Here is a 57,671-nt window from a genome sequence, read left to right as displayed (position 1 = left end):
TTTTGACATATCGAATTGTTCTGAAATTTCCCCAGCAGTTAAATCTTTCTCTTTTAATAAATCTAAAATTTTCCTTCTAGTTGGATCCGATAATGCTTTAAATAGTTCATTCACCTTTCACACCCCTAAGATTTAGTATTTAGTTAATTAACTAAATACTAAAATCTATTTGTGTAATAGTCAATTATGCTAAGATTAGATTTATATTATTTTAAGTTTTTATTTCGTTTCTATATAATTTAAATTAAACATCAAATTTAGGAAATTAAAAGATTAGAGGTAATATCATGGCAAATAAACTATATTTTGAACACCCCTCATTAAAAAAATGGTTTACTAAAATTACTGAAATTAAAGAAGTTGATTCATTATTTCATATCAAACTTGAAGATTCTGCTTTTTATCCTGAAGGTGGCGGGCAGCCATCTGATTTCGGTACAATTAATGGAATCGAAATTGTTGATTTAATAGAGGATGATGAAGAAGTAATCCATGTCTTAAATGCAAAACCGGAAACATTGGAAGCAACATGTGAAATAAATTGGGACCGTAGAATTGATCATATGCAACATCATAGCGGCCAACATTTACTTTCAGCAACCATTATTGAACTATTTGATCTACCTACTGTAAGTTTTCATTTAGGAAAAGAGACAGTTACGATTGACCTAGATACCCCTTCTCTTTCAGCTGAACAATTAAATCAAATTGAAAGAGCAGTATATGAAAAGATTCTTGCTAATATTGAAATTAAAACCTACTTCGTAAATAAAGAAGAATTAAATGCACTTCAACTTCGCAAATTACCAAAAGTTGAAGACAATATAAGAATTGTTGAGATTTTACATACTGATTTATCTGCTTGTTGTGGTACTCATGTAAAACAAACGGGTGAAATTGGATTTATCAAATTAATTAAAACTGAAAAAGTAAGACAAACTACTAGACTTCATTTTAAATGTGGCTATAGAGCACTTGAGGAAATTCAAAAAACTAGTAAAACATTATCAACTATTAATCAATTATTTAATACACATACTGATCAAGTTAAAAATAAAGTCGAATTGACAATTAATGAATTAAAAGAAGCGCAAAAAGAAATCGAGAAAATGAAAGAAACGATCTTTAACTCAATTTCTAATGAGTTATTATTAAATGCAACAAATGATATCATTATTAAAACATTTGAAGAAGAATCAGTTAAAGACTTACAGTTACTCGCAAAATCAATACAGGCTAAAAAACCTTCTTTACTTGTATTTTCAAGTGTAAAAGAGCAAAAATTATTGCTAATTAATCAACTTAAAAATGATGTAAATTGTGGGGAACTAATTAAAAATTTACTAAAACAGGTTGAAGGAAAAGGTGGCGGCGGTGCAGGGCAAGCACAAGCGACATTTGAAACTTCAAGCCGATTAAACGAAGCTGAAAATACTTTAAAACATATTTTGCTTCCTCAGGTAAATGTATAAACATTATATTTAGATGAAAAAAGAACAACGACGGACTTCTCAGGTCCACAGTTGTTCTTTTCTTGTTTTGTGCTAAATAATTAAAATCATTTAAATCTATTCTACCGAATACTTATAGAATTTTTTATCGACCTTCATTACTGGAAAATTCTCAGGTAAATCATTACCCTCTACACTTGTAAATCCATTTTTTTCATAAAATCGATGAGCGGCTAAAAATTGAGGGGTTGTTCCAAGATAAATTGCTTTTATTGACATTTCTTTCGCCCATTCAATAGCATTATTTAATAAGAGACTTGCAGTATTATATTTAGCACCTCTGTAATCCTTATCTACAAACATCTTTCTTAACGCAACCTGCTCATTTCCTATGTCTAAAAGACTGATTGTACCAACTACTTTATCGCCAGAAAGAGCCACCCAAAAGTTCCCGTTTCCATTCTGATAAAATTCTTCTATCGTAAACAAATCAGGCTGATCATCCTTGGTAATCTTTATACTGTATTCTTTTTGCTGAATAGCAAGAATTAAATCAACTACTTGAGCTTGATAATCATTTGAGTATTCTTTCACAATTGGGCTGTTGTTCATAAATTTACACCGCCTTTAATATATTTAGATCTTACTTTTTTTCAATTTAACTACTAATCTTTGAGATACTATTACCTCTTTATTCAATATTGAGATACTTTAACATGATGGATAGAAAAAAATGTAAAAAAGGACGAATGTTGACATCATTTAACAATGTGTATATTTACGCAAGCATATCTTGATATTCCTTTTTGCGTTCAAATTCAGCCTTAGCAAATGGACACAGTGGCACAATCTTTTTGTCTTGTTCTCTCATCTCTTCTACAACAGAAGCAACAAGTTTACTGGCAATATTTTGTCCTCGCAAGGATTCTTCGACAAAAGTATGATCAATGATCACTTTTGATGCTCCAGCTTGTACAAATGTAATTTCAGCGACGATTTTCCCTTCTTCATTCTCAATGAAGTGTTTTTTATCTGCCTTTTCAATATTCATATTATTTTTCATCCTTTTTATAAATATATTGTAGTGCACCACTTGGACATAAATCGATCGTTTTCATAGCTGAATCTGCTTCTCCATTATCAGCAAGAATCCACGGCTTTCTTTTTGTATCAAACACTTTCGGCAAAGTCCTTACACAATTACCTGAATGTGTACAGATCTCTTTGCTGAAATAAACTTCAATCTCTTCTCCTGAATATTTCCGATATCCTTTACTTAGTAGGTCTTCTTTATTCATTTCATAATCCCTTCTCATTTTGTATATTTTCTCCTATTTTTAAGCAAACCAATTTTAAACAAGCACACTCATTTATTATTTGACCTCTAACCTAAAAAAAACACCTCCAAAATGTCGATAATTATTTATACGACTTTGGGGGTGTTTTTTCCTTTGTCAAAGGCTTTTATTTAACCGGAACCAATACTATATAAGAATTTGGCTAGCTAAAACAGTTATTATAATTGACTCTAAAGAAGGCTTTAAACAAATAAAAAAGAAACGTAATCATTTTAAATTTATTTTTGGGTTGAGTAGTTGTTAATTCCTTATAGAACTAACGAATGAGTTACTTGCATAACAACAAACCCATTGTTTTAATTTCTAAGTTTTTTTAGCTTGGGAATATAAACTTTTACTCCACTTTTGACACTGATTTATTAATAGCTATAACGTGGAGTATAAATCTAATGATTAATTGACCTAGAAAATATAATATAAAATAGAAAATTGAAGAAATATTTCTTTCAATTAACTTATATGGACCATTTTCTGGTATAAAAATTTTCACTAAAATAATAGATAATAAAAGTACGAGTACATTTACTATGAGAATAAAGCCCCCTATAGTAGAATACCTATCCATTATAAGTGATAGGTATCCTACTATAAGGGGAAATATCAATGTGTCGATTTTGTAGTACAACAATTTGCTTAACTTTTCACTCTCTAATGCCTTTACCGATAACTTTCTGAGTTTCACCATCGAAATAAACGACAAGATCACCAGCTAATTGACTGTTTTTTGTTTTAAACGTAACAGCATAAACTTCTTTTCCGTCATAATTTTTATATGTTAAGTGTGCAATTTTGTTTGTAACTACTTTTTGTTCTACTTTGCCACGATCATCTACTAATTCGGCTTTTTCCCTATCCGATAAAGTTTGGTAAACGATTGCTGCAATTGAATATGAGGACTTTTTTTCTTTTATATCGTCACCACACCCAGACAAAATGATTGCTGAAAAAACAACAATCAAAACAATAATAAAAATTTTTTTCTTTTTGTTCACCTCATCTCCCTTGATGAATAAAATTCCCTTTTTTAATAATTATTTTCTTCTATTCCAAAAAGCCCATTTTATTTCAACTAAACTACCATTTACTTAATAAAAAAAGCTACCGAGGCAACTTTAAGGTTGTTCAACTAGCGCAATATGTTAGTTGAATAAGGGTTTAAATATTTGTGATTGATAATAGTTCATCATTGCCTTTCCATTTTTCCCCCTATTTAAAAGTCACATCTAATTCAACTATCGCATGCGTTTGTTGCAAATATGTTGTTAAATCCGAAAAAATAAAATAGCACAATAAAAAAATTTAAGAAGTTTGAAAAAAATTATTCAATTTACCTATTTGTTCATTTTTTTCATAACTATTGGTAACTATAAAAATATATTTAAATCAAATGAAAGGAATTTATTTATGGAAACAACCCAAAATAAAATGAAAGCTTTACTTAACAAGGTACCAGAAGTTACAATCTATTTCTGGATTATCAAAGTTTTATGTACAACCGTTGGTGAAACATTTGCTGATTTCCTGAATTTTAACCTTGGTCTTGGATTAGGACTTACTACGATCATTATGGGTTTAGCATTTTTTATCTCATTATTTTTTCAATTCAGAGCAAAAAAATATGTTCCTAGTTATTATTGGATAACTGTTGTGTTAATAAGTGTATTCGGTACTTTGGTAACAGATAATTTGACTGACGCAATGGGAGTACCTCTTGAGACAAGTACAATTGTTTTCTCAATACTACTAGGATTAACTTTCCTTTTTTGGTATCTTAGTGAAAAAACACTTTCTATACACTCAATTTTCACAAGAAAAAGAGAAGTTTTCTATTGGTTTTCCATTCTTTTCACATTTGCTCTAGGAACTGCAGTAGGAGATTTGTATTCAGAACAACTTGGACTTGGGTATTTTAAGACCGGAGTAACAGTAATTGGTATCATACTTTGTGTATTTTTAGCATGGAAGTTTTTAAAGCTTGATGGAATGTTAGCTTTTTGGATAGTGTATATTCTTACTCGACCACTCGGCGCTTCATTAGGCGATTACTTATCTCAGCCAAAAGTAAATGGCGGGTTAGGCTTAGGTACAACAGTTACAAGTGTAATTTTTCTAACCGCAATTTTAGCTATCATCATTTTCCTAGCTGTCACAAAAATTGATATTTCCGCAAGAAGTGAAACAAAAGAAATAAATAGTAGTAAAAAAAATGTTATGGCACAAACAATTTTAGTATTGTTTATTTTCTTAGCAGTAGGTATTGGCGGTTATGTAAAATTATCATCACAAACTGCTTCTACTCAAACTACATTATCTGGTCAATTAACGGATTTTGTAAATATTGAAAATCAAATTCTAACAGATGTGAACTCAAAGAACTTTACTTCAGCTTATAAAAATGCTGATAATTTGGAACATCAATGGGATTCATCAGAGGCTAAACTTAGAAAAATAGATGGAACAACATGGACAAAAATTGACGGAACAATTGACGTTGTATTAGCAACAGTTCGTTCATCAAAACCTGATGTAAGTAAATGCAAAACGGCAATAAATAATTCACTTAGTGTAATAAACGCTGCTAATAAATAAAAGACTTTAGTTTAGGAATTGCAAACTGCAGTTCCTTTTTAAATTGTCGATAATGTCCATTTTGTAAAGTTAGAAATGCATTTTCCCCAGAAAACTCTAAACAAATATTAATCTTAATGTTCTTAAATTCTAAACAAATTTATTATCGATAAAGAGGTTAATAATTCACCTGAAAATAGAGAATAAGTTGGATATAGGCATATATTTATGTAAGTATTGCAATGCGTTAGTTCAATAAGAATTGTATTCAAAAATAGCCCAAGGAAGCTAAAAAACTGGTTCTGTTCAAGGTTTTTGTCATTTGCAATGTCACATCCTTTCTCTGCTTCAGCAAGAGATTTAATAAAACCATTTTCATTCAATGAAAAATCAAACTGATTTTTAAACTCTTTTTCTAATCCGTTACACAAAAAAGAATGGAACGTATTAGTTTCATAGCCTAAGACCTCATAGCCTTTTATCAAATTAGTATCATCAACAATAAATTGTTTCCTGAATAAAAAAGTAAAGTTAACGCAATTTTGTTCCAGTTTATCATCCTAAAATTAAGAAAGCAGCATTTTATGGTTGATATTAAAAAGTGATTGTGTATCAAATCTTATAAGTATAGTAAGATATTGAAGAATACAATTTATAAGGTGAATTAAGGGTGCCATTACAATATTGGTAATATGATATTTAACAGCTCTAAAAATCTGTTTTTTCAAGCATCTTATTTAGTTGATTATCAAAACGAATATTATTTCATTGAAAAGGAATAGAATTTATGACAAAACAAAAAATTGATCCACGTGTAATTAGAACTAGAAGGTTATTAAAGCAGGCCTTTATTGACCTCATGGAAGTACGAGCTTTTGATGAAATTACTGTACAGGATATTTCTGATCAAGCAACTGTGAAACGTGCTACATTTTATCTTCACTATAAAGATAAGAATGAACTTATGATTCAATATATTGACGAAACTTTAAAAGATTTGCGTGAAAAAGTAAATGTCCAAATATCATTTTTAGACAACTTCGATTATTTAGACCAACAACCTCATCCAAGTTTTGTTCAATTATTTCACCAGATTGCGGAAAATTTCGCGTTTTATAGAGCTTTACTTGTTACTAACCGTATTCCTTATTTAACTTCGGGACTTTTAGAAATTATTCATGAGTTTGTTTCCGAGGGGATTAACCAAATAGAACCTAGTGATCAAAACCTTATTGCTAAAAGAGATTTAATCATCAAATATGTGGAATCTGCCTTTTTAGAAGTTATTATTTGGTGGATTGAAAATAACATGCATTATTCTGAACATGAAATGGCTTTTCAATTAATGACTTTGTCTATTAAAGGGCCTTACAAAAATAATCCTCTGAAATACAGAAGTTTATCTGCTGAAAATAATGCAAATAAAAAGCCGATCAACTAATGATCGACTTTTTATTTGGATTGAAATTTATAAAACAAGTCATGTTTTCTATAAATTCTTTCTAGCACAGCCGTCATTCTATCCGTAATCGCAATAAATTATAGGGCTGTCCAACCACCATCAATAACAAGCTCAGCTCCGGTCATAAAGCGTGATTCATCAGATGCAAGGAATAGTACTCCATACGCAACATCTTCAGGTTTTCCGAAATAAGGAAGTTGAGTAAACGTTTGATAGTATGGTAAAGCCTCTTTAAACGATTCAGCTGTCATTGGTGTCTCAATAATACCAGGGTGAACGGAATTCACTCTAATTTTATCTTTTCCATATTCTACAGCAGCTGATTTTGATAAAGAACGTAATGCCCCTTTTGCAGCAGTATATGGGCTTGATCCAGCCATACCTACTATCCCACCAATAGATGAAATATTAATCAAAGAACCACCACCGACTTTTTGCATCTCTGGAATGACATGTTTCATTCCAAGAACACAGCCATTTAAATTAATATCCATTACTTTATTCCATTCATCCATTTCCATTTGAGTCATCGTTTTTGGACTAGCTACACCAGCATTATTCACTAATACGTCTATCTTACCGTAATGATTTATTGCTTCTTGGATTACAATTTTCCATTCTTTCTCAGATGTAACATTATGCTTTAAACCGATTGCATCCCCACCATCTGCTTTAATTTCATTTATTAACTCATTTAACGCATCTTCTTTAATATCTGTTGCGATTACTTTTGCTCCTTCTTTAGCAAAAAGCTTTGCTTCTGATGCCCCCATTCCAAGAGCTGCACCAGTGATAATTGCTACTTTACCTGTTAAACGTCCCATCATAATCATCCTCTCAAAAAGATTGAATATCTATCTCATTTATTAAAAAAATAGTGTTTACAAAAACATTTAAGTTTACCTAGGATATTCATATTATACATTAAACACTAGAAAATGTGAAGTTATGTACATCGTGTCAATTAATTAAACAAGCGGATTATTTTCTACAGTAACTGCTCCTGTTTTTATAGGAGAAAAAATAAGAAGAAATGCCATTATTAAGATAATGAAATTAGTCCAATAAAAAAAACTACCTAGGTAGTCCATCATTGTTAAACTAACGCAATGCTTTAGTTGCTTAAGGCATTTCTTTTTAAAAAGAGAATAGCGAAATAACAATCCCATTAATATAAAATTCCATAATCTCATTATGATCTCCTTTTGTTTAAGTTATCTAGTATTTACATTTCATTTAAATCATAGCACAATTTAGTATTTTCTAATTTAACAATACTTACATTTTGTAATATAAAAAAAAGACTACTGAAGTAGCCTATTTTTCTACAACTAAAGCAATGAGTTAGATATATGTATATTTGAACTTAAAATAGAAACCACACTTTTTTGTGGTTTCTATTTTTTTATTGTACTTAAAACAGGTTGTGCACCTTTTTCGGAAATAATTGTTACAAGTAGACTAGTAACCATATCGGCTTTTTGACTGTCTGTTGCAGTTAATAATCCTTTTTCTTCAAGCATTTTCAAGGCATCTTCCACCATACCAACAGCGCCTTCTACTATTTCTCTTTTAGCTTGAACAACAGCTTTCGCTTGTTGTCTTTGTAGCATACTACTTGCTATCTCAGGAGCATAAGCAAGATGACTTAATCGAGCTTCTTGAACTTTTACTCCGCTTTTTTGAAGTCTTTCTTGTAACTCATTTTGTAATTCTACTGCAATCTCTTCTGCATTCCCTCTTAAAGAATATTCTTCTTTATTTGTCGTGTCATAAGCATATTTCGTTGCAATATGACGAATTGCTGTCTCACTTTGAATCATTACAAATTTTTGATAATCTGCAACATCAAACAATGCTTTTTCAACATCAACTACACTATATACTACAACCGCTGCAATCTCGATTGGATTCCCATCGATGTCATTTACTTTCAATACATCGCTATTGAAGTTAACAGCCTTTAGATTAACTTTTGATTTACTTGTAAATGGAATAGTACAATAGAATCCATCCTCGTAGATTGTCCCTAAATATTTCCCCATAAATACCATAGCAACTGCTACTTTAGGTTGGTTAATTACAAATCCAGATGAAATCAAACAAACGAATAAAAATGAAGTAATCATGAAAAATGCATTACCACTAGTTAAAGAAATTATCCCTCCAAACAATAATAATCCTATTATTAATACCAACACGATGTAGCCGTTAATTCGAAATGCTTCTTTTTTCATATTTTTCTCCTCTTATAAATTTAAAAGATACTATTCTAATAAGGAATGAAATTAATCGTTTTAATTCTTGGATTCCTCTTTAGATCAATAATTTAAAAGAAATTCTAAATTTGAAAGTAATCCAAGAATTATAAATCCAATTCCTAATGAAAACCATAGTGATTTTACTAACCAAACAGGCAAAAATTTTAAAAAACCTCCAAGAAAAAATGTAATTATAAACCCGATACAGCCTAAAAACTCATTTGCGTATACAGTTATATCTGTAGCATTCCATAAGTTTTCTTTATTTTTTTCATTTGTGATCATTCCTTGTATGAATAGAAGACCACCTGTAATTATCAGTCCTAATCGAAGTATCCTGTTGATCCCCCCAATAATCCTCCTGATAGTTTATCTAGTCTCATGTTTAATAATAGGCTAATTATACAGCTAAGATTGACTTCTGTAACTTGGGGTATTTTTGCATATTTAATAGAATTTTAGAAAATCCATCTTCAACTAAACTGACATTTACTTTAATTTTAAAAAACACCGAAGCAGTCAATTCCTTTTCAACTATCGCATGCCTTAGCCAACCATGAATTCTCAAATTCACCACAGTGAATCGAAGTTTAGATCGTACATCCAAGTAGCTGAATAAGATTTACTAAAGTTTAACCCAATTATAATGTTCAACAGTCGGAAATGGATCATAAAAATGATGTAATTGCTTTTTCCATTCTTGATACTCGTTAGATTGTCTAAAACCAACTGTATGGTCTTCTAATGTTTCCCATTGAACTAGTAGTAAATATTTCCCCTTTACTTCTATACAACGTTGTAATTCGTGAGATATGTAGCCTTTCATTGAAGAAATTATTTGTGATGCACCACGAAATTCTTCTTCATAGTCCTCTTCCATACCTTGCTTAACTTGTAGCATAACGGCTTCCAATATCATATTTAATCCTCTTTTCATAAGTTCATCAATATTATTTTAAGAGTCCTTTTATTAATATTTACTTCAAGAAATTGAAAAAGGAGCTGATCGTAAAGCACCTCAGTGTTATTCAACTATTGCATGTTTTAGTTACATATGAACTCAAGTTAATAATTTAGCCATGTAGTATTCATCAAAACTATTACTGTTTATTATTAGTGAGTTCCTTTTTGTTCCTTCAATTTCATATCCCATTTTTTTATATAAACCTACACCTGCTTCGTTTTGTTTTACAACAGTTAGTTCTAATCTTGAAATACTATGTTTAATTGCCCATTCTTCTATGTTTTGAAATAATTTAGTACCAATACCTTTACCTTTGTATTCCTCTAAGATTCAAATGGCAAGGTAGACTGAATGTTTTTTTCTTATCGTACTACTCCCAATCGCAAACGCATAACCGACTAATATTCCAGAAGAATTTTCTGCAATAAATATGGTTGAATTCGGTGATTTTTAATAACTTCTAACTGTTTACGTTGTTTTTCGGCTGTAATATTTCTTTCTCCAGCTCCATACAGCATGAAATCAGCCTGTTTTTCAACTTCTTTAATGAGTTGTACAAAATTTTCTGCATCGTCTAGTTTGATTTCTCTAATGTTCATTTATTTCTCGCCTTATGTAATGGATTAATAATGATAATTCTATAAAGGTAATCGTATTCCCTTTCATATGTAAATAAACAGCCATCTACTTCAAAAAAAAAACGAGCTGCAAGCAACTCGTGTTCTTAAACTAAAACATGTGTTTAGGATATTTTATTTTAAATCAAAACATTATTATTTTTGGAGCATTTGAAAATAGCATTCTTCAACGAAGTAGAATCTCGTCTATCATCGATTCAAGATCATACTTAACACCATTCACAAGTTCCCTCATGGAGTTTAACAGTTAAGAGTGTCAACTTTATTTTTTAAAGTTTAAATATAATGTGTATTTTCTACTTGTACTAAAAACAAGACCATCAATAAAATGATCTTCTTACTAAATGTTTAACATTGAGATTAAAATGACTACCACATTCAGTATTTTTAGCTGCTTAACTATGATTTAATAAAGTTCATGGTGCTTTTATGCTTATAAAAGTCTTTAATCGTTAGATTGTAATGAGTGATCTAAACTCCTATAGCGATTTTCCAACAGACTTTTTAAAACGGATATTTCCTGTAATAATCGCTCTCCCTCATTAGTTTCTAGAACCTTTTTTCTCTCGAGTTCTTTTCCCACCAACCTTTTGACGGATAAAACATCTGACCCTTTAAGTAGAACATCTTTTTTTGAATTAAATTTTTCATGTGCAACAAGTTGTATACCACAGGAATTATATAATAGAGTGTATCCAGCAATACCAGTTGTTGATTGATAAGCCTTGGAAAATCCTCCATCAATGACTATCAACTTTCCGTTTGCTTTAATTGGATTTTCTCCTTTTATTTCTTTAACAGGTGTATGGCCGTTTATTATATGACCAACTTTTGGATTAAGATCCATTTCTGCTAGAATTTTACTGCAGATTTCCTCTTTTTCTCGTAAATGGTAATAGGGATTCTTAATCTCTTTATGGGTTTGTTTGTCTTTTATAAAATACCTTTCAAAGGTCGTCATTGCTCTTTTTCCAAATAATGATGAATATTCTCCTGTCCATAAATACCAGACCATATCTGTTGCGAGATCATCCGTCTCTTCAGGATGTGCAAAAGCATGTCGTAAATAATGTTCAAAAATATCAAGTAAATCACGACCTGCATAAGTATAATTTTCAATTACCATTTTTTCCATATTACCATTTTCATCGATTGGGATGCATCCATGTATTAATAAGTTCCCATTATACTTCAAATAAAGACTGCCTTTCTTCATGAGAAAATTCATATGTCTGGCCAACTTTTCTGAATGCTGGACAAAAAACAATAGTCTGTCCAAAACTTGCTCTTCTTCCTTTAATAATTCACTAGGATTATCTGGATTTATAGTTGCAAAGCAAGTATTTTCTAATGGATAAGTTTCCCCATTAATTGTTATTTCATTTTGGTCATAATTAATTTTCTCAAGTAAAGTCCTTTCTGACATATTAAAATACGGGCGTCGCTTTATGATTGGCATTTCAAGCTTAAATTGAATAATTGCAATCGCTTGATGGATTTTAGTGATTTGCAAAATTTCATGATCAGACTTTTTTTTATCCGAATTGCTCTTTGGTCTAAACGCTAGATTGTCCACATAGTACTTTTCTGCAAGATTTAAAAGTGGTATAAGATTTATTCCATACACATCTTCTATTATATTTAAATTGTCGTATCGAGCACAGATTCGAATAATATTAGCTAGACATACCTTTGATCCAGCAAAGGCACCGATCCATAAGACATCATGATTTCCCCATTGAATATCAACAGAATGATAATTAATTAAAGTGTCCATAATTTTATCAGGTTCAGGTCCGCGATCATAAATATCACCCACGACATGAAGATGGTCAACTACTAACCGCTGAGTAGAATAGGCCAGACCTGTAATGAGCTTATCTGCTTGACCAAGAGAAATAATTTGCTGGACTATTTTTGAATAATATTGTTTCTTATCGATCGATTCATCTATTTTGTAAAGTAGCTCTTCTATTATATAAACAAACTCTTGAGGCAATGCTTTATGTAATTTTGAGCGTGTATATTTAGTTGAGGAATAAGAAATTAGCTTGATCATACGGTCAATGGTTTCTGTGTACCACTGTTGTAACTCTTGTTTATTTACACACTTATTTCTAATTAACTTTAATTTTTCTTCAGGATAATAAACTAACGTTGCAAATTCATTTATTTCCATATCAGATAGTTCATCTTGAAATAGGTCCCTTATTTTCTCTTTCACTCTACCCGAACCATTTCTTAACACATGTTGAAAAGCTTGATATTCACCGTGTAAGTCACTAACAAAATGCTCTGTTCCCTTTGGCAGATTGAGAGTGGCTTCAAGATTAATAATCTCAGTTACAACTTTTTCTTCACTATCATATTTATGAGCCAGTAAATCTAAGTATTTTATGTTCAACTTTTTGGTATCTCCTTTGTAATTTCTTCCTTTATTTTTCTCTTGAAGGATACTCTTAATACCTATATGATAAAAGAAAGGAACCCATAATTTGGATGCCTGTATGTTAGCAGGAATTATGTTTCTTTTTGTTGGATTAAATAAGTTATATGATATAAGATTACCAACTTAATCTTCAACTATCGCATCTCATTAGTTGCATAAGTTCTTTAATCACTAATGTAAAACCAAATTAAGTCTTTGCGAAGTTCTTCAAGAATTTTCTTTTCTCCAAGTGAGTTTGGATATACATCAGAATCTTCATACACATTATTTTCTGCTTCAGTTAAACTACTTGCAGTTTCAATGATATATGATTTTAGTTCATCACAATAGTTTACTTTATAATAAGCTCCTTTTAAAAAATAGTTTAAGACATTGTTCACTTTTATTTTTTCAAATCCTAATTCAATCATTAAAGTATCGATTTTCTCTTTATTATTCTTCATTTTTTTCTCCTCAAAAAATAATCTCCAAATGGTGGGAAAAATACAATACGTTAGTTAAATCAGCCTTTAGAAATGTCCAAAATGAACTTGCGAAACTATTATTTATAAAATAATGGAAATTTAACAATAATCGCCATTTTCATCTATTCCAATTGGAAAGTAAGGCATACCATTCATTAATTCAACTAATTCATAAGGGTCTCCATCATTTGAAAGCCAGTCAATAGTAAAGACCTTAGGGTTAATATATTCATCAGAACCATTATTTTTGTAATTAACATTTAAGTCATTGCATTTTAACCAATATTTCCTAAACACTGCAATAACTCTTCCTGAACAACATATAGGGTCAAAATTCCCAATAATATAATTCTCAATTTCTACCTCTGATTTTCCTTCAATTAACATTTTTTCTCTAATAAAATCCAATTTATCTTCTTCAAATGAGACAGCTTTATCTAGTTCTTTTACATATTCATCAAATAAGTTTTTATAAGTATTATTCATTTTTATCCCCTATGTAATAATTAACTTTATGAAAATTTTAATTTATTAATTCAAATTCAACAATACCCTTCTTATTTCACTAATCTATTTCTATTTAATCCTTTTCTTGAGTCACTAACCTACCATTTAGCTGATTAAGCACTACGACACCCCAATTAATCGATACCTATAAACTACTTTTTCTATTTTTATTTCGATTTTACATAGTCTTTTTTAACTATTGATGAGATAATAGATTTTGTCGAATTATATTAGGTTAAATGGGGAGAAATTTTTATGTGGAAAAACCGAAACGTTTGGATCGTGTTGTTCGGTGAATTTGGAGCCGGTATAGGTCTTTGGTTCGGAATTATCGGAAATTTAGAATTTATGCAAAAACATATATCTTCTGATTTCTTTAAATCGTTAATTCTTTTTATCGGTTTATTAGCAGGAGTTATTGTTGGTCCGTTAGCTGGGAGGTTAATTGATCAATATTCAAAGAAAAAGATTTTATTAATTAGTGGTTTAGGTCGTACGTTAAGTGTGATTCTTATGTTTTTCGCAATACAATACGGAAGTATTATTTTCATGGTCTTATTTTTAGTTATGCTACAAATTTCTGCTGCATTTTACTTTCCAGCGCTTCAAGCTGTCATACCAATGATTGTGAAAAACGAACAGTTATTAACTTTAAACGGTATTCATATGAATATTTCTACAATATCAAGAATTGCCGGAACTTCAATTGGTGGTATTTTAGTTGTATCAACTAGTCTCACAAATGTATACGGAATGAGTATGTTAGCATATGCATTTTTATTTTTAATGACGTTCTTTTTACGAATTGAAGAACCATCGATCAAACCAATGAATGTAGAAAAAACAAATAAATCTAAAACTGACAAAGGATTTGCTGAAATATTTGCACTTATTAGAAAAAGTCCAACAATCTTAAATTTATTTATCTTGAACTTAGTCCCGGTACTATTCCTTGGTGGATTTAATTTAATGGTAATCGAAATAAGTGATATTCAACATGATCCTTCAATCAAAGGCCTTATTTATACAAGTGAAGGTATCTCATTCATGATTGGAGCATTTGTCATTAAACGATTAACAAAAAAGTATACGAATAAACAATTACTATACTTTTCAACTTTTTTAGTAGCTTTTGCTCAGCTATCACTTTTCTTTGCAGATCACCATTGGATGACACTTATCTCATTTGCAATTTTCGGATTTTCAGTTGGTTGCTTCTTTCCTGTTTGTTCAACTGTTTTCCAAACTTCAATTGACAAATCTTATCATGGTCGACTTTTCTCATTTAGAAGTATGTATGACCGTGTAACATTTCAAATCGTACTATTAAGTACAGGATTATTTTTAGATACAATTGGTTTACAATATATGGTTTTAATATTTGGAACGGTTTCGCTCTTAATTCTTGCTAGATTATTGTATAAAGATAAAAAATCTAAAGTAGAGTTAGTGAACGAAAATCAAAACTTATCAATGTAATTAAAGAGGCTGTCTCAGAAGTCATGTTAGCTGACACTGGGGCACCTCTTTTTTTTATTAAAACTCCTATTGTAATGGTAAAAAAAGGAAATTAATCATTAATGTCGTATATGTACATAGGGGAGATGATATCAAATGAAATATATACAAAAAGTTTCTGTAATTATATTAATTACAATTTTATTATGTGCGTGCCAATCAAAGTCTGATGATAAAATTTTAGAAATTCCAAATTCAAGTGAATATGTTATTTTAATGGTTCAAGGTGTTAATAAAGGAGTATCCTCTGAGAAAACATCAATGACTATAAAGGATAATAAAAAAATTGAAGCGTTTATCGAAAAAGTAAACAAAATGGAAGTAGTTCAGCCTTCAAAAGAAGAATTAATGAAGAAAAACAAAGAATTAAATAACAAGGGGAATTACTTCTTTGTATTGTCGGATAAGGAATCAATGGACAATAAAGTATATATAATGAATTTTTTTAAAGATGGAAGGATAATTTTTCAAAAGCCAAATGGAAAGAAAGTAACTTCTAATGGCCAAGGGCAAGAAATGATGTATTGGTCAAAGGAAAAACATCCAGAATTACTTACTTATTTAAAAAATCAATTAAATATAAAGTTTTGATTTTCATAAAAGGTCGAAAACTTAAGTTTTAAGCCATATCAATGATATGGCTTTTTTGTTCCATTTTAACTATAACTAAAGCAAACTTTTACTTAATAGCAGTAATTAGGGGTATCTCAACACCGCTTTTCGTTTGTAGGTGATATATTCGATCTTTTTTTAAAAGAATGAATAGATTTTTATTAGATTTAGTAAGAATTCAAACTTTTTTACTAGTTTCTTATTCATATCAACTATTTTAAAAATATAAGGACATAATACCCTAACTGGTAAAGGTAATTATTTTTTTTATTTGCGATTTTCGAATTTTTATTTGCAGTTCACTGTTTTTTTGCAGCTTTTCATCATTTATTTGCACAGATAGATTACTTATTTGCAAATTACACTTAACTACCCATAAAATACAGGGGTCCCATCCATATTTCAGCTTTGGAACACCCTTAGTTTTTATAAAAACTCAATATCCATATGCAGCTAAAAATTCATTCAAACTTGAATACAGTGTTACGACTTCCCATTTTCGTTCAAATTCATAAGTAGTGCATACTTCCCCTGATTCCTCGTTGATAAAAATAACATCATCCGTTTCGTCATCGAAGCCAATTATTAACCAATTTTCTGGCCATTGTATTTTTTTACTTAAGTCCTTTTTAGCCTCATTTAAATCTTCTTCTTTTATAAAATAGATTGTCATATTTTCATTTGAGACTTCATCTATATCTATTCCTTTAATTCTTGTAAACCATTCGTTTTGCATTTGTTATTCCCCATTTCCAATAAGAAAGCCTGCATCAACCAAGTGATCACAGGCTAACTTTTTTACTTTTGTGCTTTTTTTGATTCAGATAAATTTGATTTATCTTCGTAGTTTGGTTGTTTTTGACCGCCGTTATTTTTTCTTCCACCATTTCCACGTCCCATTTCTTTCGCCTCCTTAAATTGTCATAAAAATATTTTATACAATTAAGGTAAGACTATCCCACTAAATTACAGGAAGAAAAAATAGACTACAAATTGGATAAATAGGATGATCCAATAACCAAAAACAAATTTTGGATGCTTTGTTTTATGTCTAAAATAATACATTCCTAAAATTGAACCAATCGAACCTCCGATAATTGCAAATAAAAATAATATGCGTTCAGGAATTCTCCATGCTTTTCTTTTTGCACGAGACTTATCAATTCCCATAATTGCAAATGAAATAATGTTTATGATTACTAGATAAAACATAAAATACCCTACCATTTAGATCCCTCATAAGACTCGTTTATTTTGAAATTTTTGCTATTTTGCTTCGAGTTGTTTGTATTAAATCTTTTGCATTCAATTGAAGTTGTATACCTATTTTTCCACCGCTAACAATAATCTCTTCTATATAATTAACAGATTCTTCAATGAAAGTAGGGTATTGCTTTTTCATTCCAATCGGTGAACAGCCACCTCGAACATATCCAGTACTTGCTAAAAGGTCTTTCACTGGTAATAATTCTACTTTCTTTTCTCCAGCAGCTTTTGCGGCTAATTTTAAATCTAATTCTTTTTCAACTGGTATGACAAATACATAAATCGCCTTGGATTGACTGATTGATACAAGTGTTTTATAAACAAATTCGGGAGCTTTATTTATTTTTTTTGCTACAGAAACCCCATCAATTTTCCCATCATTCGACTCATAATTTAAGGTTGTGTAGCTAACTTTTTTTGAATCTAACATTCTCATTGCATTCGTTTTACTAACAGCCATTTTTACTCCTTTCAATGCTACAAAAATAATATATTTTTAGGCAGATATTGATTGCTTCTTATTTCGATTTTTAAGTTTTTGTTCAATTGATTTCATAAACGGTGTAGTTGAAATCGCAAATACGACACATGCTAACCAAATAAATGAAAATGAGATAAAGTCTTTCTTTGAAAAACTTTCATCGTATAATAAAATCCCTATTAATAAACTAATTGTTGGTGAAATAAATTGTAAAAAACCAACATAAGTATACGGTATTAATTGTGCTGCTTTACCGAAAAATAATAAAGGAATAATTGTTACTAAGCCAGCACCTACTATTAATAATTGCTCAATTGGTGCACTTTGTACAAGTCCTGCTTGGCCTTTATAAGCTAGGAAACCAAAATAAAGTAAGGCTACTGGAAAAATTAATAATGTCTCTATTGTAAGGCTTAAAAAAGAATCGATATTTAAAATCTTTTTCAATAATCCGTAAAAGGCAAATGTTAAAGATAATAATATTGCTACGATTGGTAATGTACCTGACATGATTGTTAAATATCCTACACCTATTGCTGCTAAACAAACTGAAACGATTTGCCAAATTGACAATGACTCTTTCAATACGATCACACCAAGTATAATACTAACTAATGGATTAATATAATAGCCTAAACTTGCATCAAGAATATGATTTGAATTGACTGCCCAAATATAGATTAGCCAATTGGTACTAATTAATAGTGAAATAGCAATCATTGAGACCAATACTTTTTTATTACTTACAATCTGCTTCCAAGTTATTTTAAATTGCTTTAATTTTTTTGTAAGAAGAATGAAAAGTATTAACGTTACAAAAGACCAAATAATACGATGTGTTAATATTTCAAAAGGAGAAATATCTTGAATTAGTTTCCAATAAATTGGTAAGACACCCCATACCACATACGCGAGAACACCGTACAAAATCCCTTTAAGTGTGTTGTTCATTCTCTCCCAGCTTTCTTTTTCTATATTAGTGTGCTATTTCAACGTTTTTTTCTTCAGATTGTTCAGACGGTAAAAATAAGACGAAAATAAACGTAATAATACTAAATACCGCCATAAATAAAGTGATGATTTCAAAACCAGCCGTTACAGCTTTTACTGTCGAAAGATGATTGATTTGATTTTGAGCATTAAGAACTAATTTATGACCATTCAAAACTTCGGATGCCTTAATCGTAAAAATGGTTCCTAACACAGCAACTGTAATTGTTTGGGAAAAAGTATTTAAAAAGGAATTTGCGGCAATTGCAATACCCCGTTGGTTCATTCCTACAGCTGATGAAATAAGGATCATATAAATTGGAAAAGATAACCCAAAGCCAAGTCCTAAAAATGCATTAAATGGATAAATTAATAGTTTCGAATCATGGAAAAAGTTCATCCCTAATGCACCTATAATACATAAGAAAGCTCCTATTAGGATAATGTTTTTTGCCTTCATTTTCTTAATGAATCGACCAGATAGAAACGAACCTAATGTCCAAGCAAATGAAAGAGGAATTAACATTAAACCTGACTGTGTCGCACTTAAACCAAACACACTTTGATTATAAACAGGTAAATATACCTCAATCGATATTAGAAGTGCATGTGCGATAAACATTGCTGCATATGTTACGACTAAATGACGGATTTTGAATAAAGATAGTGGTAATAATGGTTCCTTTGCTCTTGTTTCAATAAAAAGAAATAACCCAAATAAAATGATTGCAAATGCAAAAAGGAATAATAAATTTGGAGAAGTCCAGTTATGTTGCTCTCCTCCTACTACTAAAGCATATAAAGCAGATAAAGTACTTAATATAAAAAGAATGGACCCTAAATAATCAATTGAAATTGTTTTTTTACGGTCAATTTTTTGATGATAATATTTCCAAAATAGAATAATAGAAATGATTCCAAATGGAAAATTAATAAAAAAGATATAACGCCACGAAATAAAGTCTACAAAAAACCCTCCAACTAATGGACCAATTACACTTGAAACTGCCCATACCGCACTAATATACCCTTGCACTTTAGCTCTTTCTTGGTAAGGATACAGATCACTTATTACCGTCATTGTTAAGGGTAATGCAGCTCCAGCACCTAGCCCTTGAATTGTACGAAATAATATTAATTGACCCATATTTTGTGAAAAACCACATAAAACTGAACCTAAAATAAATAAAATGATGCCAAACATTAATAAGTTTTTACGACCAAATAAATCCGATAGCTTTCCATAAATCGGTGTCGTTACAGTCATTGCCAACATATATGCTGCAAAAATCCAACTCATCAACTTAACACCAGATAATTCCGTAGTGATCGTAGGTGTGGCAGTAGTTATAATCGTCCCTTCAATCGCAGACAATGTAACAGCTACCAACAAACCGATTGTCACTAACTTCCGATTTGTTTCCATAGTATACCTCCATTCGAGAGCAGATTTAAGGATTGAATTTTATTAGAATAGATAAATATTCCTATGCTTCCTTAAAAATAATAGAAGCTCTAATGGAGCTTCTATTATTTCCCTGCCTACTTTTTCCAATTTGATTCAATAAATTCGTCTCTTCCAGACATCGCTCTGTCTTCTTTATAGTGTTTTGGATTTTTTTTATGATAGTCCTGGTGATATTCTTCAGCCTCATAAAAAGTAGTTGCTTGTAATATTTCGGTTACAATCGGTTTCTTAAAAATATTGCTTTCAATTAATTTTTCTTTTGATTCCATTGCTTCATTAAGCTGTGAATCATTATGAACAAAGATTGCAGCACGGTATTGTGAACCTCTATCTTGGAATTGACCGTCTGGATCTGTTGGATCAATTTGCGGCCAAAATAATTCTAATAGTTTTTTGTATGAAAATAATTCATCATCAAACGTAATTTGAACCACTTCATAATGACCAGTAGTCCCCTTTTTAACCTCTTCATAAGTAGGGTTTTCTAGTTCCCCACCCATATAACCTGAAACAATACCATGTATACCAGGTAAATCCTCAAACGGTGTTACCATACACCAAAAACAACCACCTGCAAAAGTAGCTTTTTGAATCATTTTAAATCCTCCTTACATTACCTAGTTTACATAATATCATTATGTGAAACCTTTATATTTCTTTAATCTTATCTTATCTCTTTTAAAAGAATTTTTAAATATTTTAGCTCATAATTTACCAATTTTTTATCAAATCTATTCTGTAAATCTGATTGGATAATAAATACGCAGAAAAGACGAGAAAAACAGACATTAATTGTCTATATTAATGACAATCATGTCTGTTTTCTTAACGCAAATTAAGCAGCAATTGATTTATTATTGTTTTTGATTCTTGTTCCAACAAACAACCAAATGACAAATAGTAATAAAATTAGTTGTGGAATGATACTTTCTAAGGAAGGATAAATCCCTAATTTAGGTATTGTTGGAAAAATAGTACTCATATGGTCAGGCAAGTAGCCAATTCCTTGTAATGCATGAATACTTTGACCAATGAATTTAAACGTCAAGTAATAAATACATAAACTTGCAATTGTAAAAAACGGTTTTAACGGAATGAATTTACTTCCTTTTAAGATAAAGATTCCAATAATAACAAGTAAAATGATTCCACCTGCAAAACCAGTAATCAATTCTTTCACTGTAATTGAAGAACTCATACCGATATAAAATACGACAGTTTCGGCACCTTCTCTAAATACAGCAAAAAATGAAAGTAAGCTTAATGAAAGTATTCCTCCGCCCGCAATAGCAGCTTTTGCTTTTTCTTTCATCTTACTACCATATTCTTGTTGACGAGATTGTTTATGCAACCATAACCCAACTGTCAACATGAAAAGAACAGCAATAAGACCAGAGATTCCTTCAATTAATTGATTGCTAATTCCAGCTGAGATTTTTGATAATAAGAACTGGAATAATAAACCGGCTACTAAACTAGCTAGAATACCAAAACCACCACCTACAAAGATCCACTTACGTGCTGATTCTTGATTACCTTTTGAAACTAATGCTAGTAAAGCAGAAATAATAATTAAAGCCTCTAAACCTTCACGAAATACAATTGTCCCTGCATCAAACATCGTATAAGATGTTTTCTTTGTAGCTAAGTTTAAATTGTTTTGAATTTCTTTTAATGTTTTCATAGTTGTAGCAGATTTAGGCTTTTCTGTTAACCTGGTTAGTGCAATGGATGTATCATTTTCAATTTTCTTATATAATTCCATTGAATTTGATTGAACCATTACTTCAACATAAGGCCAATCTTGTATAAATTCATTAAATGTAGTTTGCGCTTTTCCTGTATCATTTGATTCTACATAATTGATTGTTTGATTTAGTAGTTTAATTGCTTTCTCAATACTTACTTCTTTTGTTGAGTCACTACTTGGATTATTCAAAACATCAATTAATTTAGTAAAAGAATCATTTACTTTAGCAATTGAAGGATTTTCAGTAAACAAAGTTGACCTTGAAGTAATCATATTTGCTTCGATTGAACCATAAAATCCACTGTTTGCTTTTCTTACATCATTTTCTACTTTTGACCATTCTATTTCAAAAAGCTTATATTCAGATTGTGCTTTTGCCCAATTCGATTCATTTGATAAAGTTTTAACATTATTTAAATGAGATACTAGTTTAGTAAGATTAATTTGAGAAAGATCTTTTTTATCATTTGTATTTTCTATCCACTTTTCGGTTTCAAAAGCAACCCCGCGAATATCATCTTTTACTGTTGCAAGATCATTTTGGTCAATATCTTTAATCGCTTGGTCAACAAGCTTATTTAATTTTGACGTTTTTTTCTCATTTTTAATTAAATCTTTAATCGCTAATAAATCTGATTTTATTTTATCTTTTTCACCATTTTTAACTTCTGTTAACGAGTTACCAATATGTGAAAGTACTTGTTCTTGAATATCAGTTTCAGCAAATGTTTTATGAAACGGACTAATTATTAAACTAAAAAATAGTAAACTAGCTATTATAAGTATATTTTTTTTCATGACATTCACCTAGAGTAATCCTTCACCAATATATCTTCCATTCTTAACACCTGGGAAGCATGCAAAAACAGCACTACCATTATGCTGAATGTATTCATTCAATAAATCCATTTTTGCTAATTTATCTTGCATTGGTATAAATTGTTTTTCTAAGTCTCTTTGGAAACTAACAAATAGTAAGCCTGCATCTAATTTTCCCGTTTGGATATCTAGTCCGTCAGTATAAGAATATGATCTTCTTAAAATTTTTATTTTTCCATTTCCTCTTGCTAAAGCAACATGTGAGTCTGCAGGAATTAATAATTTACCATTATCATCTGTTTTCTTTAAATCTATTTTAGAAAATTCATCTCTTTCACCAATTGGTGCACCAGTTGCTCTATGACGTCCAAATGTTTGTTCTTGATCTATTAAAGAACTACGATCCCATTCCTCAACACGTATACGAATACGTCTTGCAACTAAATAAGAACCACCAGTTAACCAAGCTGGACCATCGCCGTTTTGTACCCAAATATGAGAATTCATTTCATTTTCATCTTTTGTATTTGGATTTCCAGTACCGTCTTTGAAACCCATTAAGTTTCTAGGTGTACTACCAGAAGGATCCGCTCCAGATGAACGTTGGAAGCCGTGCTGCATCCATTTTAAGCTAACAGTTCCACGTCCAATACGAATCAAGTTTCTTATACCATGAAATGCAACTTGTTGATCGTTTGCACAAACTTGAACTACGATGTCTCCACCATTCCATTCTTCTCTTAAGTTATCACCAGGGAAATGCGGTAAATCTTTTAACCCCGATGGTTTACTTGCTTGAATCGATAATCGTTCAAAAAATGTAGATCCAACTCCAAATGTAAATGTAAGTTTCATCGGTTGGAGACCTGTTGCCTCACCAGTATCAACCGGTGGAGATGAAGGAAATTCAGAATCTCCTAATTCTTTTCCTTCACTCATTAATGCTGATGCTTCCGTCCATTTTTTAAACAGTGTTTTGACATCTGCTTTTGAAGTAGTTTCTAGTTGAAATGACGCCAAATACATAAAATCTTGAGCAGGAGTAATAATTCCTTGTTGGTACTTTCCATAAAATGGCAGAATCTCCTTTGCATCCGCTTTTGCTGGTGAAAAGAAATTAGTTACCTTTTCAGTTGCTACTTCAATTCCAGTCGCACCGATCAGTAAGCCAGCTCCGCCAACTCCAAGAAGTTTTAGTGCATCTCTTCTAGAAACTTTATTCGTTTCTAATTTTTTCATATTATTTAACCCCTAATGTTGCCCCAACTTGAGAAATCGGTTCTGCTAATGCATCTACTTGTTGAGCCAATTTTTTTACTTCATCTTCTTTTAACTGTTTGTAATCAACGTATTGATCACCTTTTTTATAAGTATTTAAAGTTGTCATTAAATCATTGAATCTAGTTTCAATTGTTGAAGCTAAATCAGCATCTTTTGCTTTTAATTTATCAGATAATAATTGAACGATTTTATCTGACCCTTCCACGTTAGCTGCAAAATCAGCTAAATCTGTATGAGAATAACGTTCTTCTTCACCAGTAACCTTCGAAGATGATACTTCATTTAGTAATTCTACAGGACCAGTTACAAATAATACAGGATCAATTTCAGCTGTTTCTACTTTTGCTCTTAAGTAGTTAGCATCCTTCATAAGTTGTTCTGTATATTTTTCAAGACCTTTTGTTGTATTTTGAACCCAAAGAACTTGCTCAATTTTGTGGAAACCAGTCCACTCATTAGCAGGTACATCACCTTCACGTGCATCGATTTTTGGATCTAAATCACCGAATGATTCTGCTACTGGTTCAATTCTTTCGTAATATGAACGACTAATTGGATATAAACGTTTTGCTTCTGCCATGTTTCCTTCATTAATTGCATTAACAAACTTTTGTGTATTTGCTACGAACTCTTCAGTTTGAGAAACAACAAAATCTCTATAATTATTAATCTCTTTATCTAAATTTACTGTTTGTTCTACTTTTGAATCTTTTTTTACATTACTAGCTTCTTCACTTTTTTGTGCACAACCTGCCATCATTAAGCTTGTAGCAAGAGAAATTGCGATCATTGTAGTTTGCTTCTTCATGAAAATACCCCCGAAAAATCTAAATTAATATATGTAATTGATATTGATAACTTTTCTCATTACTTATCATAATACAATTGATAAATATTTTCAATTAGATTTTCATAAAAAATGACTGAAGCCTGTTCAGTCATTTAAAGCTATTTAGTAATGTACCTATTATTTAGACCAAGTTTTCTAATTAATTTCACTTAATGTTCGTATTTTTTATTATTAACTCTTTTATAATAAAGATATAAATGACTAAAACTATTAATCCATTATAAAGCAAGACATATAATCAACAACTATTATTCAATCTTAAATAATTTCTCTAAATAAGCATTCACAAAAATATTATTCTTATCTAATTGACTTCGAATCGTAAGAAAGTTAGATAATGATGGATAAGAATGATTTAGTTTTTCTATATTCATTGAATGCATTTTTCCCCAATGTGGTCTACCATTATAGCTTTGAAGAATTTCTTCTATCCTATTAAAATATTCTTGATGAGGCATTCCTTTATACATATGGATTGCGATATATGCTGAATCTCGCATCGAAGCAGGACTTATTAAAAAGTTGTCAGATTTTACGAATCGACATTCGATTGGGAAATGGACGTTAAATCGTTTATTTTTAATCTCTTCTTGTATTTCTAAAGTCGCATCATTCATATATTGTGCTGGAATACTATATTCCATTTCGTTAAATTTCACATTTCGAGTTGTTGAAAATAATTCATGACTCGGTCCGACCATTCTCGAATTTGGAACACTACTGCCACTTATTTTACTAATTTGAGAACTACTTTTTGGAAAGTTTCTACTAAACTCACTTAATAACCAGAATGCTTTATTTTCAATCGTTGCTACTTTCCATTTCTCAAATTTAAATGAATGTTTCTTTGTTCTAGTTTCATTCATTACCTTTACTTGAACATTCTCAGAATAGGGAAATAAGTAAAACTCAAAATGTTCATTTTCTTTTTTCAAATTTAATAGATTACTATAAACTTCATCAATCATTACTTTTTTACTTTCATAACGATACGTATTTGCAGGTTTAATTCTAATTTTAAATTTAACAACGATGCCTAGCAAACCTAACGATACGCCAAGTGCCCTATAAATATCTGTATTTTTTGTCTTTGAACAATCTAGTAGATCACCTGATGGTAATACTACTGTCATCTCTTCGATTTGTGTAGATAAAATTCCATGTTCAATACCTGTGCCATGTGTACCCGTTAAAAATGCTCCTGCAATTGATTGAACATTTATATCACCTAAATTCTCTTGTGAATAACCTGATTCGTATAATTCATTTCCTAATTGCTCAAGCTTAGTTCCAGCCCAAACTTCGGCAATTTGTTCCTCTTTATTAATTGAAATAACTCCATTTAAATTATCTAGTGAAATTAAATAGTCGTTTGTTGAAATTAGTGGCGTAAAAGAGTGACTTGAACCTACTACTCTTATTTTCTTATTTTCCGAGCTAGCTCTTTTAACGAGGCTAACTACTTCTTCAATCGATGATGGGTAAAATACTTGATTCGGGATAAATTTTACACTTCCAGACCAGTTTTTCCATAACATACTTTTCATAGGAAGCACCCCCTATCTCCTCTGTATGTTGTGAACTGGTCGATGATCTTATTTTTACTGACTACATATAAATGAGAAAAACGCTCAGCAATTTCTCCAGACTTGCTTGGTCTAAATAAAATAGCTTCTCCTATTTTTAAATCTTCATGACCTGAATAAAAAACTGGGGTTTGAACTTCACCAGCACCTTCTAGTGGCAATAAAGTACAATGTTCTGGGGAATATGGAGTTGGTAATTTTTCTTTTCCTACAGCACCTGAAGCAATAAAACCTCCACTTGTGCATGTAAAAATCTTATCTGCTGGTTTTCGAATGATTGGTAAAGCAAAGCCAATTGACGGTTGATATTGAAAACTTCTGTATTCATCAAATAATGTTGGAGCGTAAAATCCTGATCCTACTGTTACTTCCGTTACCACTTTTTCCTTTGATGTCGAGTAAAGACTTCCAGTACCTCCACCATTTACAAATTCAAGGTGGTAGCCATCTTTTTCAATGTATTTAACAATTTCTCTTCTTTTTTTCGCAATTTCACCTAATGATTTCTTCTTTAAAAACTGGATTATTTTATTTTTCAAAAACCTATTTTTTGCATCATCTCCAACCCCTGCAATTTGTGCCTCATATCCCATAATTCCTTCCAAGCGCACATTCAAGGATTGCAATATATGTGTTAGTAACGGTACTAAATCCCTAGCTTCTTTAATTGGTGACCTTCTTACTCCAAAATGAAATCCTAAATATGAAGTACTCATGTCTACGTCGATACAAAGTGGAATAACAATCTCATTTTTTACTGCGATCTTTTCAATCAAACTGATCTGTTCAATCTGATCCACCATACAAATGATTTTTTTACCCTTTTTTATTTGTAATGCAATTTTATTTAATCCTAAGAGATCAACTGTAGGATAACCAATTAATAAATTATCAAAACCATTTTCAGCAAGAAAATCTGCTTCATGAGGGTTATAACACATTAGCCCCTCATAACAATCATTGCTCTCTAAAATATATTTTAAAACTTGTACACTACGAATTGATTTTGTAGCAATTCGTATTTTCTTACCGTTTGATTTAGTGGCAATATCATCCACATTTTGAACAAAAGCATCCCAATCTAAAAAAGCACATGGCATAGACAACTTAGAAAAAACCGATCGATCGACCATTTATTCACCTATCCCGTAGCATTTTATTTTTATTTTATGCGGAAAATTAATTAATAAGAATAAAAAAAATTACATAGAATACTTTCTATGTAACTTTTAAAAATCGATAAATCCTTTTACTATTTGACAAGTTAAAGGACAATTCAATCTTGCCGAGTTATTTGATTGGTTTAAACTTACATTTGACAAAGGAATTCCAAACCATAAAATTTCGTTATCTATCATAATAAAAGGTTGAACTTGCTCTTTTTTAATAAAACTTCTATTTTTTTGATTTTCATAGTGAAGTTCACTAATAAAGAGAATGGGTACCTCAACATCATTTATAATTTTTCGAATTTCCAAAGACATTTCAGATAAATTTGGCATCGAGACGATTATTTTTTTATTAGCATTTTTTAGATCATTTACTAATTCATTTTTCAGATCAATTGAATCATTTAAAAACAGTCTTAACCTCTTTGATATACTCTTTGAAAAAACCTTTTCAAACTCCTCTTTACTCACCTTGTATTCCTTATCCATTTGATAATGAATTAACTTATTAATCGTTTTTTTTGAATTTGTTTTACTTTTTATAAATGGAATATCAGCAATATGAATAAATTTACCTCGAGCTCTAGTCAAAGCAACATTAATTAATCTTTCACTGTTTTGATCTGTTAGTAGCAAACCAGGTGAATATTGTGGTTTCGTATCTACTGAATCAAAAATGATTACGTCGCACTCCGCTCCTTGAAATCGGTGAACTGTTGCGATTTGTATTGGTAATTCTCGATATTTTGTTTTTCCGATAATCTCTTTATGGAGTGCCGTAAGTAACTTTGCCTGTGCTCTATATGGCGTAACAATTCCAATAGACTTGACCCCATCTACTACACTTGAAAGTATACATTGAATTGCAATAATCGCAGACCCTAAATTATATCTAGAATTCGTATTTGAATCTTTTAAAGCATAGGTTTTTAGAAATTGTGAATTTATTAAACTATTCGCTTTCATTGGAAATGGTCTATGTTTAGCGATTTCCTGTCTTTTTTTGACAGATGGATGATCAAACACTAACGAATGATAGATTTCGTTATTCGTAAATCCAGATATGGCCGGATGCATTCTCCTTTGCTGATTCAATAAAACTAAATTAATTAATGGTTCACCTTTTTCTATTTTTTGGACTATACCAGTATGATGAAATAAATCTTCCTGTAGCCACTTTTTCACATATTCATTATGAAAACATGATGCAATTGGCGGTAATTGTTTAAAATCTCCGCAAACAACAATTCGTTTCCCTAATGTAGAAGCAAAGGCGATTTGCGGTGTATATGCCATACTAATTTCATCCACAATAACTAAATCGAACTGGCGTAAATAGATTAAAGGATCAATTGAACATTTGGATAATGTAGTTCCAATCACTTTTGCTTGATCAATCAATTCTTTTTCTTTTTCACGAATTTCACCTCGAATTTTATTTAACTTATTTTGAATTTTACTTATATCATCTAATTCTCTTTTTGAAGCTGCACCTCTTCTAGCTTTCCTTAGCATTGAATGCTTTCGTTCATCTAAATTTTCCAATTCATATTGATTAATAGTTCCATTTACCTCAACAAGCTTTGAGGAAAGGATATCTTCATGTTGTAATAACACTTCATCTTTTGTATAACCATAGCGGACAATCTCTCCACTTTTCCATTTATCTTTCTGTTCTAATTCATGAATTACATTTTTCATTAAAACATCTACTGCAGCATTAGAATGAGCAATTACTAAAACTGACTTATTTTTTTCGTAATGTTTTAAAATAATATTTGTTAAATTATAAGATTTCCCAGTACCAGGCGGTCCCCATATATATGTTGTTGCATTATAAAACGAACGATAAATCAACTCCTGCTTTGTCGAACTTTCTTTCTTCATTTTACTTAAATGTTTAGCAGTTGAATCAGCATTCATTAGTTTCATAATTCTTTTTTGTTTACTACGATAATCTTTTATTTCCTCAAGTCTTTCAATTAATTGATCTAGTAGCTCCCATGGTTCATTAAATAGTTCAGCATATGGAATCATCGAAGTAATTCTTTCATTAATTTTAATTTCAACTTGAGAGCCTTTAAACGATAATAATTCACCTTGATACTCTTGATTTTCTATTTTTATTCGAACCGGCGTTCCTTCTGGCACAAAAATTTCTGCATAAATTGTAAACAAGATCACCGTACTTTGTCCGATTTGGTACAATGGAGTACCCTTAGAAAGTGTAAAACTTCTCCCACCGTGAAATTTTAAATAATTTCGTTCTGCTTCAATTGCAGACTGCCATTCTGTAATTAACTTATTTACGTCATTTAGTGTATTTACAATCATTTATTTCACCTTATTAATTTTGAAATTGATATTTAAAGATTTCTCTATAGTCGTCTACTTTTCGTTATTGAGTTACCTTAAATTTTAGACATCATTTTAACAATCAAAACGTTCCTTATTGACCACTATAGAAAGTTAATCTTTAATAGTAATTTACTAATCATACACTAGTTCATTCAGTTTATTAAATTATTACAACCTATCTAATCAGTTAAAATTTTGTTGATTTTTTTATTGTATTTAAGTGTAATTATTCATATTTGTACCTATTAAATGTTTTTTTCTCCACAAAAATGACTCCCACCAGATGAAAAAGGAGAATGACTTCAATATGAAATCATTCCCCTCGAATAGTATGAAAATTCTTTTAATAAAATAACTCTTCAATGGCTAGCTAAACGTTTTTCAAAATCCGCCTTAAACAGCAGAATAGCATCGATATTTACTGCAAAATCGTGGTCACTGATATTAAAATTAGTTATAAATTCGTCAGACCTCTCACGAACCATAATTGTCGGACGGATATTGTCTCCAATAGCCTCCTGAGTTATACCACTTCCATAAATATACCAGTTAGTTTCAGAAGCCTTATTTGCTGCATTTTTAGATAAGTCATTTTTTATTATTTCGCATAAATTATCCATAAAATCTTCATTAAGATTCATGTTTTTTCCAAATTTTCCTTCAACAGTTAAATCAGCATCTCCATACCAAATATTCCTACTTGTTCTCTTTCCGTCATTTGAAGTATAAGTTTCATCAAACAAAATTTTCATTTTCATTACCACCTCGTTATGATGTTCAACTCTAACATGCTTTAGTGTAAGTAGCCCTAAAAAAGTATTTTGTGTTTATTGCCACATATATTGTTACTTTTAAGATAAAATTAAAAAAACATATCATTCTACTGTATTGAAGTTTTTATGATTTTTTATTTAAATAATTCTTCTAAATAATACGGCATTTGGCGTCGCCACCAAACCCAGTCATGCGAAACATCTTCGCCCCACTCATCAAACCATGCTTTAATTTGTTTTTCTTCAAAGGCTTCTTTTAATGTAAAATATGAAGGCAGCCCGTCTTGTTCCCAATCACCTAGCCCGGTACAAATTATAATACCTGCTGAACGGTATCGATCAATGAACCATCCGTCATTTTGATTCCATATGTAATCACTTGGTGAATTTTCGTATACAAGAGGATCATTTCCATAATCCCCAAAAAAGAAACGCACATCGTACACGCCGCTAAGTGCAACTGTTGTTTGGAAGACATCTGGATGTCTCAAGAAAAAGTTCAACGCATGATATGCTCCCATACTACAACCCGTTGTCATCATTGGATCAAACCAAGCAGTTTTATGTTTAATAAATGGAATAGCTTCTGAAATTACATAACGATCATATGCCTCATGCGCTAATGCACGGTCATGTAACGATTTTGAGTCGTGTAGCCAACTTTCGCTATCTATGGTAGACAGTGTAAAAAACTGAACTTTTCCGGATTCAATAAAGTCATGACACACATCAATCATTCCAAAATTATTGTATTCAAAATGCGTCCCCCCAGATGAAGGAAAAACTAGGATTGGCATGCCACTGTGTCCATATCTGTTCAACTGCATTTCGCGTCCTAATTCTCCGCTCCAATGGCTTAAATGTTCTATATTCATAGAAAAATCTCCTATCCTTATACGTTTACAACGCTGCAATTTTTTCGTTCATGTACAAAACTAATGATTTCATCGACTTCTTCCTGTGAATCTGCATTAATGGCATAAAATTGATTTCCTTGGAGTTCCGCAAACGCATCTGGAATACGCTTTTCAAACTTCACACGATCGCCAAATCGATCATAAATTGCATTCGTATCGTGGTTATACTCATACGCATCACGCTGTGTTATACCGACACAATACTGGTTTTTGGCATCGGACTCCTTAATTTCTCCACCTTTTACAATAGAAGCATACTGATCAAATAAATCAATGGAGTACGCGAAATTGTACATATCAATCGTAAAGCCACCAGCTAGGCGGTTATTATATTCAAGTGCAACATAATCCCCATCTTCTAATTTAAAAAACTCAATATGGAAAAAGCGTTCCTTCATTCCAAAAGCTTTTACAATTGATTTACCATAGTATTCAAGCTTTGGATCAATTTCTTTTTGAATAATATAAGCTAAATCCAACTGACCTTTAACAAGTTCCAGAGTAGGCACATTATATGTAAAGCTTGTTTGGAAAACAATATTCCCTTTTTGATCAACTAAACCATCAAATGTACAAAGCACGCCTCCTTCGACATATGGTTCAATGAAGTACACTTGTGTTTCATCCCATACTTCTTCAAAATGTCGTACAGCCTCTTCTGAACATAATTTAAAGGTTGCAGCTGAACCAACACCATTATCCGGTTTAGCAATAACTGGCAGTCCTAATTCATCAATGGCTTTAGTTAACTCTTTTTTAGTTTTAACGACTTTTCCATCTACAACAGGCACACCTGCTTTTTTAAACAACTTTTTCATTTCAGATTTGTATTTAACTTTTTTCAAGTCACTCGGTTTATTTCCATATACATTAAATTGTTCACGCAACTGCGCATCAAGTTCTAACCAGTATTCGTTATTAGATTCAATACGCTCAATCGGACCATGTTTATAAAATAAAAATGCAACAGCACGCTTCACTTCATCTAGATCTTCTAAATTATTCACACGATAATATTCTGTTAATGAGTTTTGTAATTTTGAACCTAATTGGTCATATGGCTCTTCGCCAATACCTAATACATTAATACCAGCGGCTTTTAAACGATGAGCAAATGCCTGAAAATTCTCTGGATAATATGGAGAGATCAAAATATAATTCATAAAATTGCTCCTTTATAAAAAGTAATAGTTATCTAATTTAAGTCAAATATCATTAAACAGTTCATTTAAGACCACTTCTCACTTAAGAAACGTAAACATTCTGGTAGGTGCTTTGCCCAAGCTTTTTCATCATGTACTTCATCCGCATAAACATTTAAATGAATGCTATCAATTGGAATAGAGCCTTTTATCAGTTGTTTATAATACTTAAGCGAGCAATCGATATATGCTTGCTTCATATTTCCATACATAAATTGTCGATCGGTATCATCGCCTTCCTGGGTACCAACTTGAATATACACTCGTTGTTCAGGATCCAACTCTTCACTAGCAATATAACTATCAAAAGCATTACTTGTAATCCAATTGGCTAAAGAAAAAATACCTAAACCACCAATTTGATTTTTATATTCAACACCCATAAAAGCCGAAATATTTCCTCCAAGTGAACTACCTATCACCGCTGTATGATATTTATCTGGTATAGTTCGATATTGCTTATCGATAAACGGCTTCACGACTGCCATGACAAACTCAGCAAACTCCACCCCTTTCCCACCTAGTTCATAATCTTCAGGAAGTGGGCTTTCAGTAATTTTCCAAGGCGTATATTCATTAATTCGGTCTTGTCCACCGTTATCGATCCCAACAACAATCATCTTCGGTAAATCGGGGTTTAATTTAATAGCCGGAATCACTTTCCATGAATACCCGCTATAAGATTCACTACTATAGAAAATATTTTGACCATCATGCATATAGACAACTGGATAATTTTTATCCTCATCTTTATCATAATTTTTCGGCAATAAAACACGCACGCGACGTTTTTCATTTTTATAAGACATATGTAATTGATGTGTTTCTAGTTTTAAATAAAAATAGGATTGATTCATTTTAACTTCCTCGCTCCTTTGAACTTACCTTTTATAAATCACACTTAGAAGAGAGCTCTTCAATAACTTTTTATACTTCTCTGTTCTAATTTCTTTATTTAATCCTAAGTCAATTAGACTTACATTCTAACTATCTGACAAACTAATTTGTTCTTCCCACTAGTTACCAGATTGGTCTGAAAAATCAATTTGTAATTAATTCAACGAAAATAGAGTAGATTCCTTCTTGAACAATCATGTCAAATAATGAAATAGAGAATAATCGATTAATGATTATCCATTATTTCACAATATGGAAGGATCGATTACTATAGGGAACAATGTTTATAAAGTTCGCTATGAACAATTAAATTGGGATTTAAAATTATGATCAAATTGATATAAATTTAAATTTTACGATTTGTCTAAAAAGTTCTAAAATATAAAGTGATAACAAATTAAATTTGGGGGAAAGAAAAAATGATCAGAGAAGCTTCTCAAAAGGATTTAATGGACATTTTGGAGATTTATAACGATGCCATTCTTAATACAACTGCTGTTTATACATATCAACCACAAACGCTTGAAAGCAGACAAATTTGGTTTGAACAAAAGATGGATGAAGGGTTTCCTATTCTAGTCTTCGAATTTGATCAAAAAGTCGTCGGATTTGCTACATTCGGTCCTTTTAGAGCTTGGCCGGCCTATAAATATTCGATTGAGCATTCAGTTTATGTAAATAGTGAATACAGAAAGAGGGGTATTGCCACTTCATTAATGAAAGAATTAATCTCTATTGCCAAAGAAAGAGCGTATATGACTTTAATTGCTGGAATTGATGCAGACAATAAAAAAAGTATTGCCATGCATAAAAACTTCGGATTTATCTATTCAGGCACTATTAAAAAGGCAGGTTATAAATTTAATAGATGGCTCGACTTGTCATTTTATCAATTAGAACTTGATGGACCAAAGAATCCTACAGAAGAATAAATTAGTAATCTATTAAGGGTATGTTTTGATCAATATTTTTCAAAACATACCCTTTCTTATTATAACGAAAAACGTTCTATTTCACCTCTAAAGCAAAAGCATAAAAAGCATCACCATGTGATAAATGCTTATCTTTTTTATCCATCCAATATACTGCATATGAGTAATAATATACCCCTTTATTCATAGGTGCTGAAAATTGATTCTTCACAACTACTATTTCACTTTCCTTATTATTATTAAATTGAGTTAAGTGGATTTCACTTGGTTTAGGATTAAAATTCATTATAATTTTAACGTTTTCGCCAGGTTTTACTTCAATCGGCTTTTTCCCCTCTAATAGTAGCACAGGTCCAGCCGTATCAACGCATTCCCCCTGTCCTTTCGATTGCCAACAATAAGTACCTAACCTAGTATCATATGTCTGATTCTCTACTTGAACCATTGTTTTTGGAGGCTTTTTACCTTTCATACCATTATTTGCTGAACATCCAGTGAGAATAAGAATGAAAAAAAGTACAGTTACACTTAGCCATTTAGACATTTTGGACACTCCCTATTTTCAAATTGGAATTTTTATTTCTTTATTTATGACACCAATTTCAATCATTTTTCAGTTTTTAAAAACTTTAAGATTGTACCGTCCTCTTGTTTTACAATAATGACTTTTTGGTCCTCATTCGTTAAATAAATTTTATCGCCAACCTTTAACATATTAGACGAAAAATTCACTTTCGGAATCATATGATCTTTAACAACTTCTTGGACTACACCAATTTGGTCTTTAAGTTCAAATTCCGTATTATGTATAATCCCTTCAAACCGATATTGAGCCCCGTTTACAACTAATAGTCCAATACTGGCATCTGCAGAAATACTTTTAGATTCACTTGTAATACCTATGTCTTCTTTTAGTGCGTGTTGAATAGGTGAATTTATATAAATGGTAAATACCAGAATCAAAAGAATCCCAACTGAAACAACCGGTTTTCGAATTCGATTATGCCCCAAATTGAAATTGGCTTTATTCCATATTTGATCATATGTGACGGAAGGATTATGTTGATTTAATTTCTTCTGAAGAGTGTGTTTAATCTCAGAAATAGGATTGTTTTCCACCATTTAGTTCTCCCCCTTTCAGTTTTTGTTCTACTTTAAACAGTTCGTTTTTCGATAAACGATATCTTAATTTTGTCAGCGCGTAATTAAGCCTTGATTTACATGTACCGATTGGAATATTTAAAGATTCCGCCACTTCATCTAATTTGAGTTCTAAATAATAATGAAGAACAATTACTTCTTTACTCTTTTGCGGTAATAAGTTTATCTCATTCCATAGTTGATCTTCCATTTCATTTTTTAAAATCGATTGTTCAACGTCATTTTCAGTTAGAACATCATGATTAATTCCGAATAGTTTCTTAATTTTTTGTTTGCGTATCATATTGCGGGTGATATTTACTGTCATTCGATAAATCCAAGGTTCTATTGGCTTTGTTTGATCAAACAGATGGAATTTTTTTATGATACGAATGAACGTCTCTTGCGTAATATCATCTGCCATTACTTTTGATTTGGTTAAAAAGTAAGCAGTACGATACACCAGTGACGAGTGATTATTAAACAATTCTTCTAAACAATCTTTGTTAATACTTTCAGGCACTAGTTCTCCTCCTTTCACCACTTACCCTATATACACTTGAAATCAGTTTATAGTTCGGAGTTTTTTTAAATTTTTTCCTTAAAATTACTTGAAAAAGAATGTGTATGGAAATGTGTTAAGAAAAAATACAAATTTCATCAATCCGAGTTTTTAAAATATTCTTTCGATTAGTTATATAGTATGATAAGAATTAACTTAATTAAAGGTAGGTTTTTAGAATGAAGGCAGTTCAAATTGATGAATCAAAGCATTTATTTATTGACGATTATCAAATGCCTGTTTTAGGTGAGAATGAACTTCTTGTTAAAGTTCATGCTACGGCTATTAATCGAGCTGACTTACTTCAAAAACATGGTAAGTACCCCGTCCCTAATGGCGCATCTCCAATTTTAGGTTTAGAGATGGCCGGGATTGTTGAACAAGTTGGGGCTAATGTTACAAATTGGAAAATTGGAGATCGTGTTTGTAGCTTACTGCCTGGCGGAGGTTATGCACAGTATGTTTCCATTCCTTCTGATTTGGCAATTTATATTCCAGATCATTTTTCGTTCGAAGAGGCTGCGGCTATTCCTGAAGTGTTTTTGACAGCTTACTTAAATTTATTTGAATTAGGTAGATTAAAAGAAAATGAAACTGTTTTAATTCATGCCGGAGCTAGTGGCGTTGGGACCGCTGCAATTCAGCTTGCAAGAGAATTTGGTACGAGTTCAATCGTTACTGCTGGAAATGAAATGAAACTTGCAGCTTGTACTGATTTAGGTGCAAATCATGTGATTAACTATAAAGATGAAGATTTTAAAACTGTAGTCGAAGAAGTTACTAATCATGTAGGGGTTGACGTCATTTTAGATTTTATTGGTGCATCCTATTTCCATCAAAACTTACAATCATTAAATAATAATGGTAGGCTCATTTTGATCGGTACAATGGGTGGAGTTAAAGTGGACGACCTGAACTTATTACCACTTTTGACAAAGAGAATTTCAATTATAGGGAGTACTTTGCGATCACAAACACTTGAGCAAAAAATCTACTTAACGAATCAATTCAAAAAATATGTATTACCGCTTTTTATGAATAAGAAAATAAAACCAATTATCGATTCAATATATAGTTGGCATGAAGTGAATGAAGCTCATTCTCGAATGGAGAACAATTTAAATATCGGAAAAATAGTCTTAAAAATAGATTAATTATATGCAAGTTAAAGGGGATAATCATGGTACTACTCGGTTCAATTGTTAATGCAGCAGCTATTATTTTTGGCTCTTTACTAGGTTTGTTTATTAAAAGAATTCCAGAACGAATGAAAAACCTAGTAACTCAGTCAATTTCTCTCGTAATTATTGTCATAGGATTTACTTTAGCTATGAAAACAAATCAAATCCTGATCGTCGTTTTCAGCTTATCATTAGGTGCAGTTGTAGGAGAATGGTTAGATATCGAAGCTAAATTAGATAAACTAGGTCTATTTATCGAAAGTAAATTTCATTCTAAAAACGAAGGTTCTATTTCCAAAGGATTTGTTACTTCGACTTTATTATTCTGTGTTGGTGCGATGGCCATTCTTGGAGCTCTAGATAGCGGTCTTCGTCATAATCATGAAATTTTATATACTAAATCAATGATGGACGGTTTTTTATCCATTATATTAACTTCAACTCTTGGAATTGGCGTATTATTCTCTGCTGTCCCAGTCTTAATCTATCAAGGATTCATTGCCATTTTTGCATCATTTGTACCGAATCTAGTTACACAACATTTATTAGATTCAATCATTGCTGAAATCTCAGGTACAGGGGGAATTTTATTAATTGCTCTTGGTTTGAATTCATTAGGTTTAGTAAAAATAAAAATCGGAAATATGTTACCTTCTATTATATTTGCACTTATTTTTGTTTGTTTCATTCAATTTTTTAAATAAACTAAAATGAGCCCCAAAAGAGGGCTCATTTTTTTAATCTAAATTAATGTAGTTTCCTTCTAAAATAACCTTTGTCTTTATGGTATAGGATCAATGCGATTAATAATACACCTGCAGCAATCCAAACAGCTTGGTTCCCAATATACTTTGTAGAAAGACTTCCAAACAATGCCCCAAATGAAAAGGAAAGAATAATAACTAAAAACTCTTTAAATTTTGTTTTTGCTTCTTTGTCACGATTTACAAAAGCTGTATATGCTGCCTGTGAAGCAATTCTAATATTACCTGTTGTCATAGTTGAATTGTATGTCCATTTATCTAAATGAGTGAACGTTGAAATTTGTAATGATGAGACAAAGGAAATGCAAACTGTTACAACCAAATTAGGTACACTACTAGGTAATACACCTACAATTATTAATACGATACATTCTAATATAAGAATCGACCGTCTGTAGCTATATAAAAGTTCCTTTAAACGTGGATGTTTAACGGATTCAGCAACTAATACACCTAGAATAAAGGCTATAATAGGTAGAATATAATCCACAGAGTTTTTCCAATTTCCAAATGATAGATTTATTGCCAATAGAACAAGATTTCCCGTTTGCGCATTGGCAAATACACCATCTCTACTTATAAACGTATACCCATCTAAAAATCCACCTACTAAAGCTAACAATAATCCAAGATAGACTGAATTTGATGATAATGATGGAATTATTTTTTGTTTAGATTTCAAACTAGTTCTCCTACTACTATTACTGGGCTTATCGTAATCATCATAACACAGTTAGTATGTATATAAATGTGAACAATATCCAACAATTACAATCCAAACTAATCTGTTATCTACTTTGGTTCTTTTTGGGTTATTTGTTTGTTTTTTTAAATAAAAGCTCTGTTAATTTTGATTTTTGAACTAAAAAAAGTTGTCTAATTAGACAACCTTTAGGAACTCTTACCCAATTTTTTAAGCAGTGTTTAGTTGAATAAGAACCCAAACCCACATGCTCTTAATATTGTCAAAACCTTAGTTTTGACTTGCCTACCGGCTAGGGATCTCCTCAAAATTGAAAACCCCTTTAGTTTGTCTAATATCCGTTTATAATTGAATCCACAGTTTCTAAAATTGAAGTAATAGCTGTTTTTTTTTGTTTATTCACTACTAATAAAACATCGTATTTATTATTTAATTCATTAAGTTGTTCACTTAATGGTGTAACAAAATCTTGTGAGATTGTTTCGTTACGATATTGTATAAACGCTTTCTCGGCTACTGAATATCTTGTCCGAACTTTATCTATTTCTTTTGTTAAATCGAATAATTCTTTATCTAGTCTTTTGATTTCCGCGTTTAATTCTTTCTTCCATCTAAGTAATGCATGTACATTCGTATTACTCAATGAGTATTCCTCCCTAATATCGAATACTACATCGTACTCCATAGAATACTTGTTTGTTCCTGATCATATCAAACAACCAGTTGAAGATATGAAGTTCGTGTTCCTTAGGTCGAAATTTTGCTTTAAAGGTGTAGCGACATTGTGGGATTAGACTCAACAACTTCGAATGTAAAAGAAGTATTTGTCAGTACCAGTCTTTTGCGAACACTATTCAACAAACCAACAAATTCGCCAATCAAAGTTAGTAATCTAAAGAGAACAATTACTAATTTTCAGCATAAAGGAATAATTCACAAATTGAAAAGGAACTTCGGTCGAAGTTCCTTTTATTTTTTACTGAAACTCTTTAATGTCCTTATTAATTACCACGGCTTCAGCAAAAGTAAAGTTCGATTTCTTTAGCTGTTTAATTTCTTTTTTGTGTGTTTTGCCAACTATTGGGACCACAACCTTTTCTTCAGTACCCTCCAACATCCTTTTCATCACATTACAAGCCAACAATGTCAGAATAAATGCGATGCTCGGTCCAAAGACAATCCATTGATCGAGCATTAACTCTTGGTAGGAAACACCAATTAACGCAGACCATTCGTATGTGGCAGGAAAAATAACTGTCCTAACAGAGTCGATCTGAATTATATGCCTACCACCTACAAATACTCGGACTATTCCCAAATGAACAAGTAATAGCAATACACTTATCATTTGCTGAACAATCATGAGTAATGCTCTAGTACGTAGAAATGGCATTACATGTTTTCGAATAATTCGAAATTTGGTCGCACCTATGGCTCTAGACGCTGTAATGAAATCTTCCCTGTTAAAGTGAATGACTTCATTTCCTACTACATGGACGAGTGATGGCAATGCAACAATTGTCAACCAAATGACGATTGAAGCAATATAGGAAAAACCTTTTGTCGAATTACCAAATAAATTTACATCAAAGAACAACAAGACCAGTAGAATAGCTGGTATAAATCGGAATGCACGTTCAAATGTTGTGAAAAATTGTCGCATTTTTTGCAAATAGATACCATAAATAATTCCAAAACAAACACTTAAACCAACACGTAGTAAACTTACACTCAACCCAATTAATATTGTATATTTAGCACCGTCTATTACTGACCAAAATAGATTATGACCAAAACGATCGACACCAAATGGAAAATCAAAACTAGGAGGAAATGGTCGAGCCTTTGTAATATTCCCATTTCCATCATACAAAAGGACTGGTGGATCTTTTATGTGATCTTTCAATACAAGTGTATAAAGAAAGCTGAAAATAACCAAACCGACTAGAAAAAGTAATGAAAAAAGGAATGGTAGCCTTTTCCAACTCTTATTCATTGAGATTGCTCCTTTCCAGTTACTTTTATTGCGACAAGATTAAAAACCGCTTCAATAAAGAAGAATGGCAGAAATAAAACGATTAAGCAGACGAAAAATACATCAGGCGTATTTGATACAGTATATAGTAATTTAAAGTAACCATGGATATTAAATAATAATTCAACAACTAATAAATTTGAAATGAGTATCCAAAATAAAAAGTGTGAATTGGAAAATAGCGTTACAACTACATTTCGTAGAATATGCCTCAAGAGAATCCACCCATTGGATAACCCTTTTGCTTTTGCAAATTCGACATATGTCTTTTTACTTTCTTCCTCGATAGCTAAAAACGTCATTTGAAATAACATAATTCCAGGTAAAACGGACACGACAAGTATCGGTAATACATAAATGTTCTCAAAACCAGCAACGGGATCGACTATCAGGATATTCGTTTTTTTATACAACCAAATGATGAATAATTGAACTGCGAAAATAAACATTACATCTGGAATACTTTGTAAGAGAAATAAGCATTCTTTGACGACTTTTCGCATCTGTGGTGATAACAGATAGGTTCCATACGAAAACAAGATTCCTAGCGTAAATATACAGATAAAAGAAGTTGATAGAATGCTAAACGAATAGACATACGGTTGTTTTAGATAGCCCCATAATGGTGCTTCTGTTGAGGATATACCCACTTGTATCGTCATTTCGTTTAAATGAAGAAAGTTATGACCAAAGATTTTAATTTGTTCTAAAACTGAATGAAATAGTCCAACTTTTGACGTATGTAAGCTAGCTGAAAATGCTACAATGATTCCCATCAAAATGATTGTAAATAGTAATTGGTAGAATTTTTTCCTTAGATAAAAGCGTATGCTCATTTGAACTTAATCTCACTCCTTTATTTCAAAATTCTTTCCAGTAATAAGCTAGTGTAATGAGTAAAGAAACGATTGTAAAAGTAAAAGACACCAGTAATGAAAATGATTTTTGAAAAACTGTAAAAGGACTTGCATTCTCACCCGTTACTTTAATACCCGTCTGTGTTTGAGTACTTAAATTAAGACTATTGGATGCATATCCGCCGCTACTCGTGAAAAATCGGATAATGATCGTTACTACCAATCCAACAAAAAACGCATAGTCAATCATTTTACCATGCATAAAATCTGAAACAATCCATGTAAGTCCAAACAGAAATCCTAGTGTAATGATTGCAAAAATAAGCTTTTTCAATTTCATCATCCCTTCAAGTTTAAAATCTAATTAACATAATTTTAAACCAAAATGGTAATTATTGTAAGAAAAATTAGAATAGATAGAGTTGTTAAATAATTAAAGGGTAAAGGATACTTCGTAAAGTGTTTGTGATTGGAAATTTATAAGCCACAAAAATGCTCGGCTTCTTATGCAACTAGTCGAGTAGTAATGCCGATGGAGGAGAGGCTGCTACCAAAGTATCACCCTTAACTGCCATTTAGCTCAACAAAAAAATCGACTTTTATGTCGATCTTCCTGTTCATCTAAAGCGTGCGTTAGTCAACCATGAATCTATGATTCATGTAAGTTTAAATTTATTATTCGATTTTCAAAATGGATAAATGTAACATCAAATTAATTAGCCCAATTATTCTTCTCGTGAGTATGGCTTCTGTAAATTGGTGGACTTCCATTGGCCGCTTGTCAAAATTTGCACCTTTACCTCAACATCTAAGGATGACGACGAAAGCGGGATAACTCCGTTTTTTTCAAATTTTTTCCAGTCTTTTAAATTATTTCGATAAAGTGTTTGTGAAAGCTGATAAACATCAATTCCTTTATTAATCCCATTTTTGTATGTTTCTTCAACTTCCTTTTTAAATGTATTTTCAGCTATTTGTTTTACTGTTTTCATAGGCAAATATTTTACTACCTGAAAAATATCTCCTTCTACGCGAATCTGCATTCGAAAATGCGGTTCGTGGTTTTTTATGTAGGCTACTGTTTTGATTTTTGGTTTTTTCAATACGATTTCTGTAACGGGCTCCCCATCTTTTTTTAATAGGATCGGTGCTCGGGTGAAGGTCTTGCCCGTCCATTTTAAACCTGATAAGTCTTTCTCAGACAAATACCCTTGGTAGCGCTTTGAAGCTACAAAAGCCGACCCGCTATATTTTAATAATGGGAAATCATCTTTGTCTGATTTCCATTTTTTTGTGATCGATAAGAATGGTATTTGTGTGGTCATCGCAGGCTCATAAAAATAAGCACGAAATTTGTAAAATATCAAGGGACTAAAAAGAGAATAGTTTTTTGTCATTTCATTTGGGATATCCCTCACCGTATAAAGGGGTGAAAGATTTAAGATGGTTCCAGTTGCCAAAACATCCTCAATTGGTTCCTTTGTTCCAAATACCCACATTGTATTCCTAAACTGAAAGAAACGAGCAAAGAATTCATCAATTTGTCGAATATCTCCATGTTTTAATATATTCTCAGAGAATACGACTGTATTAATGTGTTCCCAAGAGACCCTTTGTTGAGTCGATTTATAAAAATCGAACGCTGAATGGTCTAAAATCTCCCCTGTTCCTTTTCCAATAAAAATTGGCTGTGGTGTCCGCATAGTGGTTTCTTGTTTTGCAAAAGTAGAAAAATTGATAAATTGAGGATAGAGCACGTATTGATTATTTTTAAAGTCAACTCCTAAGGCATTTATGTACCATACATGCTCAACTTCTCTTGTGTCCCAACAGCCTGTTAACAGAAAAATAGATGGAAATAATATAAGAAGTTTTTTTTGAAAAAATTTTTTCCTCATCCTTTTTCCTCATCCTTTTGTTTCGTGCTATCGTTCGTATGAATCTCTTTCGGTCTCCTGATCATATTTCTAAAACGAATTCGGATTGTTGCAGGGATCAAACTAGTTGGTACAAATGGAGAGTAGGGAGCCATAAATGGAACCCCGAAAGAGCGTAAATTCACAAGATGAATACAAATAATAAAAACAGAAAATATAAGCCCTGTTATTCCAAGTAAGCTTGATAGTAGATAGACAAAATATCGGAGAATACTTAATGTTCCCGAAAGCGACTGGTTAATCAAAGTAAATGTCGAAACCACAGAAATAGCCATCATTACGACAATACCAGGAGAAGCCAATCCTGCGCTGATGGCAGCTTGCCCAATAATTAACCCACCTACTACGGATAACGTCTGACCAACAGTAGTAGGGATTCTAAGACCTGCCTCTCTCAGTAACTCAAATAAAAAAATCATTAAAAATCCCTCTAATGTAGTAGGGAATGGAACTCCCTCTCTTGACAAAGCTAGTGTTGCCAACAATGTGTAGGGTATTTGATCCGGATGATAAGCGACTAAAGCAATCCAAAATCCTGGTAGAAAAACAGCTATAATTAAGCTGAAGATCCTTAGTACTCTTCCTAAGCTTGCAAAAGGGGCTGACGAATGCTGATCCTCTGCATTATTAACGAAAAACACAAGAGTAACTGGTCCAATAGATGCAGTTGGAGAGCCTTCCACTAATAAAACAAAACGTCCATAAAGTAGGCAATTTACAGCATAATCAGGTCGTCCCGTATATTCTAATAACGGGAAGAGACTGAAAGGCCGGTCTGTAATAAGTTCTTCAATTTGATCAGATGAAACAATCCCATCGACTTTAATATTATTTAATTTGGATCGTACTTGTTCTAAAACATCCTGTGAAATAACATCTTTCAAAAAAAGAACTGCAACCCTGGTTTTACTTCTAGTTCCAATAACAAATTCTTCATAAGTAAGGGAGCTTGTTTTCAATCTTTTTCGTATTAATCCAATATTGGTTTGAATTTCTTCTACAAAACCGTCCCTTCCACCTCTTAGTGTCACTTCCGTACTAGGTGATTCTACAGATCTTGCTGGTATCATCGCTAGTTTGATGGAAAAAACCAGCCTAGAAGCAGTGAGGAAAAAGAGAACTTCTCCTTCATAAATTTTTTGGGCGAGGTCTTCCTGTGAAAAGTCTGATTTAACGAAAGTGATAGGGAAATCAAGTTTTGACTCCAAATCCTTTCCATCACCGGAAAATCCATTTTCCAACACTTCATGAAGATGAGGCATTATTGTTTTTCTCAATTCTTTTATGTCAATGAGATTTTGACAATATATAGATAAAATAGAAAAATAACGTTTGCCACTATCGATTTGATGTTTTTGGAAGAGGACATCTTGCTCTCCTTCAAACCAGCCCCTTAAAATTTCTTCATTCCACTTGACCTTCATGTTATCTTGATCAGGTTGATTATTACGCTTCATTGGTGTTACCTCCTCCATTCTCTTTATTCACAAACATGGAGAGGATGGCTAAAAGTATAAGAATCAAGAGTATGAATACAAAAGTACCCGGTAAAAATTGTCGGGATAAAAACAAATAAAAAGACGTGTCATTAATGGACAAAATGGAAATCAGAGTCACCCACCCAAGGAAAAAAAGTTTCACTCCACTATTTACCTTCTTATTCTTAACCTGAAGAATATCTGAGGCTAAAAATGTTAGAAGAGACAAGCGGATGAAAACTCCAACGAACCATTGATAAACTGATAAAAAGTCGACATGTTCAATATAACGACCAATTGATACCAGCCTCCATTCTTCAAAGGCTGGGTATCGTTGTTTAGCAGCCACGAATGGACCAAACTCTGTAATGGCCCCGATCGTTGGTCCAAGAGTAAGGATTACAAAAGTGATTCCAATCCAAATCAAAGTAGTAACCTTTATTTTTTCATTTAAGTGATGATGAAAAAATAGGATAAAAGCAACCTCTACAAATCCTGATATTGGATAGATCATGCCTTTTATAACAGGAGTAGTACCGTGTTCGATAAATGGTTTTAAAAATGTGTAGTCTTTATGCGGAAAATTCGCAGTCATGACAAAAAAACCTAAAAAAATAACTATTGGGAGAAGGATTCCCGCCGTTAACCCTATGGATTGAATTCCGTGCTTTGCATTATAAAAACAGATAATAGAAAAAGTAGCGCCTAATAATACTCTAGGTGTCATCGGTAGATAAAACGATAAAAAGGTTAACGTTTCCTTTAAAAGGACGACACCCGAGGAAAATAAGTATAGGAGGATCATAGCTATTAATGGATAAGAAATAAATCTCCCGAAATTCCCCTTAAGCCATTGAAACAACTGTTCTCCATTCATACGTTTTTGGATAAAGTAGAGAATCGGTATCAAGAATAGTAAAGAACCGCTTGAGAGCAAAATGGTAATCCAAGAATCACGACCCGAAACGTCCAAAACCATAGGAATGATAATGACATGATTAATAAGTCCAGTACTACCAATTAAGATAAATGACATTTGAAGTAAGTTGATAGTTTGGTTTTTCATGTGCATTCCTCCTTAAAAGCAAATTCGTTACCAAGATAGTATATCCTTTTGGAATATTATTATTATTTTTGAAGTCACCCGCCTACTTAATTACCTATATCAAAACCTACGTATATAGTATGTGGTTCTTTAATTTATCATTAATACACCTTAGAAACTATCCTGCAATTTAGCTTAATTAGAAAATCAATAATCTACTTTAAATAGAAAAAAAAAAAGATGATCAAATCACCCATTTGATCATCTCTTTCTTCTTATTTAATAATCTTAGCCATATGATCCTCATCGTAAAATTCACCATTAACAAATAATGCTCTTTTTTCTGTCCCAAAGCTTTCAAATCCTACAGATTCATAAAGTCTTTTTGCAGATTCATTTGATGAAATGACTGCCAATTCAATTTGTAAAATTTCTTCAATCTCCATAGCATTCTGAATCGCTTCACTTAAAACTTTTTTCCCTACACCCTTACCACGATAATCAGGTGTAACATACATTCCCCAAATTGTTCCCTTATGTTTCATTTTATCAGATCTTTTTTGGTAGAAGCCAGCAACCCCAACAAGTACGTCTTTGTCGAATGCACCAATAATAAAATTATCGAAAGTCTTAGGAAAATTATTTGTGTGCTGTTCAATTGATTTTTCCTTATATTCAGTTAAGCTTTCTCCGAATGCTTCTGGTGATAATGTTAACCCTTCACTTCTCAAACGAATAAACTCAGGTAAATCTTCAATTGTTAATTTTCGAATTTCCATACTTAATCTCCCTTCGAAGCTCATAGAAGTACTTAATTTTTAATAACACTTTTACAATTCACTTAAACCAGTATCATCTTACTTCGTCTCATACAAATATAACATATAATTCTGAAGTTTTAGAATAAAAAAAAGGACTGATCAAATTTATACATGATCAGTCCTTTCATTTTGAAGACAAATTCCAAACTCAATTGATCAGACTGATTGCAAGCTTTCGTCTTTCGAGGAGCGAAGTTAACCTAGACAGTAATGAGCACCGCGTAAGCAGGCGAAGCAACGAAGAAAGCGAGCATTTGTCATCAGTCTTAAAGTTTAATAGAGACTAGTTTCATTTCAGTCATCTCTTGTATTGCATACTTTATGCCTTCCCTTCCATAACCGCTTTCTTTTACTCCACCGTATGGCATTAAATCAACTCTAAATGTAGGGACATCGTTTACTAGCACGCCACCTACATGTAGTTTTTTAGTAGCATATAATGCTCTTTGTAAGTTATTTGTATATACACCAGCTTGTAATCCAAATCGACTATTGTTTACTTCAGTTATTGCTTCATCAAAATGTTCATATGAATTGATGACTACAACAGGACCAAAGATTTCCTTACATGATACATCACTGCTATTCTTTACGTTTGTTAAAATAGTTGGTTTATAAAGACGGTCTTCTATTATATCCCCACCAGTTACTAGATCAGCTCCATCTTTAATTGATTGCTTAACCCATTCATCTATTCTAGCAACATCTTTTTTAGAAATAAGGGCACTTATATCTGTTTGAAGGTCTAATGGCGAACCTAAGTTTAATAATTCGGAAGCATTTTTCATCTTCAATAAGAATTCATTATAAAGTGTATGGTGTACAAAAATTCTTTGTAATGAAATACATACTTGGCCGTTATAAATAAAGGCTCCCCATACACAACGATTGATTAATTCATCAGTTAGCTTCACATCTTCATCGATGATCAACGCTGAGTTTGAACCTAGTTCTAATGTTACTTTTTTTAATCCTGCTTTGTTTTTTAATGATATGCCTACTTCAGGACTGCCAGTAAATGTAATTGCATTCACATCAGGATGTTTTACTAGAGCATCGCCGATTTCGGAGCCCTTTCCAGTAATTAAGTTAAACGCACCCTTAGGTAAATCCGTTTTATCAATCATTTCAGCTAATGCAATCGCAGAGAGTGGAGTTTGACTAGCTGGTTTTAAAACAATTGTATTTCCTGCAGCAATTGCTGGACCTACTTTATGTGCAACTAAATTAAACGGGAAATTAAACGGAGTAATTGCACCAATTACCCCAACTGGCTCTCTGACTGTATAAGTGACTCGACCTTCACCTCCTGCTACTGCATCAAGAGGGATTGTTTCCCCATATATTCTTTTTGCTTCTTCAGCGGCTATTTTATAAGTTGCAATCGTTCGATCAATTTCACCTAGAGCAGCCTTTAGAGGTTTGGATGCCTCTAATGCTAAAATCTCAGCAAGTTTTGACCGATTTTCTTTAAACTGTTCAACTAATTGCTCTAAAATGACACTTCTCTCATATGAGCTGAGCTTTTCCATTTGAGATTTCGCGTTATTAGCCGCTCTGATCGCTTCTTCCAAATTCTCTATCGTTGCGATTGGTATTTCAGCTAAAACTTCACCAGAATGAGGGGCAACAAGATTTTCATGTTTTTTCCCTTCAACCCATCTTCCATCTATATAAAATTGTTTTTGCATTCTATTTCACCTCAGATACAAGTAGACTAGCAACTTGATGTATTGATTGTTTTATAATATCTAGACCTTCAACTAATTCCTCGTCAGAAATAATTAAAGGCGTTAAGAAACGAAGAACATTACTATGAACACCTGCGCTAAGAATAATGACTCCATTTTCACAACATTTTTTTGTTAATGCTGCAACAAATTCTTTTGCTGGTTGATCAGTAGTAGGATCTACAAATTCAATACCTACCATCGCTCCTAGTCCTCTAATGTCATAAATAATTGGAAAATCATTTTTCAATTGTTCAAAAAATGATTTAATTTTTTCGCCAATCTCTCTAGCTCGAATCCATAATTTTTCACTTTCAATTTTTTCAATCACCTCGAGTGCTGCTACACAACCTAATGGACTGCCACCATAAGTTCCACCTAGTTCACCAGGTGATGCAGCATCCATTATTTCAGTACGACCTGTGACTGCACTAATTGGTACACCCGCTGCGATTGATTTTGACATTGTGATTAAATCTGGTTCAATTTCAAAAATCGTTGATGCAAATAATTCACCCGTTCGCCCAAATCCTGTCTGAATTTCATCTGCTATAAACAAAATTCCATGTGACTTACAAATATTATATACTTCTTTTACAAATTTTTTTGGAGGAACAATAAATCCCCCTTCCCCTTGTACGGGCTCCATAATTACTGCAGCAACTTCTTCTGGTGACACATCTGTTAAAAGAAAATCCTTAAATTGAGAAATACAAAAATTAATATATTCTTCTTCAGATAACTCTTTTGGTTTATTTGATAAATAAGGGAATTTAGCTTTATATGTAGCAGGAGCAAATGGTCCCATTTTATATTTATATGGCTTTACTTTACTTGTTAAAGACATCCCTAATAAAGTCCGCCCATGAAATCCTCGAGTAAACGAAATAATTCCTGAACGACCTGTGTACTTCCTCGCAATTTTAACAGCATTTTCTACTGCTTCAGCACCGCTATTTAATAGAATGGTTTTTTTAGAAAAATCCCCAGGCGTTATTTCAGTTAATTTTTTAGCTAAATCAATATAAGACTTATACATTCCTACATGAAAGCAAGAGTGGATTAATCGCTCTGATTGATTTTTAATCGCTTGTACAACATTCTTTGGAGTATGTCCTACATTTAAAGTACCAATCGCTCCAGCAAAATCTAAAAATTTATTTCCATCAACATCCTCAACGATCGTACCGTTTGCTTTTTCTACAAAAACAGGTGTATTATTTCCAACACCATTTGGAACAAACTCGCTACGTAAATCGATAAGTTCTTTACCTTTTGGTCCTGGAACTCCTGCTGAGACATTAACAAATTTTCGATTATTGCTCATGCTAACTCTCCCTCTCATATAAATAATTTCATTTTCAATCTATGAATTTATTAAATTATTAGCTTCATTATTAATATACTCGCTTTCAAACATTTAAGAATGAAATAAAATGAGGCCAAGAGCTTTTTCGACGGAAAGGGAAAAGCCACTCAAGCGAGCGGCAATTTATTTTAAAACATTAATAGTTCACGAATATCTTCTTCTGTTAAATTAAATGAAGCTTTTCCATTCGTTTCAATAATTTCTCCTATTAATTGCTTTTTCTTCTCTTGTAATTCATTCATTTTATCTTCAATCGTTCCTTTAGCAACTAGCTTGATCACTTGAACATCATTCAATTGACCGAAACGGTATGCTCGATCTGTTGCCTGGTTTTCAACCGCAGGATTCCACCAATTATCATAAAGAATAACTGTATCAGCTCCAGTTAAATTGAGCCCCACTCCTCCTGCCTTTAATGAAATTAAGAAGAAGTTATGTTCACCAGCATTAAATCGATTGCAGATCGATAGACGTTCTTCTGACGGAGTTTGTCCATCTAGATAAAAAAAATGCTCTCCCATTATTGATAGTTCCCTACCAATTAAACCTAACATTTTCGTAAATTGAGAGAATATCAATACTCTCCTACCGGCTATTTTTGATGCCTCAATTATTTGAAATAGCTGTTCAAACTTAGCTGAACTACCTTCATAACCATCGATAAACAAGGCAGGATGGCAACAAATTTGTCTTAAACGCGTTAAACCGGCTAATATTTTTATATGATTTTTGCCTAATGTAAATTTATCCACGGCTAAATGCTTTAGTGTATCGTGTCGTAGTTTTGCTAAGTATGCTGCATATATTTTTTTTTGGTCTGGTAACAATTCAACAGACTCCTTCGATTCGATTTTCTCTGGAAGTTCCTTAAGTACATCCTCTTTTAATCTTCTTAATAAGAAAGGTCGAACTCTTTTAGAGATTGTTTTCTTAGTCAAATTGCTAAATTCCTTTAACCCTCCAAATAATTCAGGAAAAACAACATGATAAATTGCCCAAAGTTCTTCGAGTGAATTTTCAATTGGAGTACCTGTTAATGCAAACCTTTGATCAGCATTTAGCTTTTTTACGACTTTAGCTGTTTGAGTAAAAGGATTTTTAAAATTCTGAGCCTCATCAAAAAATACTGTATGAAACTTTTGCTTTTCGTACCACTTTATATCATTTCTTAACAACGAATAAGAAGTAATTAATACATCAATATTGACTAGTTCTTTTTGTATTTTCAGCCTCTCATTTTTATTTCCATCAATGACAAGGGCTTGAATTTCTGGTACAAATTTGAATACTTCACTCAACCAGTTATACGTTAATGCGGTAGGACAAACGATTAGAATTGGTGCATTCAATGAACGGATTTCGTTTAAAACGGATTGAATATAAGTAAGACTTTGAATTGTTTTACCTAATCCCATATCATCAGCTAAAATTCCTCCAAATCCAAATTTAGCTAAATTCTTCATCCATTTGTATCCAAAAATTTGGTAATCTCTTAAAAGATTTTTCAATGTATTGGGTACTTCTTCTACTACTTCATTTGGATTGATTAAACTCTCATAAAAATGATGCAAACGATCTTCAATTTTAAATAAGCTAGTTTCTTCCGCAGAATCTAATAAATATAGTCCATTCTTTATCGGTAAGTTTAATACACTTTCATAATCAAATTCTTGCTCAGGTACTGCATTTAAAAATCGCCTGATTTCTTGTAATTCTCTCGTTTCAAGCGAGTATAATGTACCATCATGTAATCGATAATATTTCCGTTTCTCTTTTAGTGCTAATAATACTTCTTTGATTTGTTTCTCAGGAATATTTAGTTCAAATTTAAATTCCAACCAATTCGTTCGTTCTCTTTTTAAATTGACGCGTATTTGAGGTTTCTTATTTTCTTTAAAAATTCTATTTCGAACTGCGGTCGTAGCATAAATTTCAGTAAGCTTTTCAAGTTTAGGTAATCTATTTCTTAAAAACTCGTATTCAAGTTCTTCATTTTGTAAGAAATAGCCACCTTCTGTTTTCGAAAAAGAACTATCTTCCATTAATTGTAATATTTCTAATTCATTCTCTTCATCTCTAACTAACGTTTTACTAAGTTGGATTTCTCTTTTATCTAGCGGATTAATCACTATGCGATCATAATGAAATTCAAGCCCTGCAAGTAATTTATTTTTTATACGATCTAAATATAGCTTTGCTCTTAACGGGGTATTTGAATATTGGTTTGATAATGATGTAGGTATTTGCACCTTACCAAGTTTTATAAGTCCTGGAATTACTTTCTCAACATAAAGATGAATTTGGTCTGTTGGTATATTTATTTTTTCATGTGCTGTGTTTTTAAATATTTGCTTTAATTCAACAAGTCGATTAAATTCCTCTACTTTAAGATTATAGATTCTTCCACGATATAAGACTGTTGAATAGGCCTCCATTATCGTTAATTTATCAATTCCTGCTGATGTTAAAAAGTATTGATCATCTACTTGCTCAATTTCAAATTCCAATGGTAATTTATCTTCGGTAAATGAAATTCCATTAAATGATATTCCGTTTTCAATTATCGTAACGTTTTCTGTAACTGTTAATAAATTAATGAATTGGCTCCAAATTGTCGGAGAAATGAAAATGTATTCATTTTTCATAGTTAGAGGATCATTAAACATTTTTTCATCATCTAACAACTTTATTAAAAGTTCCCAAATACGATTAACTTCATTTTGAACACAATGTAAATTAGAGTCAAAAATAAGATCAGCCGAAATTTCACTTGGTTTCCCCTCTTTAACATCCCTTAAAAAATTACGTAGATTTTCTACTTTCTTTTTTCCAAATGCCATAGCTATTCCAAGGATTTTATAGGCTTCACTCATTTCAACGACTTCGCAAATAAACTCAAAATCAATTACTTTCCTATTGTCAAAATGTCTTAATTGTTCGCTTTTACGTAACGTTTGATCATGAAAAAGTTCTAAAATACCATTTGTCCTATTTAAATCGGTGTTTTCTATAAAAAAATCTATTTCTGTATGATTTTCCTCTTGTTTCTGACGTTCAAAAATCGAAATTAAAACGGCAGCTATATGTTGACAATCCGTTTTAATTGAAGCTAGTTTTGGACAAGTGCACTTACAATAAAAATCATCATTTTCTTCTTTTATGACATTAACGGTAAAATCTTCATTTCCTATAACTGTAGCTGTACAAGCATCATTTTTATATTTTTCGATTTTTACTTTATTTGCGCGATAAAAAGAGTCACCCCTTTTGAAGGAGACTGTACCGCAGCGTTCTTTTATGATTTTACTATTTAATTTTATCTTCAATTAACTGCTCCTTCCAAAATAAATAAAACGAATATAACTATCTTACCATTAATTATTTATTTATCTAAAATATTGCTTCAAATCTTATAAAAATAGAAAAAAAGAAGCCATTTTTGACTTCTTTTTGCAAATAAATTTATTTTTGTTCTACAATTCCATGTCTAAAAGCATAAATTACGGCCTGAGTTCGATCAACGACTTCTAATTTCGTTAAAATATTACTTACATGCGTTTTAACCGTTTTTAATGAAACAAACAAAGTATCGGCGATTTCTTGATTTGATTTACCCTCAGTCATTAAATGAAGTACTTCTTGCTCTCTAGCCGTTAAATCATCATGTAATTCACGTTGAGTAGATTTTCTCATTCTATTCATCATTTTCCCAGTAACAACTGGTTCTAAAACTGAGCCACCTTTATGAGTTGTTCGTATTGCATTAGCAATATCACTAGCTCTAGATGTTTTTAACATATAACTAATTGCACCTGCATCAATTGCTGGATATACATTTTCATCATCAATAAAGCTTGTAACAATAATGATTTTTGCTTCTGGCCATTTTGAAATAATTTGTTTTGTCGCTTCAATTCCATCCATAACTTCCATAATTAAGTCCATTAATACAATATCAGGACGTTTTTCTAATACAAGTTCTACGCCTTCTTTTCCATTACTTGCTTGACCAACCACTTCAATATCAGATTGAGTACTTAAATATGTAGAAACACCCATTCTTACCATCTCATGATCATCAACTAACACGACTTTGATCAAATTTCCCACCTCTATTCAATTACTGGAACTTTTACCTCAATCTGGGTTCCTCTATTTGGTATACTTACTATTTTTGCCGTTCCTCCAATTTCAGAAGAACGTTCACTTATTGATTGCAATCCATACGAACCCGTTTTTCGGTTCTCGACTTCAAATCCGATTCCATCATCAATCATTCGAACTAATACAAAATCTTCAATTTTTCTAATTCGTATTTCAAAAGTTTTTGCATTTGCATGCCTTAAAGTATTCGATAATGCTTCTTGAATAATCCTAAATAAATGATCCTCTACACCTTTTGACAATGAAATATCATCGATTTTCCATTTTAAATGAAGTGCTTGACGATTTGTTAATTCAGTTAGAAGCTTTTCTACACCTTCTTTTAAGCTTTTACCTTCTAACTGAACTGGTCTTAAATGTAATAAAAGTGCACGCATTTCTGATTGAGCATTAATCGCCATTTTTTCAATATATTGTAATTGTTCTTTAAACGTAGTTTCACCAAGTTCATTAATCGCAGAAATCATCATCGAAATCGCAAATAATTGTTGGCTAACTGAGTCATGTAATTCCCTTGCTAGTCTATGACGCTCTTTCGTTACGACATCTTCAATTGTCTGAGATTCAATTAATTTCTTTTCATCTACTAATTTTTGAACAGTCTTCCTTGAATCTTCAATTTGTTTAGATATTTTTTGAAGTTTTAATTCGATTTCGTTATCAATTGACCGAATTGAATGTTCTGATTCTTTATGATAAATTCCATTTTCTGCCTTTACTATACCTTCCAATAAAGCTTTTTCATTATGACGAATCGTGCTCAAAACCGCTGTACTATAAACAATTGATATAATTATGATTGCTACAAATAATATTAATAGTAAAGAAAAATTGCCAATTTTATACAGAAACAATTTATCAAGGAAAGTATGATCTATGAAATAATACACAACTCCACAAATTAAAATACTTGATGTAAATGCAGCAAGACATATTGATAAAAAGATACCCTTATCGATCTTCATTTGTTTGTCACCTCAATATTTCCGATTGCTAAAGAAGTGACAATTTTTAACTTTCTTGAAGCTTCTTTATAATCATTCGAAGTGAACTTACAATTCTTGTTAAACCCATTCAATTTATTTTTAAGGATATTAACTTTGCCAAATAAAGTAGAATGCTGGATCGAAACTTCTAAATCATACGGCACATATAAAGTAATATTACCGATGATTCCATTTAATACCAACACTGTCTCTCCTTCAGGAATAAATGACTCTGATAGATCGATTATGACATCTCCTATTCCAAAATAATAATCTACATCGTCTAATTCAAATGAATCATTCTTTAAATGGATATTTGTAAAAAAACGATTTGAAATGAGAGATTTTGTTTCAAAGACACCTGTATTTGTTGTTTTAACCATGTTTGGTACAATGACTCTTTCATTAAATTTCGAATTAACAAATATTAAATATCCCACATAGATCACGATAAATGATAATACTCCTAGGATCGATTTCAATTGGAATACATTACTGATGAATAAAATAATTCCCCCAAAAAACGCGATATTCGCAGATGTAGATGGGTAAACTTTTCTTTTTTTCGCCCCATACTGAAATAAATAAATACCTACTCCAGCTGCGATTATTGCAAAAGGATTTAAAAATAGATCAAATAATAATCCTATGCCTGCAATTATGAATAATAATCCGGTTAATTCATTGCTAGACAATCGTCTAAATCGCTTCATATAGCTCTCCTCTATTCACTAAACTAGCTTGTTAATAGCAATTGAAAGCTTTTGTTATTAACTATCCTACTATGTAGTTTATCTATTTCTTGTTTGTTTTGATACAAACTTAAGTATTGTCTTATCTCGGTCTTAGGACTGAGATTTTTTAAAGTAATTACCCTTGGACTTCTATTGGGTAAGTTAATTTCGTTTTTATGACTTTTTACTTATTCTTGAGCCCCGTATGAGTTTGTATTTATCGTTTTTTTGCCTGCTTACTTCCTCATGAACCACTTATGAGTTAGTATTTTTCGTTTTCTTTCCTTTTTACTTACTCATGAACCCTTTATGAGTTACTAAATCGTCGCTTTTTGTCTTTTTACTTACTCATGAACCCCTAAGTGTTACGAATTTCAGACATCTAGCCATGTTACATATCTTAAGAAAAACATATGAACTATTAAATTTCAAAAGAAAAAGAAGAGTATAAATACTCTTCTCTCTTATTTATAAGACTTAGTATTCATCATTTTACTAATTTTTTTCCACTTATCTCTTTCTTGTCTAGCTAATGATGCATCTTGTTTACGTTCTGCATACGCTAATTCTCTCATTAATTTACGATAGCTTGTGAGTCTTTGTTGATCTAGTTCGCCGTTTTCGATTGCTCGGTTGACTGCACATCCTGGTTCGTTTTCATGTGTACAGTCTGAGAATTTACATGATTTAGCTAATTCTTCGACATCTGTAAATGTCGAGCTTATATGCTCTTCTCCACCCCAAAGCTGTAATTCTCGCATACCAGGTGTATCGATGACCATTCCGCCAGATGGTAGGAAAAATAGTTCGCGGTGTGTAGTTGTGTGTTTACCGCGATCGTCACCTTCACGTACGTCCTGTGTTATTTGAATTAATTCACCGATTAACGCGTTTAATAATGTAGATTTACCAACACCTGAAGAACCAAGTAAGGAAACAGTTTTCCCGGATGTTATGAGCTGTTTCAACTCTTCAATACCTTCTCCATTTGTACTGTTTACAGAATAAATCGGTACACCAAATGCAATCTCTTCAACTGCTTCAATTTTGGTTGGTAGGTCGGTGCATAAATCTTTTTTTGTTAAAATAATAATTGGACTAGCTCCACTATCATAAGCAACAAGTAAATAACGTTCTAATCTTCTTATATTAAAATCGTTATTTAATGCCATTA

At 31.7% G+C, this 57,671-nt stretch carries 57 protein-coding genes (2 of these 57 cut by a window edge); 9 read left to right on the top strand and 48 right to left on the bottom strand.

From position 1 onward, the window contains the following. A protein-coding gene (locus AN960_RS23300) for an autorepressor SdpR family transcription factor (RefSeq protein ID WP_056477093.1) crosses the window boundary here: on the bottom strand, positions 1–114 show its start. The gene continues 165 nt to the left of window position 1, outside the view; the window shows 114 of its 279 coding nt (coding positions 1–114); the start codon lies at positions 112–114; its stop codon lies off the left edge, out of view. 173 nt (positions 115–287) lie between these two features. Here AN960_RS23300 and AN960_RS23295 point away from each other — a divergent pair, with 173 nt between their 5' ends. After that, entirely contained in the window at positions 288–1,472 is a 1,185-nt protein-coding gene (locus tag AN960_RS23295) for an alanyl-tRNA editing protein (RefSeq protein ID WP_056477089.1), read from the top strand. A gap of 96 nt (positions 1,473–1,568) precedes the next feature. Here the strand turns inward: AN960_RS23295 and AN960_RS23290 are convergent, their stop codons facing one another. From AN960_RS23290 to AN960_RS23280, 3 genes are all read right to left on the bottom strand, one after another. Then, entirely contained in the window at positions 1,569–2,063 is a 495-nt protein-coding gene (locus AN960_RS23290; RefSeq protein ID WP_056477086.1) for a GNAT family N-acetyltransferase, read from the bottom strand. Positions 2,064–2,229: 166 nt separating this feature from the next. Further along, on the bottom strand, positions 2,230–2,502 hold the full coding sequence (locus AN960_RS23285) for a GNAT family N-acetyltransferase (RefSeq protein WP_056477083.1): 273 nt from the start codon (positions 2,500–2,502) through the stop codon (positions 2,230–2,232). Position 2,503: 1 nt separating this feature from the next. After that, a complete protein-coding gene (locus AN960_RS23280) occupies positions 2,504–2,749 on the bottom strand; it encodes a (4Fe-4S)-binding protein (RefSeq protein ID WP_082459670.1) in 246 nt (81 codons plus the stop codon). A gap of 127 nt (positions 2,750–2,876) precedes the next feature. On the opposite strand from AN960_RS23280, the gene AN960_RS25395 reads away from it, so the two are divergent. Then, positions 2,877–3,053 (top strand): DUF3977 family protein, encoded by a 177-nt coding sequence (locus AN960_RS25395; protein ID WP_156339771.1) that lies wholly within the window; start codon positions 2,877–2,879, stop codon positions 3,051–3,053. A gap of 397 nt (positions 3,054–3,450) precedes the next feature. Here the strand turns inward: AN960_RS25395 and AN960_RS23275 are convergent, their stop codons facing one another. After that, positions 3,451–3,801: a hypothetical protein gene (locus tag AN960_RS23275; RefSeq protein ID WP_056477077.1), complete on the bottom strand. Its 351-nt coding sequence runs from the start codon at positions 3,799–3,801 to the stop codon at positions 3,451–3,453. A gap of 412 nt (positions 3,802–4,213) precedes the next feature. On the opposite strand from AN960_RS23275, the gene AN960_RS23270 reads away from it, so the two are divergent. Together AN960_RS23270 and AN960_RS23265 are read left to right on the top strand one after the other, a co-directional pair. Beyond that, on the top strand, positions 4,214–5,398 hold the full coding sequence (locus AN960_RS23270; protein ID WP_056477074.1) for a COG4705 family protein: 1,185 nt from the start codon (positions 4,214–4,216) through the stop codon (positions 5,396–5,398). A gap of 766 nt (positions 5,399–6,164) precedes the next feature. Continuing rightward, positions 6,165–6,818, top strand: coding sequence for a TetR/AcrR family transcriptional regulator (locus AN960_RS23265; protein WP_056477070.1), 654 nt, complete (start codon positions 6,165–6,167; stop codon positions 6,816–6,818). 98 nt (positions 6,819–6,916) lie between these two features. Here the strand turns inward: AN960_RS23265 and AN960_RS23260 are convergent, their stop codons facing one another. The 8 genes from AN960_RS23260 to AN960_RS23220 form a co-directional block, all read right to left on the bottom strand. Beyond that, positions 6,917–7,663 (bottom strand): SDR family NAD(P)-dependent oxidoreductase, encoded by a 747-nt coding sequence (locus AN960_RS23260; protein WP_056477068.1) that lies wholly within the window; start codon positions 7,661–7,663, stop codon positions 6,917–6,919. Positions 7,664–8,236: 573 nt separating this feature from the next. Beyond that, positions 8,237–9,076 (bottom strand): SPFH domain-containing protein, encoded by an 840-nt coding sequence (locus AN960_RS23250; RefSeq protein ID WP_056477063.1) that lies wholly within the window; start codon positions 9,074–9,076, stop codon positions 8,237–8,239. A 649-nt stretch (positions 9,077–9,725) separates the two neighbouring features. Continuing rightward, positions 9,726–10,019: an antibiotic biosynthesis monooxygenase family protein gene (locus AN960_RS23240; RefSeq protein WP_056477058.1), complete on the bottom strand. Its 294-nt coding sequence runs from the start codon at positions 10,017–10,019 to the stop codon at positions 9,726–9,728. Positions 10,020–10,160: 141 nt separating this feature from the next. Next, positions 10,161–10,343, bottom strand: coding sequence for a GNAT family N-acetyltransferase (locus AN960_RS25390; protein WP_353611594.1), 183 nt, complete (start codon positions 10,341–10,343; stop codon positions 10,161–10,163). A 119-nt stretch (positions 10,344–10,462) separates the two neighbouring features. After that, a complete protein-coding gene (locus AN960_RS25385; RefSeq protein ID WP_353611591.1) occupies positions 10,463–10,663 on the bottom strand; it encodes a hypothetical protein in 201 nt (66 codons plus the stop codon). Between the two features lie 484 nt (positions 10,664–11,147). Further along, positions 11,148–13,106, bottom strand: a complete 1,959-nt coding sequence (locus AN960_RS23230; protein ID WP_056477055.1) for a fructose-bisphosphatase class III — start codon at positions 13,104–13,106, stop codon at positions 11,148–11,150. A gap of 209 nt (positions 13,107–13,315) precedes the next feature. Next, positions 13,316–13,594 (bottom strand): hypothetical protein, encoded by a 279-nt coding sequence (locus tag AN960_RS23225; protein ID WP_056477052.1) that lies wholly within the window; start codon positions 13,592–13,594, stop codon positions 13,316–13,318. 120 nt (positions 13,595–13,714) lie between these two features. After that, a complete protein-coding gene (locus AN960_RS23220) occupies positions 13,715–14,101 on the bottom strand; it encodes a hypothetical protein (RefSeq protein WP_056477049.1) in 387 nt (128 codons plus the stop codon). 276 nt (positions 14,102–14,377) lie between these two features. On the opposite strand from AN960_RS23220, the gene AN960_RS23215 reads away from it, so the two are divergent. Then, positions 14,378–15,601: an MFS transporter gene (locus AN960_RS23215; RefSeq protein ID WP_056477046.1), complete on the top strand. Its 1,224-nt coding sequence runs from the start codon at positions 14,378–14,380 to the stop codon at positions 15,599–15,601. Between the two features lie 135 nt (positions 15,602–15,736). Then, positions 15,737–16,231: a hypothetical protein gene (locus AN960_RS23210; RefSeq protein ID WP_056477043.1), complete on the top strand. Its 495-nt coding sequence runs from the start codon at positions 15,737–15,739 to the stop codon at positions 16,229–16,231. Between the two features lie 457 nt (positions 16,232–16,688). On the opposite strand, the gene AN960_RS23205 is transcribed toward AN960_RS23210, so the two are convergent. The 16 genes from AN960_RS23205 to AN960_RS23130 all read right to left on the bottom strand — a co-directional run bounded on the left by AN960_RS23205 (position 16,689) and on the right by AN960_RS23130 (position 34,019). After that, on the bottom strand, positions 16,689–16,988 hold the full coding sequence (locus AN960_RS23205; protein ID WP_056477040.1) for an SMI1/KNR4 family protein: 300 nt from the start codon (positions 16,986–16,988) through the stop codon (positions 16,689–16,691). Positions 16,989–17,218: 230 nt separating this feature from the next. Beyond that, positions 17,219–17,479 (bottom strand): DUF1294 domain-containing protein, encoded by a 261-nt coding sequence (locus AN960_RS23200; protein WP_056477037.1) that lies wholly within the window; start codon positions 17,477–17,479, stop codon positions 17,219–17,221. Between the two features lie 22 nt (positions 17,480–17,501). Then, positions 17,502–17,978, bottom strand: coding sequence for a Cys-tRNA(Pro) deacylase (ybaK, locus tag AN960_RS23195; RefSeq protein WP_056477034.1), 477 nt, complete (start codon positions 17,976–17,978; stop codon positions 17,502–17,504). Between the two features lie 36 nt (positions 17,979–18,014). After that, positions 18,015–18,950: an EamA family transporter RarD gene (rarD, locus tag AN960_RS23190; RefSeq protein ID WP_056477031.1), complete on the bottom strand. Its 936-nt coding sequence runs from the start codon at positions 18,948–18,950 to the stop codon at positions 18,015–18,017. Positions 18,951–18,975: 25 nt separating this feature from the next. Then, on the bottom strand, positions 18,976–20,415 hold the full coding sequence (locus tag AN960_RS23185) for an MDR family MFS transporter (protein WP_056477028.1): 1,440 nt from the start codon (positions 20,413–20,415) through the stop codon (positions 18,976–18,978). A gap of 116 nt (positions 20,416–20,531) precedes the next feature. After that, complete coding sequence (gene msrA / locus AN960_RS23180) at positions 20,532–21,050, bottom strand: peptide-methionine (S)-S-oxide reductase MsrA (protein ID WP_056477350.1); 519 nt, start codon at positions 21,048–21,050, stop codon at positions 20,532–20,534. Between the two features lie 242 nt (positions 21,051–21,292). Further along, positions 21,293–23,005, bottom strand: coding sequence for an FTR1 family iron permease (locus tag AN960_RS23175; RefSeq protein WP_056477025.1), 1,713 nt, complete (start codon positions 23,003–23,005; stop codon positions 21,293–21,295). A gap of 9 nt (positions 23,006–23,014) precedes the next feature. Continuing rightward, on the bottom strand, positions 23,015–24,265 hold the full coding sequence (efeB, locus tag AN960_RS23170; RefSeq protein ID WP_056477022.1) for an iron uptake transporter deferrochelatase/peroxidase subunit: 1,251 nt from the start codon (positions 24,263–24,265) through the stop codon (positions 23,015–23,017). Between the two features lies 1 nt (position 24,266). Beyond that, positions 24,267–25,115, bottom strand: coding sequence for an iron uptake system protein EfeO (gene efeO, locus AN960_RS23165; RefSeq protein ID WP_056477020.1), 849 nt, complete (start codon positions 25,113–25,115; stop codon positions 24,267–24,269). Positions 25,116–25,405: 290 nt separating this feature from the next. Beyond that, positions 25,406–26,713 (bottom strand): D-arabinono-1,4-lactone oxidase, encoded by a 1,308-nt coding sequence (locus tag AN960_RS23160; protein WP_056477017.1) that lies wholly within the window; start codon positions 26,711–26,713, stop codon positions 25,406–25,408. Continuing rightward, positions 26,701–27,876, bottom strand: a complete 1,176-nt coding sequence (locus AN960_RS23155) for an amino acid deaminase/aldolase (RefSeq protein WP_056477014.1) — start codon at positions 27,874–27,876, stop codon at positions 26,701–26,703. The genes AN960_RS23160 and AN960_RS23155 overlap by 13 nt, the downstream gene beginning before the upstream one ends. Positions 27,877–27,972: 96 nt before the next feature. Then, on the bottom strand, positions 27,973–30,246 hold the full coding sequence (locus tag AN960_RS23150; protein ID WP_056477011.1) for an AAA domain-containing protein: 2,274 nt from the start codon (positions 30,244–30,246) through the stop codon (positions 27,973–27,975). Positions 30,247–30,629: 383 nt separating this feature from the next. Then, positions 30,630–31,022, bottom strand: coding sequence for a hypothetical protein (locus AN960_RS23145; protein ID WP_056477008.1), 393 nt, complete (start codon positions 31,020–31,022; stop codon positions 30,630–30,632). A gap of 155 nt (positions 31,023–31,177) precedes the next feature. After that, entirely contained in the window at positions 31,178–31,918 is a 741-nt protein-coding gene (locus tag AN960_RS23140) for an esterase family protein (RefSeq protein WP_056477004.1), read from the bottom strand. Between the two features lie 17 nt (positions 31,919–31,935). After that, on the bottom strand, positions 31,936–33,123 hold the full coding sequence (locus AN960_RS23135) for an ATP-grasp domain-containing protein (protein WP_056477001.1): 1,188 nt from the start codon (positions 33,121–33,123) through the stop codon (positions 31,936–31,938). Positions 33,124–33,188: 65 nt separating this feature from the next. After that, on the bottom strand, positions 33,189–34,019 hold the full coding sequence (locus tag AN960_RS23130) for an alpha/beta hydrolase (protein WP_056476998.1): 831 nt from the start codon (positions 34,017–34,019) through the stop codon (positions 33,189–33,191). 459 nt (positions 34,020–34,478) lie between these two features. On the opposite strand from AN960_RS23130, the gene AN960_RS23125 reads away from it, so the two are divergent. Beyond that, positions 34,479–34,991, top strand: coding sequence for a GNAT family N-acetyltransferase (locus AN960_RS23125; protein WP_056476995.1), 513 nt, complete (start codon positions 34,479–34,481; stop codon positions 34,989–34,991). 76 nt (positions 34,992–35,067) lie between these two features. On the opposite strand, the gene AN960_RS23120 is transcribed toward AN960_RS23125, so the two are convergent. The 3 genes from AN960_RS23120 to AN960_RS23110 form a co-directional block, all read right to left on the bottom strand. Continuing rightward, a complete protein-coding gene (locus AN960_RS23120) occupies positions 35,068–35,535 on the bottom strand; it encodes a hypothetical protein (RefSeq protein ID WP_056476992.1) in 468 nt (155 codons plus the stop codon). A gap of 62 nt (positions 35,536–35,597) precedes the next feature. After that, the gene (locus AN960_RS23115) at positions 35,598–36,113 is read right to left on the bottom strand and encodes a hypothetical protein (RefSeq protein ID WP_056476989.1); all 516 of its coding nucleotides are present in this window, start codon (positions 36,111–36,113) and stop codon (positions 35,598–35,600) included. Further along, the gene (locus tag AN960_RS23110; RefSeq protein WP_056476986.1) at positions 36,088–36,654 is read right to left on the bottom strand and encodes an RNA polymerase sigma factor; all 567 of its coding nucleotides are present in this window, start codon (positions 36,652–36,654) and stop codon (positions 36,088–36,090) included. Before AN960_RS23110 ends, AN960_RS23115 begins: the two co-directional genes overlap by 26 nt. 218 nt (positions 36,655–36,872) lie before the next feature. Here AN960_RS23110 and AN960_RS23105 point away from each other — a divergent pair, with 218 nt between their 5' ends. Together AN960_RS23105 and AN960_RS23100 are read left to right on the top strand one after the other, a co-directional pair. Further along, the gene (locus AN960_RS23105; protein ID WP_056476983.1) at positions 36,873–37,847 is read left to right on the top strand and encodes an NAD(P)H-quinone oxidoreductase; all 975 of its coding nucleotides are present in this window, start codon (positions 36,873–36,875) and stop codon (positions 37,845–37,847) included. Positions 37,848–37,873: 26 nt separating this feature from the next. Further along, positions 37,874–38,578, top strand: coding sequence for a DUF554 domain-containing protein (locus tag AN960_RS23100; RefSeq protein ID WP_056476979.1), 705 nt, complete (start codon positions 37,874–37,876; stop codon positions 38,576–38,578). Positions 38,579–38,621: 43 nt separating this feature from the next. On the opposite strand, the gene AN960_RS23095 is transcribed toward AN960_RS23100, so the two are convergent. The 16 genes from AN960_RS23095 to rsgA form a co-directional block, all read right to left on the bottom strand. Continuing rightward, positions 38,622–39,320: a YoaK family protein gene (locus AN960_RS23095; RefSeq protein ID WP_056476976.1), complete on the bottom strand. Its 699-nt coding sequence runs from the start codon at positions 39,318–39,320 to the stop codon at positions 38,622–38,624. Between the two features lie 352 nt (positions 39,321–39,672). Continuing rightward, entirely contained in the window at positions 39,673–39,984 is a 312-nt protein-coding gene (locus AN960_RS23090; RefSeq protein ID WP_056476975.1) for a hypothetical protein, read from the bottom strand. 333 nt (positions 39,985–40,317) lie between these two features. Then, on the bottom strand, positions 40,318–41,337 hold the full coding sequence (locus tag AN960_RS23085) for an ABC transporter permease subunit (RefSeq protein WP_056476973.1): 1,020 nt from the start codon (positions 41,335–41,337) through the stop codon (positions 40,318–40,320). Then, positions 41,334–42,212 (bottom strand): ABC transporter permease subunit, encoded by an 879-nt coding sequence (locus AN960_RS23080; protein ID WP_082459659.1) that lies wholly within the window; start codon positions 42,210–42,212, stop codon positions 41,334–41,336. The genes AN960_RS23085 and AN960_RS23080 overlap by 4 nt, the downstream gene beginning before the upstream one ends. A gap of 25 nt (positions 42,213–42,237) precedes the next feature. Beyond that, positions 42,238–42,567: a hypothetical protein gene (locus AN960_RS23075; RefSeq protein WP_056476968.1), complete on the bottom strand. Its 330-nt coding sequence runs from the start codon at positions 42,565–42,567 to the stop codon at positions 42,238–42,240. A 391-nt stretch (positions 42,568–42,958) separates the two neighbouring features. Continuing rightward, complete coding sequence (gene gerXC / locus AN960_RS23070) at positions 42,959–44,131, bottom strand: spore germination protein GerXC (RefSeq protein WP_056476965.1); 1,173 nt, start codon at positions 44,129–44,131, stop codon at positions 42,959–42,961. After that, on the bottom strand, positions 44,128–45,627 hold the full coding sequence (gene gerXA, locus AN960_RS23065) for a spore germination protein GerXA (protein WP_286131787.1): 1,500 nt from the start codon (positions 45,625–45,627) through the stop codon (positions 44,128–44,130). The genes gerXC and gerXA overlap by 4 nt, the downstream gene beginning before the upstream one ends. Continuing rightward, positions 45,617–46,714, bottom strand: coding sequence for a spore germination protein GerXB (gene gerXB / locus AN960_RS23060; RefSeq protein ID WP_056476962.1), 1,098 nt, complete (start codon positions 46,712–46,714; stop codon positions 45,617–45,619). The genes gerXA and gerXB overlap by 11 nt, the downstream gene beginning before the upstream one ends. Before the next feature lie 254 nt (positions 46,715–46,968). Continuing rightward, positions 46,969–47,472: a GNAT family N-acetyltransferase gene (locus AN960_RS23055; RefSeq protein WP_056476961.1), complete on the bottom strand. Its 504-nt coding sequence runs from the start codon at positions 47,470–47,472 to the stop codon at positions 46,969–46,971. 308 nt (positions 47,473–47,780) lie between these two features. Further along, complete coding sequence (locus AN960_RS23050; protein ID WP_056476957.1) at positions 47,781–49,205, bottom strand: aldehyde dehydrogenase family protein; 1,425 nt, start codon at positions 49,203–49,205, stop codon at positions 47,781–47,783. 1 nt (position 49,206) lies between these two features. Next, a complete protein-coding gene (gene gabT, locus AN960_RS23045) occupies positions 49,207–50,571 on the bottom strand; it encodes a 4-aminobutyrate--2-oxoglutarate transaminase (RefSeq protein WP_056476950.1) in 1,365 nt (454 codons plus the stop codon). A 170-nt stretch (positions 50,572–50,741) separates the two neighbouring features. Beyond that, on the bottom strand, positions 50,742–53,939 hold the full coding sequence (locus AN960_RS23040; protein WP_056476947.1) for a DEAD/DEAH box helicase: 3,198 nt from the start codon (positions 53,937–53,939) through the stop codon (positions 50,742–50,744). Positions 53,940–54,075: 136 nt separating this feature from the next. Continuing rightward, a complete protein-coding gene (locus tag AN960_RS23035; protein ID WP_056476946.1) occupies positions 54,076–54,714 on the bottom strand; it encodes a response regulator transcription factor in 639 nt (212 codons plus the stop codon). An 11-nt stretch (positions 54,715–54,725) separates the two neighbouring features. After that, positions 54,726–55,742, bottom strand: coding sequence for a sensor histidine kinase (locus AN960_RS23030; RefSeq protein WP_056476945.1), 1,017 nt, complete (start codon positions 55,740–55,742; stop codon positions 54,726–54,728). Further along, the gene (gene liaF / locus AN960_RS23025) at positions 55,739–56,476 is read right to left on the bottom strand and encodes a cell wall-active antibiotics response protein LiaF (RefSeq protein ID WP_056476944.1); all 738 of its coding nucleotides are present in this window, start codon (positions 56,474–56,476) and stop codon (positions 55,739–55,741) included. The genes AN960_RS23030 and liaF overlap by 4 nt, the downstream gene beginning before the upstream one ends. A gap of 485 nt (positions 56,477–56,961) precedes the next feature. After that, positions 56,962–57,671, bottom strand: partial view of a ribosome small subunit-dependent GTPase A gene (gene rsgA / locus AN960_RS23020; RefSeq protein ID WP_056476941.1) — the 3' portion only. The gene runs 337 nt beyond the window's last position; 710 of the gene's 1,047 nt are visible here — the last part of the coding sequence; its start codon lies off the right edge, out of view; its stop codon occupies positions 56,962–56,964.

Source organism: Bacillus sp. FJAT-25509 (assembly GCF_001420605.1).
Classification (GTDB): domain Bacteria; phylum Bacillota; class Bacilli; order Bacillales; family Bacillaceae_G; genus Gottfriedia.
Note: the sequence above shows the minus strand (reverse complement) of the source record. Positions and strands in the feature narration are given on the sequence as shown.

Coding starts and splice junctions, on each gene's coding strand:
- rarD (WP_056477031.1), bottom strand. CDS start 18,950: ATGAACAACACACTTAAAGGGATTTTGTACGGTGTTCTCGCGTATGTG.
- AN960_RS23280 (WP_082459670.1), bottom strand. CDS start 2,749: ATGAATAAAGAAGACCTACTAAGTAAAGGATATCGGAAATATTCAGGA.
- AN960_RS23150 (WP_056477011.1), bottom strand. CDS start 30,246: ATGATTGTAAATACACTAAATGACGTAAATAAGTTAATTACAGAATGG.
- AN960_RS23185 (WP_056477028.1), bottom strand. CDS start 20,415: ATGGAAACAAATCGGAAGTTAGTGACAATCGGTTTGTTGGTAGCTGTT.
- AN960_RS23055 (WP_056476961.1), bottom strand. CDS start 47,472: ATGGAAATTCGAAAATTAACAATTGAAGATTTACCTGAGTTTATTCGT.
- AN960_RS23270 (WP_056477074.1), top strand. CDS start 4,214: ATGGAAACAACCCAAAATAAAATGAAAGCTTTACTTAACAAGGTACCA.
- AN960_RS23285 (WP_056477083.1), bottom strand. CDS start 2,502: ATGAATATTGAAAAGGCAGATAAAAAACACTTCATTGAGAATGAAGAA.
- AN960_RS23295 (WP_056477089.1), top strand. CDS start 288: ATGGCAAATAAACTATATTTTGAACACCCCTCATTAAAAAAATGGTTT.
- AN960_RS23030 (WP_056476945.1), bottom strand. CDS start 55,742: ATGAAGATCGATAAGGGTATCTTTTTATCAATATGTCTTGCTGCATTT.
- AN960_RS23080 (WP_082459659.1), bottom strand. CDS start 42,212: ATGAGCATACGCTTTTATCTAAGGAAAAAATTCTACCAATTACTATTT.
- AN960_RS23135 (WP_056477001.1), bottom strand. CDS start 33,123: ATGAATTATATTTTGATCTCTCCATATTATCCAGAGAATTTTCAGGCA.
- AN960_RS23175 (WP_056477025.1), bottom strand. CDS start 23,005: ATGAAAAAAAATATACTTATAATAGCTAGTTTACTATTTTTTAGTTTA.
- AN960_RS23260 (WP_056477068.1), bottom strand. CDS start 7,663: ATGGGACGTTTAACAGGTAAAGTAGCAATTATCACTGGTGCAGCTCTT.
- AN960_RS23225 (WP_056477052.1), bottom strand. CDS start 13,594: ATGAAGAATAATAAAGAGAAAATCGATACTTTAATGATTGAATTAGGA.
- AN960_RS23125 (WP_056476995.1), top strand. CDS start 34,479: ATGATCAGAGAAGCTTCTCAAAAGGATTTAATGGACATTTTGGAGATT.
- AN960_RS23205 (WP_056477040.1), bottom strand. CDS start 16,988: ATGCAAAACGAATGGTTTACAAGAATTAAAGGAATAGATATAGATGAA.
- AN960_RS23120 (WP_056476992.1), bottom strand. CDS start 35,535: ATGTCTAAATGGCTAAGTGTAACTGTACTTTTTTTCATTCTTATTCTC.
- AN960_RS23105 (WP_056476983.1), top strand. CDS start 36,873: ATGAAGGCAGTTCAAATTGATGAATCAAAGCATTTATTTATTGACGAT.
- gerXA (WP_286131787.1), bottom strand. CDS start 45,627: ATGAAGCGTAATAATCAACCTGATCAAGATAACATGAAGGTCAAGTGG.
- efeO (WP_056477020.1), bottom strand. CDS start 25,115: ATGAAGAAGCAAACTACAATGATCGCAATTTCTCTTGCTACAAGCTTA.
- AN960_RS23250 (WP_056477063.1), bottom strand. CDS start 9,076: ATGAAAAAAGAAGCATTTCGAATTAACGGCTACATCGTGTTGGTATTA.
- AN960_RS23220 (WP_056477049.1), bottom strand. CDS start 14,101: ATGAATAATACTTATAAAAACTTATTTGATGAATATGTAAAAGAACTA.
- AN960_RS23130 (WP_056476998.1), bottom strand. CDS start 34,019: ATGAATCAATCCTATTTTTATTTAAAACTAGAAACACATCAATTACAT.
- AN960_RS23085 (WP_056476973.1), bottom strand. CDS start 41,337: ATGAATAAGAGTTGGAAAAGGCTACCATTCCTTTTTTCATTACTTTTT.
- efeB (WP_056477022.1), bottom strand. CDS start 24,265: ATGAAAAAATTAGAAACGAATAAAGTTTCTAGAAGAGATGCACTAAAA.
- gerXC (WP_056476965.1), bottom strand. CDS start 44,131: ATGAGGAAAAAATTTTTTCAAAAAAAACTTCTTATATTATTTCCATCT.
- AN960_RS23210 (WP_056477043.1), top strand. CDS start 15,737: ATGAAATATATACAAAAAGTTTCTGTAATTATATTAATTACAATTTTA.
- AN960_RS23265 (WP_056477070.1), top strand. CDS start 6,165: ATGACAAAACAAAAAATTGATCCACGTGTAATTAGAACTAGAAGGTTA.
- gerXB (WP_056476962.1), bottom strand. CDS start 46,714: ATGAAAAACCAAACTATCAACTTACTTCAAATGTCATTTATCTTAATT.
- AN960_RS23145 (WP_056477008.1), bottom strand. CDS start 31,022: ATGAAAATTTTGTTTGATGAAACTTATACTTCAAATGACGGAAAGAGA.
- AN960_RS23290 (WP_056477086.1), bottom strand. CDS start 2,063: ATGAACAACAGCCCAATTGTGAAAGAATACTCAAATGATTATCAAGCT.
- AN960_RS23200 (WP_056477037.1), bottom strand. CDS start 17,479: ATGGTAGGGTATTTTATGTTTTATCTAGTAATCATAAACATTATTTCA.
- AN960_RS25385 (WP_353611591.1), bottom strand. CDS start 10,663: ATGAACATTAGAGAAATCAAACTAGACGATGCAGAAAATTTTGTACAA.
- AN960_RS23115 (WP_056476989.1), bottom strand. CDS start 36,113: ATGGTGGAAAACAATCCTATTTCTGAGATTAAACACACTCTTCAGAAG.
- liaF (WP_056476944.1), bottom strand. CDS start 56,476: ATGAAGCGATTTAGACGATTGTCTAGCAATGAATTAACCGGATTATTA.
- AN960_RS23215 (WP_056477046.1), top strand. CDS start 14,378: ATGTGGAAAAACCGAAACGTTTGGATCGTGTTGTTCGGTGAATTTGGA.
- AN960_RS23100 (WP_056476979.1), top strand. CDS start 37,874: ATGGTACTACTCGGTTCAATTGTTAATGCAGCAGCTATTATTTTTGGC.
- ybaK (WP_056477034.1), bottom strand. CDS start 17,978: ATGGCTGTTAGTAAAACGAATGCAATGAGAATGTTAGATTCAAAAAAA.
- AN960_RS23050 (WP_056476957.1), bottom strand. CDS start 49,205: ATGCAAAAACAATTTTATATAGATGGAAGATGGGTTGAAGGGAAAAAA.
- gabT (WP_056476950.1), bottom strand. CDS start 50,571: ATGAGCAATAATCGAAAATTTGTTAATGTCTCAGCAGGAGTTCCAGGA.
- AN960_RS23140 (WP_056477004.1), bottom strand. CDS start 31,918: ATGAATATAGAACATTTAAGCCATTGGAGCGGAGAATTAGGACGCGAA.
- AN960_RS23240 (WP_056477058.1), bottom strand. CDS start 10,019: ATGATATTGGAAGCCGTTATGCTACAAGTTAAGCAAGGTATGGAAGAG.
- AN960_RS23155 (WP_056477014.1), bottom strand. CDS start 27,876: ATGGTCGATCGATCGGTTTTTTCTAAGTTGTCTATGCCATGTGCTTTT.